33 protein-coding genes, 1 tRNA gene and 3 pseudogenes are annotated in these 45,558 nt (G+C 36.3%); 9 read left to right on the forward strand and 28 right to left on the reverse strand.

Annotated features, from left to right (window positions below):
• Nucleotides 1–309: pseudogene (locus tag ACT4_RS12725) on the reverse strand (hypothetical protein); the annotation flags it as partial.
• A gap of 514 nt (nucleotides 310–823) precedes the next feature.
• On the opposite strand from ACT4_RS12725, the gene ACT4_RS12730 reads away from it, so the two are divergent.
• Nucleotides 824–1,708, forward strand: a complete 885-nt coding sequence (locus ACT4_RS12730) for a hypothetical protein (RefSeq protein ID WP_007482746.1) — start codon at nucleotides 824–826, stop codon at nucleotides 1,706–1,708.
• A gap of 126 nt (nucleotides 1,709–1,834) precedes the next feature.
• Here ACT4_RS12730 and ACT4_RS12735 read toward each other — a convergent pair whose 3' ends face one another.
• Complete coding sequence (locus ACT4_RS12735; protein WP_007482747.1) at nucleotides 1,835–2,566, reverse strand: Fic family protein; 732 nt, start codon at nucleotides 2,564–2,566, stop codon at nucleotides 1,835–1,837.
• Between the two features lie 238 nt (nucleotides 2,567–2,804).
• The gene (locus tag ACT4_RS12740; RefSeq protein WP_007482748.1) at nucleotides 2,805–3,422 is read right to left on the reverse strand and encodes a DUF805 domain-containing protein; all 618 of its coding nucleotides are present in this window, start codon (nucleotides 3,420–3,422) and stop codon (nucleotides 2,805–2,807) included.
• Between the two features lie 312 nt (nucleotides 3,423–3,734).
• On the opposite strand from ACT4_RS12740, the gene ACT4_RS12745 reads away from it, so the two are divergent.
• A tRNA-Thr gene (locus tag ACT4_RS12745) sits at nucleotides 3,735–3,810 on the forward strand.
• Nucleotides 3,811–3,814: 4 nt separating this feature from the next.
• Here ACT4_RS12745 and ACT4_RS12750 read toward each other — a convergent pair.
• From ACT4_RS12750 to ACT4_RS12765, 4 genes are all read right to left on the reverse strand, one after another.
• Nucleotides 3,815–4,231, reverse strand: a complete 417-nt coding sequence (locus ACT4_RS12750) for a GFA family protein (protein ID WP_007482749.1) — start codon at nucleotides 4,229–4,231, stop codon at nucleotides 3,815–3,817.
• Between the two features lie 7 nt (nucleotides 4,232–4,238).
• Nucleotides 4,239–5,066: a cyclopropane-fatty-acyl-phospholipid synthase family protein gene (locus ACT4_RS12755; RefSeq protein WP_007482750.1), complete on the reverse strand. Its 828-nt coding sequence runs from the start codon at nucleotides 5,064–5,066 to the stop codon at nucleotides 4,239–4,241.
• Nucleotide 5,067: 1 nt separating this feature from the next.
• On the reverse strand, nucleotides 5,068–6,366 hold the full coding sequence (locus ACT4_RS12760; RefSeq protein WP_007482751.1) for an FAD-dependent oxidoreductase: 1,299 nt from the start codon (nucleotides 6,364–6,366) through the stop codon (nucleotides 5,068–5,070).
• Between the two features lie 439 nt (nucleotides 6,367–6,805).
• On the reverse strand, nucleotides 6,806–7,669 hold the full coding sequence (locus ACT4_RS12765; protein ID WP_007482752.1) for a pirin family protein: 864 nt from the start codon (nucleotides 7,667–7,669) through the stop codon (nucleotides 6,806–6,808).
• Nucleotides 7,670–7,954: 285 nt separating this feature from the next.
• Here ACT4_RS12765 and ycaC point away from each other — a divergent pair, with 285 nt between their 5' ends.
• Nucleotides 7,955–8,581, forward strand: coding sequence for an isochorismate family cysteine hydrolase YcaC (gene ycaC, locus ACT4_RS12770; protein WP_007482753.1), 627 nt, complete (start codon nucleotides 7,955–7,957; stop codon nucleotides 8,579–8,581).
• A gap of 72 nt (nucleotides 8,582–8,653) precedes the next feature.
• Complete coding sequence (locus ACT4_RS12775) at nucleotides 8,654–9,583, forward strand: LysR substrate-binding domain-containing protein (RefSeq protein ID WP_007482755.1); 930 nt, start codon at nucleotides 8,654–8,656, stop codon at nucleotides 9,581–9,583.
• Between the two features lie 73 nt (nucleotides 9,584–9,656).
• Here the strand turns inward: ACT4_RS12775 and ACT4_RS12780 are convergent, their stop codons facing one another.
• Complete coding sequence (locus tag ACT4_RS12780; protein WP_007482756.1) at nucleotides 9,657–11,105, reverse strand: NAD-dependent succinate-semialdehyde dehydrogenase; 1,449 nt, start codon at nucleotides 11,103–11,105, stop codon at nucleotides 9,657–9,659.
• The gene (gene gabT, locus ACT4_RS12785; protein ID WP_007482757.1) at nucleotides 11,102–12,394 is read right to left on the reverse strand and encodes a 4-aminobutyrate--2-oxoglutarate transaminase; all 1,293 of its coding nucleotides are present in this window, start codon (nucleotides 12,392–12,394) and stop codon (nucleotides 11,102–11,104) included. The genes ACT4_RS12780 and gabT overlap by 4 nt, the downstream gene beginning before the upstream one ends.
• A 154-nt stretch (nucleotides 12,395–12,548) precedes the next feature.
• Between gabT and ACT4_RS12790 the strand changes: the two genes are divergently transcribed.
• Nucleotides 12,549–14,048: a PLP-dependent aminotransferase family protein gene (locus ACT4_RS12790; protein ID WP_007482758.1), complete on the forward strand. Its 1,500-nt coding sequence runs from the start codon at nucleotides 12,549–12,551 to the stop codon at nucleotides 14,046–14,048.
• A gap of 66 nt (nucleotides 14,049–14,114) precedes the next feature.
• Here ACT4_RS12790 and ACT4_RS12795 read toward each other — a convergent pair whose 3' ends face one another.
• Nucleotides 14,115–15,557, reverse strand: coding sequence for an amino acid permease (locus tag ACT4_RS12795; RefSeq protein WP_007482760.1), 1,443 nt, complete (start codon nucleotides 15,555–15,557; stop codon nucleotides 14,115–14,117).
• 848 nt (nucleotides 15,558–16,405) lie between these two features.
• Between ACT4_RS12795 and ACT4_RS12800 the strand changes: the two genes are divergently transcribed.
• Nucleotides 16,406–16,864 (forward strand): hypothetical protein, encoded by a 459-nt coding sequence (locus tag ACT4_RS12800; RefSeq protein ID WP_007482761.1) that lies wholly within the window; start codon nucleotides 16,406–16,408, stop codon nucleotides 16,862–16,864.
• A gap of 43 nt (nucleotides 16,865–16,907) precedes the next feature.
• On the opposite strand, the gene ACT4_RS12805 is transcribed toward ACT4_RS12800, so the two are convergent.
• From ACT4_RS12805 to ACT4_RS12875, 13 genes and pseudogenes are all read right to left on the reverse strand, one after another.
• The gene (locus tag ACT4_RS12805) at nucleotides 16,908–18,080 is read right to left on the reverse strand and encodes a nucleoside phosphorylase (RefSeq protein WP_007482762.1); all 1,173 of its coding nucleotides are present in this window, start codon (nucleotides 18,078–18,080) and stop codon (nucleotides 16,908–16,910) included.
• Nucleotides 18,077–18,523 (reverse strand): hypothetical protein, encoded by a 447-nt coding sequence (locus ACT4_RS12810; protein WP_007482763.1) that lies wholly within the window; start codon nucleotides 18,521–18,523, stop codon nucleotides 18,077–18,079. The genes ACT4_RS12805 and ACT4_RS12810 overlap by 4 nt, the downstream gene beginning before the upstream one ends.
• The gene (locus ACT4_RS17545; protein WP_252316391.1) at nucleotides 18,523–21,399 is read right to left on the reverse strand and encodes a hypothetical protein; all 2,877 of its coding nucleotides are present in this window, start codon (nucleotides 21,397–21,399) and stop codon (nucleotides 18,523–18,525) included. The genes ACT4_RS12810 and ACT4_RS17545 overlap by 1 nt, the downstream gene beginning before the upstream one ends.
• A gap of 308 nt (nucleotides 21,400–21,707) precedes the next feature.
• Nucleotides 21,708–21,878: a hypothetical protein gene (locus ACT4_RS17335; protein WP_007482767.1), complete on the reverse strand. Its 171-nt coding sequence runs from the start codon at nucleotides 21,876–21,878 to the stop codon at nucleotides 21,708–21,710.
• Between the two features lie 264 nt (nucleotides 21,879–22,142).
• On the reverse strand, nucleotides 22,143–22,751 hold the full coding sequence (locus ACT4_RS12830; protein WP_007482768.1) for a hypothetical protein: 609 nt from the start codon (nucleotides 22,749–22,751) through the stop codon (nucleotides 22,143–22,145).
• 593 nt (nucleotides 22,752–23,344) lie between these two features.
• The gene (locus ACT4_RS12840; RefSeq protein ID WP_007482770.1) at nucleotides 23,345–25,729 is read right to left on the reverse strand and encodes a hypothetical protein; all 2,385 of its coding nucleotides are present in this window, start codon (nucleotides 25,727–25,729) and stop codon (nucleotides 23,345–23,347) included.
• 209 nt (nucleotides 25,730–25,938) lie between these two features.
• On the reverse strand, nucleotides 25,939–26,355 hold the full coding sequence (locus ACT4_RS12845; RefSeq protein ID WP_007482771.1) for a hypothetical protein: 417 nt from the start codon (nucleotides 26,353–26,355) through the stop codon (nucleotides 25,939–25,941).
• A gap of 1 nt (nucleotide 26,356) precedes the next feature.
• Nucleotides 26,357–28,482: pseudogene (locus ACT4_RS12850) on the reverse strand (integrase).
• Nucleotides 28,475–30,031 (reverse strand): site-specific integrase, encoded by a 1,557-nt coding sequence (locus tag ACT4_RS12855; RefSeq protein ID WP_007482774.1) that lies wholly within the window; start codon nucleotides 30,029–30,031, stop codon nucleotides 28,475–28,477. Before ACT4_RS12855 ends, ACT4_RS12850 begins: the two are co-directional and overlap by 8 nt.
• A pseudogene (locus ACT4_RS12860) lies at nucleotides 30,024–31,250 on the reverse strand (site-specific integrase). The gene ACT4_RS12855 and the pseudogene ACT4_RS12860 overlap by 8 nt, the downstream one beginning before the upstream one ends.
• Before the next feature lie 155 nt (nucleotides 31,251–31,405).
• On the reverse strand, nucleotides 31,406–31,984 hold the full coding sequence (gene ssb / locus ACT4_RS12865) for a single-stranded DNA-binding protein (RefSeq protein WP_007482778.1): 579 nt from the start codon (nucleotides 31,982–31,984) through the stop codon (nucleotides 31,406–31,408).
• 52 nt (nucleotides 31,985–32,036) lie between these two features.
• Nucleotides 32,037–33,401 carry an MFS transporter gene (locus tag ACT4_RS12870; RefSeq protein WP_007482779.1) on the reverse strand — a complete coding sequence of 455 codons (1,365 nt, stop codon included), beginning with the start codon at nucleotides 33,399–33,401 and terminating at the stop codon, nucleotides 32,037–32,039.
• 136 nt (nucleotides 33,402–33,537) lie between these two features.
• Nucleotides 33,538–34,620 carry a DUF475 domain-containing protein gene (locus ACT4_RS12875; protein ID WP_004877997.1) on the reverse strand — a complete coding sequence of 361 codons (1,083 nt, stop codon included), beginning with the start codon at nucleotides 34,618–34,620 and terminating at the stop codon, nucleotides 33,538–33,540.
• A gap of 171 nt (nucleotides 34,621–34,791) precedes the next feature.
• Between ACT4_RS12875 and tenA the strand changes: the two genes are divergently transcribed.
• Nucleotides 34,792–35,460 carry a thiaminase II gene (gene tenA, locus ACT4_RS12880; protein ID WP_007482781.1) on the forward strand — a complete coding sequence of 223 codons (669 nt, stop codon included), beginning with the start codon at nucleotides 34,792–34,794 and terminating at the stop codon, nucleotides 35,458–35,460.
• A gap of 107 nt (nucleotides 35,461–35,567) precedes the next feature.
• On the opposite strand, the gene ACT4_RS12885 is transcribed toward tenA, so the two are convergent.
• From ACT4_RS12885 to ACT4_RS12895, 3 genes are all read right to left on the reverse strand, one after another.
• Nucleotides 35,568–36,302: a hypothetical protein gene (locus tag ACT4_RS12885; RefSeq protein ID WP_007482782.1), complete on the reverse strand. Its 735-nt coding sequence runs from the start codon at nucleotides 36,300–36,302 to the stop codon at nucleotides 35,568–35,570.
• Between the two features lie 308 nt (nucleotides 36,303–36,610).
• Nucleotides 36,611–36,964 carry a DUF1304 domain-containing protein gene (locus ACT4_RS12890; RefSeq protein WP_004878002.1) on the reverse strand — a complete coding sequence of 118 codons (354 nt, stop codon included), beginning with the start codon at nucleotides 36,962–36,964 and terminating at the stop codon, nucleotides 36,611–36,613.
• A 54-nt stretch (nucleotides 36,965–37,018) separates the two neighbouring features.
• Entirely contained in the window at nucleotides 37,019–37,588 is a 570-nt protein-coding gene (locus ACT4_RS12895) for a DUF2939 domain-containing protein (RefSeq protein WP_007482783.1), read from the reverse strand.
• A 210-nt stretch (nucleotides 37,589–37,798) separates the two neighbouring features.
• On the opposite strand from ACT4_RS12895, the gene uvrA reads away from it, so the two are divergent.
• Nucleotides 37,799–40,630 (forward strand): excinuclease ABC subunit UvrA, encoded by a 2,832-nt coding sequence (gene uvrA, locus ACT4_RS12900; RefSeq protein ID WP_007482784.1) that lies wholly within the window; start codon nucleotides 37,799–37,801, stop codon nucleotides 40,628–40,630.
• A gap of 167 nt (nucleotides 40,631–40,797) precedes the next feature.
• Here the strand turns inward: uvrA and ACT4_RS12905 are convergent, their stop codons facing one another.
• Together ACT4_RS12905 and blaOXA are read right to left on the reverse strand one after the other, a co-directional pair.
• Entirely contained in the window at nucleotides 40,798–42,519 is a 1,722-nt protein-coding gene (locus tag ACT4_RS12905; protein WP_007482785.1) for a GGDEF domain-containing protein, read from the reverse strand.
• Nucleotides 42,520–43,074: 555 nt separating this feature from the next.
• Nucleotides 43,075–43,908, reverse strand: coding sequence for an OXA-266 family class D beta-lactamase (gene blaOXA / locus ACT4_RS12910; protein WP_007482786.1), 834 nt, complete (start codon nucleotides 43,906–43,908; stop codon nucleotides 43,075–43,077).
• A 701-nt stretch (nucleotides 43,909–44,609) separates the two neighbouring features.
• Here blaOXA and omp33-36 point away from each other — a divergent pair.
• Nucleotides 44,610–45,503, forward strand: a complete 894-nt coding sequence (omp33-36, locus tag ACT4_RS12915; protein WP_007482787.1) for a porin Omp33-36 — start codon at nucleotides 44,610–44,612, stop codon at nucleotides 45,501–45,503.
• Nucleotides 45,504–45,558: the final 55 nt, after the last annotated feature.

A 45,558-nucleotide genomic window follows, 5' to 3' on the forward strand; every position in this document is an offset into this window, starting at 1 on the left:
GTAATCATGTTTATATTGGCTAAGTACATAACATAGGATTTGAATCTGTTGAATATTAAAATTTAAGATCTGTGATGTAGATTGCCCATTCAGAAAATGATCAATCCAATACTTACACTCAATAAAATATTGGATGGATACAGTGTAGTGAAGCTGTGTTGAATAGAAGTACTGAAAGGCTTCATATAATGTACTCAATGTTTGTTGGAATTGTTGTTCACTCATCTGTTCAAAACAGACATCGTAAACAAAGTCTTCAATCGCAGTACAAACACTGGATTCATTCCAAAGAACTGTAGTCAAATTCATGTCGTGATACTCATCATGTTAGGATTCATATCACTTACTATTCTGTAAAAAATTAATAGTCATAAATTAGCTTATAAAATATAGCCTATACATATGAATCAAAATATATAGAAGTATTTAATAATATTAATAACCAGCTAAGCTGGATAGCTACTTGCCTCTAAGAACACCTTACAATCCGACACTTCACTAGCCTAAACTTGGTCAACATGAACAAGCTAAAGTTAGTTTTAAGCAACAATTTGTGATCCATCATTTGACTTTGATCCTTCATCATGAGTATGAACTAAAAATTTACGTCGACTTAATTTTTAGAAAATTGATATTTGGCTATATGATTCTTACTTTTTCATACCTATAAAAGGGCTATTTTTAGCAAAAAAGGGGGCTATAACTACATAAAACACCATATATGTATCACTAAAAACTCATAAAAAAATTATGAATATCCCACTAGTAATCTACAAAAAATATTATTAATATTTTATAAATAATTCTACATAGTGATAAAAATATGACTATTACTCGTGACAATGGTCAAGTCATCATATCCAACAAAACTCAGCAACATTTGGAGGGGCTAGGTCGATTTGAAGAAAGAGAAATTAGGTGGTCATGGAATTTCTTACAAATGTTTAATTTATATTTTTTAGGGCCCAACTCATCGATCACACAAAAAAAAGAAATTATTATTAACCATATAAATAACTTACAAGATAAAGAAGTCCACATAAGAAATTTAAAAATAAATATTGAAAATCATCTAATACCATTGGAATACTTAGAGTGGATAGAAAAAAATGATAATAGGAAAATAATATGGTTAATACATAAAATTCAAAGTGAATTTAATCTAACACCAACAATTTCAATCAATGGAGATCCATTTAAAGATTTTATATATCACCTAGATATAATTCCCTTAGATGTGAATCATAAAATTTTTTTCATACAAAATAAGAAAATAGAATGGTTAAATATAAAAACACCAGACAAAGAAATAAAATGGTTGGATGAAACAAATAACAATCAACTAACATGGGCATGGGAGTATTTAATAAAATTTTATAGAAATATAAATATTTTCTATCCACCTCAAAATAATATGGATCTTTATAATGCAATTCTAATTTCATTAGACAATATGTCTTATGGAGTTCCATCTGATAAGAAATTATTTTTAGATCGTATGAAAAAGACATGGAGTCAAAAGAAATTTAGAGATTCAGGAAAGGCGAAAAAACCTTATCATCTCCCTTTAACAAAAAACACTCAAAAGCAACTTGAGAAATTAGCTGAGCTAAAAAACTGCCGAAGAGAACAAGTTATTGAGCAACTGATCGAAAAAGAGTTTGTGTTACTAAACTTGGATGAAAATGGTAAACCTAAATACAAATAGTATTACCCACTCCTTGATATTGGATAGTGACTAAGATTAATTACTTACTCACTATCTTTAAAGCAACTAGTTCATACTTTCTAACTCTATTATTTTATAGACGCTAACCACAACTATTTAAAATGATTAAATCCCTAAAACTATCTGATAAGGTTTAAATCCATCCAATACAACTTCACCAATCAGATTGATGAATGGTTCTGTCTTACCATAAGCCATCCATTGATCTAGAGCCTCATAGTAGGTCAAGCGATTTTCTACAGTAATCACACTAGGTGGATAGCCTGCTTTAAGCAGTTCCAGATTCATCAGTAACCGAGATGTTCGACCATTTCCATCAACAAAAGGATGAATTCCCACAAAATCAGCATGAACCTTGGCGGCTCGTTCAACAGGATGCAGATTGTGAGCTTCCTTGTTATACCAATCTATAAACTGCGCCATCTTGTCATTAAGAAATGTGTAATCTGGTGGATTAGTAGTAGCACCTGAAATTAAGACATTTTGCTGGCGATATCGTCCAGCATTTTCATCATCAATGTTTTTTAATATTAGTTGATGAATATTCCGAATTTGCCATTCAGAAAATGGTTCTTCTTTTTTTATAATATCTTCAACATACAAGATTGCATCACGATGATTGATCGCTTCAAAATGCTCTCTTAATGCCTTACCACCTACCGTAATCCCTTCTAGAACAACTTTGGTTTCCAATAAGGTTAAAGTATTACCCTCAATCGCATTGGAATGGTACGTCCAGCGCAAGATCAAGTCTTCATGTAGATTTTTAACAATTGCAGGTGAAAGAGGTCGATGCTGATCTAATTTAGCTTTTAAATCATCAATGATCTCAAACATGCTTGTCTCTGTATGTACGTAAGTATCAAATGATCATACATTAAAAAACGATAGCAATAAAATCCGTCAAGTTAGTATAAAGCTTCCATACTATAGTAAGAACAATGGCTAAGTAGCCAATGAAGTACCCTCATGCAATTGGGGGTATAACTGGGGGTAAAATAATTTACCCCCAGTTATACCCCCAAACTTTTTACAAGTGACGTAAAAGAATAAATTTGAAAAAAATAAGTTATATTTATTTTGCAGGCTGACCCCATTGATTTCGTTCTGGCTTTGTTTCACTGACCATCCAAATAAGGAGAGGAATAAGACCAATAATCGTAAATGCAATTAACACCCACCATCCTGAACGATCAACGTCATGTAAACGTCGTACACCCACAGCAAGACCTGGTAAAAAGAATGCCAAAGAGACTAGCCCAGAGATCGCATCCATTCCGCTATCACTTATTCCAATTATGCCGAAGACAACACCTAGAATAAAACCAACTAATATTTGAAACAGATAAAAGTACCAATATTCTTTTCTACGCGCACGACCTGAAAAATTGACATAATTTCTTAGACATTTCATTGCCCAATCAAAAAAACCATAATTTTCTTCTTCATCCAGTTGGCTATTAGTTTGCACTTTAGAAGATAACTTCTCTCTTGCAGTCTGCTGCGAAAAACTCACTAAATAGATCGCCGTTGCCTGCCCTAATTCATTCACGACAAAATCAACTTGTAAATCTCGTGCAGGTGCCAATTGCTCTTTCCATTCAGAACCAAAGAAGCTATAACGTTTTCCATCCTCCCCTGAAATTGCTCCCTCATCAAGCTGCGCGTTAAAAGTTAATACTGTACCTTTCATTATATATTACCTATTGATATTCAGATTTATAGTTAGGATTCAGAATATTAATCGACTTAATAATATATAAAAAGAAATTTCAGACAGTTCTGTCTAGTACTATAAGAATTAGATGAATTTGAGGGAGCTGATTATCAAGGCGTTCCTATCACAGCCTATTTAAATACAGATGAACTCATTGACTCTTATGTATATGTACTCATGAAAAAATAATTGAGATTGGCGAAAATCTAACATTTAAATTAAATTTATCTGTTTGCTCATTTTTTCGCTTGTATTTTTAATTAGATTCTGTAAAATTCTCGCCACGTTGCCGGCATAGCTCAGTTGGTAGAGCAACTGACTTGTAATCAGTAGGTCCACAGTTCGAATCCGTGTGCCGGCACCATTTCCTACCTTTTCTTCATCATTTCTTTAAAGTGCGAAATATTCGGATTTAACACATCCCATTTATTTGCATGACTGACAAAAATCTCTGCTTTCGGTTGATACATATTTGGATCATCGAGTGTTCCTGCACGTATAGAAATCATATCTGGTACAAGCTCCGGCAAACCAAACATTTGTGAACCGCAGTTTGGGCAAAAAGCACGGCGTATAGGTTTTCCAGATGAACCTAAAGATTCAAAATAGTGTAATTCGCCTTGAATATTGAGTTCAGATTGCTGAAAAAAAGCAATCGGCGCATAGCCTCCACCTGTAGCTTTCTGACAGTCTCGACAATGACAATTAAATTGATAACGTGGTTCTACATCCGCAGAATAAGTCACAGCCCCACATAGGCAAGACCCTTTATATTGATTTGGCATTTTATATTCACTTTTTAACTGCACTTACTTGAATATAGCGCACTAAACCATCTTGATAGAGTTTTCGACACAACTTGGCAGTCATCTCTATTTTTAATTGAGCAAAGTCGAAAGCTTTTTTTTGCATTTCTCTTGTTTCGATATATCGAGCAAATCCATCAAACACAGGCTTTGAAAAATCCTGAATTTCAATTTCAGTAAAGCCATGTTCTACTAACGCATGGCTAAGTTGCTGCTCGTTCATCATATGCTGCCATTTCACATCGGCAGCTTTTAATAAATATTGATAACGTTGCTTCTGTGCATAACTACAACTTTGCCAAAGATCAGTCCAAACTAAATAGTGAAAAGCTAAACGTCCTTTTGAATTCAAAATAGAATGCGTAGAATTGAGAAATGAATTCAAATTGCTGTGATATGCAGCATCAATACAAATCACGGCATCAAATGAATTTAAAAAATTGATTTGTTTTAAATTCAAAAATGAATCGCAATATATGGCAACTTGCGGCAATTGTTTTTGAATTCGTTTTACACAGTCGGATTGCAGTTCGATAGCCGTAAGATTTTCGATTTGATAATATTGTAACCAATGCAATAGGCTGGCACCTTGTCCACAACCTAAATCTAAAACGCGATCAGATTTTTTCAGCTGAATTGAACTGGCGATTTGATCCGCTAAATGCTGACAAGCGAGAGGATAATCATGATATTGATCATGCCAATATCCGAGATTACTCCAAGCAAGCACGGCATCATCACCTAGTCGTTTAGCATCAATTGCATATTTATGCCCAATGACTTTTTCGATCAATGCCTGCTTGAAGTTGGCCATTTTAGTAGCCGAGTTCTGGTGCAACTTTCACTTTTGGTTTTAACCCAACAAACGGCGACGGCGCACCTAAAATCTCAGAAATATGCATTGCTGAGGTCACGGCTGATTCTAAAATTGGTAAACCATCACATGACCACGAACCACAATAGAATACTTTACGGTCTTGTTCTAAATGGCGCTGCTGGATTTGTTTATTTAAAGCTACCGTCTCAGAATCCACAACTGCACGTGTGAGTTTGACTCTAGAAATAATTTTCTTCGGATCAATATCAATCACTGGGCACCATGTTTGGAATACGGCATTTTTACCAACCAAACTTGGCTCGATAGCATTAATCCATACCGTGAATTGTTGACGGATAAATTTACGATCCATCATGTAGCTCAACACAGCCCAATCTTTACGGCGTGGTGGCATCACCACTGGATCGGTATGAATCACCAAATCACCCTCTTCAAATCTAAACTTTCTCAATAAAGCCAGATCCTCAGCGAACTGTGGTTGCTTCAAGAAATTTTCAATGACAGGGGTTGGTGTTGCAATCACGACACGGTCAAATAGCTTTTTCTCACCTTGACCATTTTCGACCAAGACTTTATCACCTTGTTCTTCAACGTTTTTCACAGGAGAACCGCTGAAAATATGAATACCATCAATCAGACGATTTACCAGCGCAGGCGTTCCACCCTTCATTCGTAATAATGCTTCACCTTCAGTAAGCTGACGAATGAACTCAAGCAAAGGCTTAGCTGGCCATTCACCAATGGTTTTTGGATGACATGTACAAATTGTATAAAGCACAGGCATCACCGTACCATGCCAAAAAACTTCCTCAATATGATATTGATTCATGAATTCAGCGAGGGTGATATCTTGATTTTCAGATTTAAAGAACTGATTAACCGCTGTTTTTAACTGCAACATGCCTTTAACTAAGCGCCAACCATATTGCTGGATACCTTTACGGTTATTGATAATTGGAAAATTACCGATACGGCTGCGTGAAGTCGTTAACCATGTATCTGTTTTATCTTCAAATAACCAACTGCAAGCCATAAATGTACGCACTGGAAAGGTTTCAATGCCCAAATAACTTGCCAAACTTAAGGTATTTTTCCAAAGTTTCGGATTCATCACCCGCAATGGAGCATCAATTATGCCACCATCAAAATCAATACTATGACTATCCATGCCCCGACCAGCGAGTGCTTCGAATATAGTAACTTTATGTCCTGCATCATGTAGGATTCTGGCGGCAGCGAGTCCTGCCATTCCACTGCCAATAATTGCAATATCCAAAATTTATGTCCCATCAGTTGATGATTTTTCTTGATTATGACTGATCCTTAACTCAAACGCCGTATTAAAAAATACCAGATTCAGTATTAAAGTCAGACTTTTGTCGTAATGCTGTTGTTCATTTATTGTTACATTTTAGAATACTGCATTTTTTAAGCTTAAGCACATGAAAAAATTAATTTTATTAAATTATTAATCACAAAAATATACAGAACATTCTTTATTTTTCCATTTTTGCGGCTTGAAAGGGTTTGCAAAGCAAAAAATTAGCGCTATTCTGATTAAACAACAATGAGAAAGCAGTCACATAATAAACTGTACAATAATAAGTGACCTAATATTAAAAAAATCAATAGAGGACCTTATAGCGAAAGCCCATAACTCTAAAGGAGTTATGGGCTTTCTTATATTTATCAATGACTAAGCGAAATAATGAACATTAACTTTCCATCACACCAAACTTACCGCTATTGAAATCGTTGATTGCATCAATGATCTCGGCTTTGTTATTCATCACAAACGGACCATAGCCTTCAATTGGCTCATTGAGTGGCTGACCTGTTAAAATCAAAAACTTACTGTTTTGTGTCGCTGTGACAGTAAAATCAATATCTTCACGACTTAAAACAACTAAACTTGGCGCTCCGATCACCTGCTCATTTAAAGTGACTTCGCCAGACAGTAGTACAAATAAAGTGGTATGCCCTTCTGTCACATAAAATGTATGAGCTTGCTCAGCACTTAATGTTCCATCCCAAACATTGACTGGACTGAATGTGGTTGCAGCGCCCGCTGTCTCTTGATATTGACCAGCAATAATACGTAACTCACTGCCCTGATCATCTAAAGCAATACGTTGTATCTGCTCGGAGTCAATCGCTTGATATTTTGCTGGGGTCATTTTGGAATGCGTTGGCAAATTTACCCACAACTGCACCATTTCAAATAAACCACCTTGCTGTGCAAACTCAGGCGAATGAAACTCTTGATGCAAAATACCACCACCTGCGGTCATCCATTGCACATCGCCCGCTTTGATCGTTCCTCCACCACCTGTCGAATCTTTATGTGTGACTTCACCTTGATAAGCAATCGTCACCGTTTCAAAACCACGGTGTGGATGTGAGCCTACGCCATGTTGTGCTTGAGTTGGCTCAAAGCGATACGGCGCTGCATAATCCAACAGTAAAAATGGACTGATGCTTTGGCCTAAACGATCATATGAAAACAGGTTATAGACAGGAAAACCATCTCCAACCCAATGCATATGTTTGTTTTGATAAATACCAACAATCTGTTTCATCTATGTACTCCTATAAGGTAGAAGCTTTGATCTTGAAATTCATTTTACGCTTGCAACGTTTCAGCTTATAGCCACAGGATCACAACACATTATTCTAGAAATAGGACAATCAACTTTTTGCTTTTATTCACTGAAACATTTGATCAAGATCGTCCTATTTTTAGTATTGTTAATCTCGTTTATTGATCTTCTGGCTCATGAAAATTTTCAATAGCATGCATCTACAAGGTGTTTCATCCGACTCATCTTTTTTAGAAATAAATGCAAAAACATGAGGATAAAATCATGAGCCAAGACTATATTCGTTTAGATAAAAATAATGCCGCGGTGTTATTGGTTGATCACCAAACTGGTCTATTGTCCCTCGTTCGAGACATTGATCCTGATAAATTCAAAAACAATGTGTTGGCACTGGCTGATGCTGCGAAATATTTTAATCTACCAACCATTTTAACCACGAGCTTTGAGAATGGTCCCAATGGCCCTCTTGTCCCAGAACTTAAAGACATGTTTCCTGATGCACCGTACATTGCTCGTCCTGGTCAAATCAATGCTTGGGATAATCAAGACTTCGTTCAAGCCGTTAAAGCGACTGGCAAAAAGCAACTCATCATCGCAGGTGTTGTGACCGAAGTATGTGTTGCTTTCCCAGCGTTATCAGCGCTTGCAGAAGAATTTGAAGTATTTGTCATCACAGACGCTTCAGGCACATTCAATGAACTCACCCGTGATGCGGCATGGGATCGTATGTCAAAAGCAGGTGCTCAATTGATGACATGGTTTGGTATGGCATGTGAGCTACATCGTGATTGGCGTAATGATATTGAAGGTTTAGGTGCATTATTCTCAAATCATATTCCTGATTATCGCAACCTGATCAATAGTTACAATCAAAATACCTCGCAAAAGTAAACTACTTGCACAATCAGCTCAAAATCGTTAATGCTATTTTGAGCTGGCTACTCATGACAGGATTTATCGACCTTGATTAATTCATTTGATGATTTCTATTACTTTTATCTCGTTGTTAAACATGGCGGATTTAGTGCTGCAAGTGAGGCTGAAAATATCAGTAAATCAAAACTCAGCCGTCGAATTATTGATTTAGAAAATAAATTTAATGTCAGCCTAATACAACGCACAACACGACATTTTAAGGTGACTGAATTAGGGCAAGAATTTTATGAAGAATGCTGCAAAGTCATTGTTCAAGTTGAATGCGCCGAAAATGTTTTATTAAAACAAAAGAGCGAGCCACAAGGTGTCGTAAAAATCAGTTGTCCACCGCTGATGATGCATTTTCAAATTCGAAAAATTTTAAATCAATTTCTTAAAACCTACCCCAAAGTCGAAATTTCACTAGAGCTAACCAGTCGCCGAGTGGATATTTTGCATGATGATATTGATCTGGCAATCCGTACCAATTTCGAGCCAAATGAGGACTCCAGTTTAATTGTTCGTGATGTGATTAAAACCGATCATTGTCTAGTTGCCGCACCTGAGTTGCTACAGGGGCACATCATTTTGGATGCATCAGAATTACAAAATTATCCAAGTATCAGTTTGGGCAATCAAAAGCAAAACTATCTTTGGCATCTGTGTAATACACGCACTGGTGAAACCATGGAGATTCCCTATCAGCCTCGAGTGAAAAGTAATGATTTGGCAGGAGTTTACTATGCGGTTGCCGATGGTTTAGGGATTGCCGATCTACCTTTTTTAACTGTAGAAGCTGACATTCGAAAAGGTCGACTCATTCATATCCTACCTGAATGGAAATCCAATATCGGAACCTTACAACTGGTTTATGGCTCAAGAAAAGGACAGCGATTAGTCGTGGAAAAATTGATTGAAACCTTGGTTGAGACCTTACGACGCTTACCCGAAAGTCATAAGGGTTATCTCGCAACTTAAAATAAAAAAACGGTCATGAATGGGCATGACCGTTTTAATAAAGCTGGGGTATGATCGCGGCTAGATCATCAGATTATTCAGATAAATCCAGACAGAGGTATTTCATTTCCAGATATTCCTCAATACCAAATTTAGAGCCTTCACGACCTAAACCAGACTGCTTTACGCCACCAAACGGTGCAACTTCATTTGAAATGGCTCCCGTATTGATTCCGACCATACCATACTCAAGTGCTTCACCCACTCGCCATTGACGCGCAGTACTTTGAGTAAATAAATAAGCTGCGAGACCGAACTCGGTGTCATTTGCCATCGCAACCGCTTCATCTTCTGATTTGAAACGGAATAATGGTGCAAGCGGCCCAAAAGTTTCCTCTTTCGCTACTTTCATTGCCTGTGTTACACCTGTGAGAACTGTTGGCTCGAAGAATGTACCACCCAATGCTGAACGCTGACCACCAATTCGTACAGTCGCACCCTGAGCAGTCGCATCAGCAATATGCGACTGTACTTTGGCAATCGCATCTTCATCAATCAATGGTCCTTGCGTTGAACCCTCATGACGACCATCACCTACCTGTAATTTAGATACGGCATCAACTAATCGTTCTGCCAATGCATCATAAATGCCATCTTGCACATAAATACGGTTGGCACAGACACAAGTTTGCCCACTATTACGATACTTGCTTGCCATGATGCCCTGAACGGCTTGATCTAAATTGGCATCATCGAATACCAGAACAGGGGCATTACCACCCAACTCAAGAGAAAGTTTTTTGATGGTTGGGGCGCATTGCTGCATCAGAATACGACCCACTTGAGTTGAACCCGTAAAACTCAACTTACGAACAAAATCACTCGCACAAATCGTTTGACCCACTTCAATCGCATCACCACTAATATTGAGAAGTACATCAGCAGGTAAGCCTGCCTGTAATGCCAATACTTCCAATGCATACGCCGTTAACGGTGTTTGTTCCGCAGGTTTCACCAACATTGAACAACCCGCAGCAATTGCTGGCGCTGCTTTACGCGTAATCATCGCCGCTGGGAAATTCCACGGTGTAATCGCCGCAGTGACACCGATCGCCTGCTTAATCACCAGTAACCGTTGATTTGGTAATGTCGGACTTAAAACCTCACCATCAATACGACGTGCTTGCTCTGCAAACCAACGAATAAATGATGCCGCATATCCTATTTCACCACGCGCTTCAGCTAAAGGTTTGCCTTGCTCAGCAGTCAAAATCTGAGCCAAGTTTTCCTTATGCTCAAGCATCAGGTTGTACCATGCCAGTAAAATATCTGCGCGAGCTAAAGCTGTTTGCTTTTTCCAAGCAGACTGGGCATCGGCTGAACGTTGAATCGCAGCTTCAACACCCGCTTGGCCATAGGTTTTTACCCATGCTAACGTATCACCTGTCGCAGCATCATTGACTTGGATATAGTCATTCGAGGTCGGTGCATCAAATGAAATATCAGGATGTTTTAATAAATACTGCAAATTTTCTTGGATCATGCAGATTGCTCCACTGCTTTCACACTGTCTGCTGTTAAGGTTGCAAAACCTTGCTTCAAGATGTCAAGACCTTGGCGGAATTGCTCAGCAGGAATGGTTAATGGGTAAAGGAAACGAATTACGTTACCGTATTTACCACAAGTTAGAATCAATAAACCATTGTCCATTGCATAAGTTTGTACAGCTTTTGCTTGTTCCGCTGTTTCTAACTCGGCAGCAACCATCGAACCTAACGCACGAATCTCAGTCACAACATCGCCTGAAGCCTGCTGAATGTCTTTCAAAACCGATACCAGTTCAGCCCCAAGCTCATTGGCACGTTCACATAAGTTTTCTTCTTCGATTGCATCAATCACTGCATGCGCAGCAGCCACTGCGATTGGGCTACCTGCGTATGTTCCGCCTAAGCCACCCGGGTTTGGTGCATCCATCACTTCGGCACGTCCCACTACACCTGAGATTGGGAAACCCCCACCCAAGCTTTTCGCCATGGTGATCAAATCTGCTTTGGTTTCATAGTGATTCATCGCAAATAATTTGCCTGTGCGTGCAAAACCAGATTGCACTTCATCAGCAACCAATAAAATCCCGTGTTTGTCACACAAAGCTCTTAAACGTTTTAAAAACTCAGCAGGAACAACGTTAAAACCACCCTCGCCTTGTACAGGTTCAAGCACAATCGCAGCCACATCATGCGGAGCAATATCTTCACTGAAAATATCCTCAACACTTTCAATCGCTGCTGCAACTGAAATCCCTTTTTCTGGCACTGGATAACGCGCATGGAATACACCTGCTGGCATCACACCAAAATCACGTTTATAAGGCGCAGTTTTACCTGTCATTGCCATAGTCATAAATGAACGACCGTGGAAACCATTACCAAAGGTAATAATGCCATGACGACCTGTATGAGAACGTGCAATTTTCACGGCATTCTCAACTGCTTCTGCGCCTGTCGTAAAAAATGCTGTTTTCGCAGCACCTGCAATTGGAGCACGCTCATTGATACGTTCAGCAAGCGACACATAGCTTTCATATGGGGTAACTTGATAAGCCGTATGCGTAAACTTGGTTAATTGTTCTGTCACCGCTGCAATCACTTTAGGATGACGATGCCCTGTATTTAGCACTGCGATACCGCCAGCGAAGTCTGTATATTGCTTACCGTTTTTATCCCAGATCGTTGCATTTTCAGCTTTCTCTGCATACCACTGACACATCACACCCACGCCACGTGGAGTTGCTTGCTGTTTACGTGTATTCAGTGCAGAATGTTGAGTGTCCATTTTATTCCCTCATATCTCATCATCAGTTACAGCTTTGGTCGTACATCCTAGGGGTCGATTTTTAGGATGCGATACAATGACTGCCTATAACTGTAATTTCGCTCGTCTGATGACAACTGACGAGAGCCATTTTTAAACTGTAGGAGAGAGCCAATTGCGCAGTTTACTTGGGGATCATTTGTTACAAAGACTCCAACAGGACACTGAGGGAAAACTACATCAACGCCTGTTCCGTTGTCTGCGTGGTGCAATCATTGATGGTGTGGTTCAACCGATGACTCGCCTACCTGCTTCTCGCGACTTAGCAAGCGAAATTCATGTCTCTCGAAATACCGTCCTCAGTGCTTATGAACAATTACAGGCTGAAGGATATTTAGAGGCACGTACAGGTCACGGCACATGGGTAGCGGAGCAATTACCTGAAAAATTTTTAAATACCAAAAATAAAAAGAAAGAACCCGATTTACCAGTTACTCAAAGTTCATATGCGTTATCACAGCGAGGTTCCAACCTATTAGGTTATGCCGCAGCTTCACCACATCAATGGGGTGCTTTTGTGCCTGGTGCGCCGGATGTCACCGAATTTCCTCATCATATTTTTAGTCGTATCCAAGCCCGTTTAAGCCGTGAACCTGATATTAACCGATTGATTTATAGCAATGCTGGGGGATGTCTTGAGCTACGCAGTGCCTTAGCTGATTATTTACGGGTAGCGCGCTCAGTTCAATGCGATGCTGATCAAATTATTATTACGGAAGGCATTCATCAAGCGATAGATTTAGTCTCACGCGCACTGAGTGACATTGGCGATAGCGTCTGGATCGAAGACCCTGCATATTGGGGAATGCGTAATAATTTAAGAATTAACGGCGTAGATATTCAGCCAATGCCTGTTGATGCAGAAGGGATCATTCCTGAGCAAAATCCAACCCAACCACCCAAACTGATTTTTGTCACGCCATCACACCAATATCCTTTAGGCTCACATCTGAGCTTAAATCGTCGTAAGCAACTGCTTCAAATCGCACGCCAACACAATGCTTGGCTCGTGGAAGATGATTACGATAGTGAATTCCGCTTCTCTGGACAGCCTTATCCATCCCTACAAGGCTTGGAAAATAATGCCCCAGTCCTGTATATGGGTACGTTTAGCAAAACGATTTATCCTTCTTTGAGGATTGGTTATTTAGTTGTGCCTAAGCCACTGTTTTCACCACTGCGTATCGTTGCAGCAGAGCTATATCGTGGCGGGCATCTATTAGAACAAAAAGCACTGGCTGAATTTATTCGTGAAGGCCATTATGAAGCCCACATTCGCCGAATGCGATTGCTCTATGGCAAAAGACGGGACTATTTAGTCAGTCTGATTCATCGCTATTTAGGACCTGAATTTCTACATGAATATGATGAAGCAGCGGGTCTGCATCTGGTTTTAAAGTTGCCTGCTACGTGTGATGATGTCGAAGTTGCCGCGACTGCATTAGAGCGCGGAGTCAAAGTCCGTCCGCTGTCTCAATACTACATGCGCTCACATGCCCATGCTCAACGTGGTTTACTGATGGGATTTGCCTGCGTCAACGAGAAAGATATGGTGATGGCATTTGGGACATTGCTGCAATGTCTACGTGAAGCTGGCGTACCAACACTCAATTGAGTCCTATATTTTTAAGCATAGATAAAAAAGAGCCTCCAGATTGAGGCTCTTATCTTTTTTTAAACTTTAGACTAATTTTTCTTCATGGATTTGGGCTAAATGCGTTTCTCTACGCTCCTTCCCCCAACCGAGTTTTTGCGACAATAATCCTGAAACCACGATAATGCCAAATAATGCGGTGGTGTAAATTACTTCTTTAAAATAGGTCCCTTCGATCAACATCGTCAGGATGGCAGCAATAATTGCAAAGATCACCACATAAGTTAAATAAGGGAACATCCACATTTTAAACTCAATATTAACACCTTCTGCTTCAAGCTTTTTGCGCATACACAACTGTGAATAAGCAATGGTCAAATACACATACAGAGTTGCTGCACCAGTGGTTAACATGAAGAAATCATAGACATCCATACTCTTGGTCGCTGTTAAAATCACAGCAATAACCGAGAAGAAACACGACACCAATACACCCACCCATGGGCTACTTTTACGATTCACAGAAGCAAAACTTTTCGGCGCATCACCACGCTTCGCAAGTGAAAAGAGCATACGGGAACAAGTATATAACGCGGAGTTAAAGCAGCTACAAACCGATGTCAGTACCACAAAGTTGACGATATGACGTGCTTCAGGAACCCCAAGGGCATTGAGCGTGACACTATAGGTTCCCCAAGTTGAATCTTTTAAAAGCTCGTTGTTGTGAGGAATCAAACATACCGCGACAAACATCGATCCGACATAGAATAAGACAATTCGCCACACGACTGAATTAGATGCCTTACGGATTTCTTTCGACGGATTTTCTGACTCTGCTGCTGCTACAGTCACAATTTCAGCACCAATGTAGGCAAACATGACCCCAAGTAAAGCAGTGATAACGGACGATGCGCCATTTGGCATAAATCCTTGGGCAGTTAGATTGGTCACACCTGCGGCTGAAACATCACCCCACGGCCATAGGTGCATGATCGCAAGACTACCAATTACGAGGAATATCACAATTGCGATGACTTTGATCAATGCAAACCAAAATTCGAACTCACCATAGTTCTTAACGTTCTGTAAATTGACCGCGACCAACCCACCAATCACTAAAACCATATAAGCCCAAATCGGGATAAACGGGAACCAATTATTTAAAATTTTACCTGCAACATAAGCTTCCCACCCCATCAGCATGGCTAAAGTGCACCAATATAACCAACCAATCGAGAAACCAGCCCAACGACCAATCGCTCGGTCCGCATAAGTCGAAAATGAACCGCTGTCAGGGTTTAAAACGGCCATTTCTCCGAGCATACGCATAATGAACCAGACCAACAAACCACCCAAAGCGTAGGTAAGAAAGACCACGGGGCCTGTGTTGTAAATAATACTGCCTGAACCGACAAATAAAGAGCCACCAATCACTCCAGCGATAGAGATCATCGTCAAATGTCGTGATTGCAGACCATGTTTTAAATTTTGGGAGGGATTGGCTTCAGAACCATCTTGATGTGCTGCCATATCATTTTCCTTAACCTATGAGGGATACCAGCAATCCGAGGCTTCTTGCCTCACTGCTCAATATATCCCCTAAAAATTGTGTCGCTGAATTGCTCTTGTTCTCACAGAAAAACTAGAGTGATCCAAACAACGCTTCCGTATGCATACTTCCTATGGCTTTAATTTGTCGTTTTGGCCCTGAAGAAACGAGAGCCATTTTTATAATAAAGGAGAGAGCCAATTGTAAAAATTATGTGCAATACTGGCTAGCTTTATATTTTTCAAAGAAATCATAATTGGTTGTTTTTACATTTAAAATCAATCAACTAAACATCAATAAAATCAAAATTTATTACATATTTTATGATCTATAGATTGGTTCTTTTTATTGAAAGCGAATCATTATTGATCCATAACTTAAGTCTTATTTTGTTTTAGGATAAAAATGTGATGCACATAAAAAAGCCTCTTTCCAAGATTTGAAAAGAGGCTTTTTAGATTTAGTTCCAAGTCTTAGAACGGATATACACATCAAAAATAAATAAATATTTATATTACAATAAATTAAACAACTATGTTAACTATTGTGTTAAATCTAACAATTAAAATTTAACAACTATTTCAAAACAATTCAGAAGAATCAATGGACAATAGCAAGTTTAGGAAAAATATATAACGGAAAAATTGAGGGGAACTCTACAATTAAAAGCTATTCTATAATTTCGAGACTGCCTCATAACAAGCATCTAAATCAATAATTTTTATTATTAATTACAATAGCTTACGATGTAGCAATTAATAATCATACTAAATGATCTAGCTTTAGAATAAAATGATAACTAAAATTTAAAAACTGTTAATTTTTACCTATGGAAAAAAACGAAGATATCGTATTTGAACATGCTTGGAATTATTTTGAAAAACACTCAACGCAGAGAGTTAGTTTTTTTAATTTCTATATAATAATCATGGGGGCATCTGCGACTGCGATAGGTGTATTATTTAAAACCAAGGAATTATTCTTCTTTGGTATTTTGCTTGGTGTATTCATAGTAATTACGACATTTATTTTTTGGAAAATTGATCAAAGAACATCTTTTTTAATAAAGCATGCTGAAAAAGTTTTAGCAAAAATTGAAAAAAAATTCATCGACGAATATCAGATTTTTAGTAGTGAAGAAAAGGAATTAGAAAATTTTAATCAAAATATAATTTTTACAAAGAAAATAATGACATATGGTCAATTGTTTAGAATAATTTATATATTCATAGGCTCTATTGGATTTCTTAACATATTTTATTTTCTTTTCAAATTAGTATTAAAGTGATTATAACTCTAAAATTTCTATATGATCACTTTAATACTGAAATTTAATTCCAATCTTCTAGTAGTTTATAGACTACCTTGGCAGACAATAAGCATGCGACTCTATGAAATGAATCACTCTTTGTAATTGTCCCATTATCTACTACTGCTTTAGCACTAAAAAAAAGAGGGGGATTTTGAGATACTCTTGCAGCTTCGTACAGTGCGTATGACTCCATTTCAAAAGCTGTCTTCTTCCGATGCTGCTCCATAATCGAATAGGTCATCTCTTCACTAGCTACAACAGCACTACCGCTTGAAGTTGGTGCTAGTTTAATTGAAAATTCTAAATTCTCACACCCTTCGGGAAATTCACTTCTACCCAAAGTAATATCACTCTTTACAAATTTTTTAAAGCTTTCTTTCTTAATACTAGTATCAATATAAACTTCAGCAGCATGAGCTAATGGAACATCATATAATTCTGGTATAAATCCCTCTGAAGTCCATTTACCAGAATCGTGCTGATGGCAGACGCTTGGAATAATTACATCATAGATATTGGCCTTACCATCTATACCTGCACAAATTCCACTCATCGCCACAATATTTGGTTTGAACTTTTCAATAGCTTTCGTAACAGTAATAGCTGCACTCACCAATCCCATTCTCGATAATGTAACTATTACACCTTTTTTTGAATTAATTTCAATTTCTGTACACTTTAAGGAAGACAATATTTTTTCAGATGGATCAGATACATATCCTAACTCCACAAAAGCATCAGCTTCTTTCTGTAGAGCGCAGAAAATAATGAAATCGTAACTGACTTCAGGTATAGATGATTCTAATTTTCTCTGTAAACTTTCTTTCCAATCTATGTTACTTTCATTGTAAGTTACAATGACAATATCTTTTTGGTTGAGTCCTTTAAAGCTTTCTTCAGCGGCTTCATCAAATTGTGTAATTACTATTACGGGAGTTCTAAAATTACGGCAAGCATGGTCTCGTGTTTCATCAATAATACTTTCTGTCACATTTTCTGAATCTGTTGAATCTTTAAATCTAGGCACCATGAGGTCTGCTATGATTAAATCAAATTTTTCTCTATTAATAGTACTGATATAACTATTTAAATTAACCACCCTTTTAGTCTCGATACAATAATCCATACCTTGTATAACGGATTCAATAGCTTGAAACTTGGCATTTTCATCTTCAAGAATTAAAATTTTCATTGGCAATCTAACAAGTTTTCTAAAGAAGTTTTCCAATTTGTTCCATTTTCTGAATATTCAAAACATCCTAAAACAGAGCATCCCAATAATTCCTTAATCATATCTTTAGCTTCATTTATATGATAAAACTGACCAGATATTTCTATTTCTGGATATTGTGTAAGAATGATACACTTATCACTACGTTCAAGGGCATTTAATTCTAAAATTATATCCAAGCCACCAGTAAGAAACGATATTGGCGCACCCTCTCCAGAAACAATAGGATGACTAGGAATCGCCATATCAACCATAACAAAATTAAAATTTTCTAAATTAATAATTTCTATTGATTCAGCTAAGTTAGTTTTCACTATTATACTGGAATTGACGTACTTTAATGATAAAAAATTTGAAATACTATCAGCCTTAAAATTATCATCTTCTATAACTAAAATTTTCATTACGCATGTACCAGTGTATAAGATATATCAACAGTTACCACTTTATTTTCACAATAAATTCTATTAATAATAAAATTATCATCATTTGCTTGCAAATTATGCAGCTTCTTAATTCCACTTCTATCTTCTCTTAATTGTGCATTTAAAATATCATCTGATGATAAAACTTTAAGTCTAGAATTAACATAATCATCACTATGGCCGTCCTTAGTCTCAGAAGTAATAATAATATTAACATGAGGCCTTAAATTATGTTTAATCACATTAAATGATCTTGTAACTATTCCATTTTCTTTACCATGTTTAGCTGCATTATAGATCACAACATAAAATGCATCATATAAAACATGATAAGCCCCGCCCATTAACTCAATTTCTTTATCACCGAATTCAAGTTCAGGTGAAAAATGTGGAAAACTATCACGTACTTCCGCTACTACTGCTTTATATAGTAAAGATAGTGATGCCTTTGGAGCAACACTTTGTGGCCTTTTAAACCACATAGACATCATATTTATTTTATCAGAAACCAAATGTTGAACGTCTCTTATAAACTCTTTTGAAATCATGCTATTATTGGATAAATCTTTAATTTCACCAAGAAGCTCTGTCTGTATTAATATCTGTTTCCTATGATTTAAGAAAGAATTAATTTGTCTTAAATCGACTTCTATTAGCCTCCAACAATAATCAATCAAAATTGGAATAGTACCTAAAGAGTTATTCTCGGAATAATCTCTTAAAATATCTTTCGTGCAGGCAATAGCTATTTCTTGTTTCTCATTACCAGTGAGGGCAGGCTTTAACAAGCCATCTCTTTTATTTTGACTTTCAATATGTAAATTATTTCTAATAATTAAATTTATGTTTTTATCAAAAGACTCTACCCATGTATTCCATTTTGAATTTATTATAGGATCAGAAAGAAAATCCTCATAATCATTTTCTATGTTTTTAACAATTGATATTAAGTGCCCTTTAAATGTTCCATGGCGTATCCTTCTACCTAAGTAAGAAGCTATTCCAAAAATATTATTATTAGTAAATTCAAAAAATGCTTTCTCGACAACATTGTACAGCAAAGGAATCTCAGTATTTTCATCCTGCAGATTATATGTAATTCCGCCTAGAATTGTATTAATTTCTCTCATCAGTACATCGTTAATCCATTCAACAAATTTTGCTACATCAACATAAATCCTATGATCATCCAATTCATCTCTAACTCTACTAATTTGTTGATCAATTAAAATTGTTCTAGCCCTGTCTAGATAGCTTTTCTCCCCAGTAACCTCACCCATCCATTGATGTAAAACCGATCTGGTTTCTGTTACTTGTGATATCGTAGTAATAATATGAGATAATTTTGCAATAAAATCCTCTGTACAAGTCTCATATATATACAAAGCTATTGAGTCATTTTTTTCATGAATATATTTAATATAATCTAATAAAGAACCAGAATATCTATCTTTTACGACTTTTTGTATGAGTCTTCTAAGTAAAAAATCTTCTCTTTCATTTTTACTTTTTCTAGAAATCAATAAATAATAGATAATTTTAGCATCAATTGAATCTGTGAATTTTGCTAATTGCCTAATATTATCAATAGTTATTGTTCTTGCTAAATCTCTAGTTGAACCCATAAGTTTATATAAGTTTTCATCTTGAAGACATTCATCTCCATTATTCAAATATAAACAAAAGTTAAATAATGCAGTTCGAGTGATAATTCCATAATTTTCAATTTTCTTTAAATCTTCATAATTATGACTTTTAAAATTATTACTATCAGCCAACTCATTCAAGGAGGTTATATTTATCTCACCTCTCAAATCATCCACAACATCAGATGTAATTTTTATATATTTAGCATCAGGGTCATCATAAAAAAAATCTATTAATTTTCTATATTTTTTTATAAACCCATACTCACACCATGCACTAGATTGCTGAAAAAAGGTATCTTCGATAAAATTCAAATCACTAGAAATCAAATAATAATTTATTATTTTTTTATCATCAGAAAATTTTTTATCTAAATACTCAAAAAAATCAAAAATATTTTTATAATTACTACCTACCTTATCCTTATTCAAAAAAATAATGAATAAAGCATCAATTAAAGAAAACTGTAAATTTGATTGAATTAATTCTGAAAAATCTTCATCATCGACTGCATATGGGTGAAATGGAACTCTTATTATATCTCTAAGATATTTATTTTCATTTTTCTTATCAGGAAAATTTAAAATAGCTTTTTTTAAACTTATATAATCCTGTTCAAACTGATAACATTGAAATAAAGTATTTACAACCAAGTTACTATTCTTAAATCCACTCTTATTAATTATTTCATCAACTATTTCATCATTACCACCACCATCTAAAATTTTAATTGCAACAGCTTTCCTTAAAATAAAGTAACTATATCCATAATTTTTTAAAATCCCTTCTAATTTACTATATCTCTCCTCATTATTGCTAAATATTAATTCATTTAAATCCTCAATATCTTTTAAAAATTTATAAATTTTTACTTTCTCTTTTTTAAGTAGTATTTCTATATAATCCAAACTATCCTTTAAGTTAATATTCTTCAATCTAATGAAATTATTATATGTTTGAGGCTCGCTTGGATATAAAGAACTTAACAATGGTTCTTTAGTTTTTAAATTAACGTTTCTAAGAAAATTTTCAACCTCTACTAAGTCCTTTATTTTTAACTTCGCCCGCAATTTATTTAACAATACTACAGACGCTTCTTTATCAGAAAAAATAATTGCTCTGATTTTATTTCTTAAATCATAAGAAAAACTTTTAAATTCTTGTACTTTAAATCCAGAGTCAAAAATCATTTTTTTTGTTATGCTCACTTTTCCCCTCACCATACCCGTAAAAATAAAATATATTACTATTTTTATTTATATAAATACATAACCTTAAGACAAAATTTTTAGTACTTTACCTATCTTATAAATTTATCATAGTATGACAATTATTTCTTCATTTACAATCCATCCTGTATCCACGATCAATGCTATGACTAAATTTCTTGCGAAAATTGATCAATTGGGAGCTTTTCCCCCTATTACGATCATTATTTCGATATACATATAACTCTAATTACAGGAAATAAGAAAATATCTCCAATAGCAAAACCCTCTCATTTGCCAATACCACTTTAAGGTCTACATTTGATTGGGTAATATTCATCTTCATAAACTTCAATAAGGGAGATTAAAACCTCCATTTCTTCGGCTTCAGATGTTCCTTTAGCTGCCTGAAAGATGCTTTCTAAACGGATAAAAGCGTTAGTAAGATCATCCTCATTTCTAATTGGTTTAATATTCACAGATATTTCCCTTTTCTCATAATATCCTCCAATTCCTATTTCCAGAAACAGGAGGATAGGTGTCAATGAGCTGTACTATGTTAAGATGGTTATTTCTGTTTTGTTTAATAATCCTCGCCATGCAGATTATAGTCATAACGTAAAGTTCGATTGATCTTGATAATACAGCTATTATCGTTCACCCGAACCGCAACATCCCGCCATTTGGACAGATGGCATAATTTCTTTTGAAATCCTCAAGTTTTACTACCTTTCTAATATTTATTATTGATAATGATCAGCCGAGAGTAACTGGCGGATTTCACTTGCCATTTGAGGACTGCGCCAAGGGAATAGCACTTTTAGGCTATAGTTAGGTTTGAATTGATCTCTTGTCCCAATATTAACTTGAAACTCTCGCTTCATAGGTGTTCTATGCTCACGTTGGTTAATATGTGTTCCCATCATCGGGTTACTAATCACTGTAGTTGTGGTTCTGAAGCGATCTTCGACCAAGTTATAATGGCCTACAGAGGTAATGTAATCAAAAGGATATTTAACTAAACGTTGATCAGGCTGATCAAACAGGATGATGGTTTTATCCTGACTGTTAATCCAGACTCCACGATTTTGATAATTAAAGGTTTCACCCTGACGTTTCAGTTGCCCGGTCATCCCATCAAAGAAAGTATTTCCATATTGATAGAGGTAGTAGATGATCACAAACCAGAATAGATCAAAACCAAAGAAGATATATGCAAAAGCGCCAAAAGAAAAAATCTTGGCAACAATTAAAAAGATCACAATCGGTAAGACTACACACTTTAAAAATAGCTTGGATTTCTTCGGGTAGTTTTCGATTGGAATGATTTTTGGTTTAGTTAATTCAGTCATAGTTATTCCCACACATGTTTAATGCAATAACTCACAATCACAAGGAGGACATAAAAATAGGTATTTTTTATAGGCGTGACTTAGCCATCCACCTTATGAATTGTTCTATTTAAAAATGTTGCTTTTAATACAGCTAATTAAGAATTAGCTCTGTATTCCCCATTGTCTGAAATAACGAGGCTGAGCATGTGGCGAGGCACAGATGAGAAAAAATGAATGAGACATGATAAATTCCTATATGCGAATAAAGGTTCTACCAAATCACTGTCAAATGATGGTGGTAGAACAAAGAGGGGGTTGACAGACTGGGCATATAGAACCAGCACGCACGAAGCGTCCCCCTCCCGTTCTACCGCAAAGGGGGAACACGAGGGTTTCGCACATAAACCCACACTTGAAAAAGTATGAATCAGGTACGCTATACGCCACGGCCTGTCAAAACCGACTGACAATTTAGGTCAGCAAAGGAATGATAGATTCAAGTAACTGTTCAGTCAATTACTTTATAAATAGAATTCTCTCTAGCTAAGCTAAAGTAATCACTCACTTAATTTTAATTGCAATGAACTGAAAAATTATTAAATATATCAATATTAAAGTCGACTAAATGCAGAAATAAAATAGTTTGAATTTATGTTAATTTTATATAAAAAATCATAAATAAGTTTATAATGCAAGCTAAAATTAGGTGGTGGTAAGCTTACAAGTGTCAATGAAGAGTTTTTCAAGATTTCATTCCCACAAAGAACCTCTATAGAACTAACTAGTTTATTATTAAAGCAGATACCATAAAAATCACTATCAAATCCTCTAATGAACTTAAAGACAACACCATTAATTAAAAAGGTATCGAAACCAATATTCCTATAACTAAGATTAAAATTTTCGTTATTTATATCTTTAAAAAAACTTAGACAGAAAACCAGAAAAATTTGATCTTCCGAAACTTCCTTTTTTGCAAACTTTAACATTTCCAAAATTGGATGCTCAGATTTTTCTTCATGAGTACTAGCTAAGTTCATTATTTGATCAATGAAATTAATTTCAATAAAGTTCTCATTTCCCCTAACAACTAAATTACTATCCAAATCTTCAAATTCAAAATCCAATTCACAATCCAACCTTATACCTTCTGGATTACTTACTTGATTTTTCCATATCACAAATTTAGAAAATAAGCTCGAATTAAGACAACTGTATACTTGATTAAATTGATTATAAAAAATATTTCCTTTTACATAATCACTAATAACAAAATTCGAATAATATAGATTTATATTTAAAAAAATATCATCTCGCAACGTTTCTATTAAAATTAAAAAATCACTTTTTATATTTTTACTTTTTCTTTCTGTAAAAAAATCAAAATTAAATTCAATATTATTTAACTCCGAAATATATTCATCAATTTTAATAGCCAAAGAAACTCTTTCTTTAACATCCAAAACATCTAAAAAGCTATTCAACATAAAATTAGAGTATTTTTTATTTGAAATAAATTGATCAAAAATACATGCGTAAGTCTCAGATAGTTTACTCAAATAACTTCTTGTATCAACCATATATAATCGATTAACCATTCTATCTGAAGGTTTACTCCTATCAAACATGTCATTAATATATTCAGTGTAAATAGGATTATAAATTAATCTTATTAAACTAAATATTAAATCATCTGTACTTACTATTCTTGTGTTAGCCCTAATTGGAGCTGTTCCTGTGAGTGGGGAAGTGTTTTTCAAAACTTTTTTTACATACTCCCTTTTACAATTTAATTCTATCTGACTATCTATTATATTTTTTATTAAACAAAACTTAAGGTCAATACAGTGATTAATTAACATTTGATCAGAAACTTTTTCAATTTTATTGAAAATTTTATAATTACCATTTTCATACCATTCATCTTGCGCATCCTCTGGTATTTTCAAAAATATATCTAAAATAAAATCTATTTTTATATTGTTTATTACAAAAAAAGAAAGCACCATAAAAGTAGCATAAGCATAATAAACTTTACCATCATTATCTTTAATTACATATTTCCAAGACGACCAAGAATCTAAAAATTTAGAAAAAACATAATTTTTAAAACCATCACCCAAATTTAACTTATTGTTTACATTAAAAATTATTGCATAGTTTATTTCTAATATATCTTTTAAAAATACCCCACCTCCATTTCTCAACAATCTACCACCTATATAATAATAGATATACAACATTTTCCTTATAGAATGAGTATCATTATAATCAAGCGTACTATCAATAAGAATTCTTATTTCAGACAAAAAGAATTTTATATTTCCACTATTAAAACCGTGCTTAATATAATTTATTTCCAAAAAATCAACAATATTAATTTCAAGCTCTTCAACCCTTGAAATACTTTTTTTCTCAATAAAATATTTAAGTTCATCCAAAATAACTAAAAAACCGTCCCCAACACCATCTTTATTATTATAAGAAAATTTTTTAACCTCTTCTATTTTTTTAAACCCATCAACAAAGTCCAATGTTTTTGTTAAAAAAATATATATAATATAAATATTAATTAGAAACCAAATTAGAAAGAAAAATTGTGATAACTTAAATAAATAGATATTAAAAAAAGAGTCTAAAACAAATAAAGAAGCATAAGATGCCAATAGCAAAAATAAGCTATTAGCAAGAGCACTAAACCCTGTATGGCTTTTATAAATCTTCATTAATATATCTGACCTAGCTCTTCCCTCATTAGCCAAACTTACGTAAGCAATAACAATAGGAAAAACCAAACCAATAAGTGTTGCTTGAGCGGCAAATAAATACAATGATGCATTTTTCAAATCACCAGAAAATGTATTTTCATCACCAATATTCAAATCAATATATTTATTTAAAAAATCTAAACTTAAAAAACCACCTATATTAATTATATAAAAAACACCACAAAAATAAATAAATAAAAACAGAAGAAAAAAGGTGAATATGTTCACTAATATCTCTTACAAACTGTTCTTTGCCTTTGTAAGTATACAAATTTTCTATTTGATCTCTTTCCACAGGGCTTCACTCAAAAATATAACATTATAGATGATGCTTATTCATCTATTATGCTAATCCATTAGTTAACATTACAAGTAAAATTTAGAAAATATCTTTCATATATTAGTTTTTTAACTCATTAAATAAAATATTGTTTCAATCAATCCGAATTTTTCTGACCCAGCGGCTCATTCAATTTAGCAATACTTAATCCATATTTATGAGCATTGTATTGCCACACTACGAACTGCTCTAACAACATAGCGTTTTCTTTTTCGAGTCTGGCATTCTTGACTTCCAAAGCCTCAATTCTAGTTTGAGCAATTTTTAAACTAGGAGGTAATTTCTGTGTTGGATTACTCTTAACCTGTGTAGATTTTGGTTTTTTACATTGATCATAAGCATTCTTTACCCGCACATATTTCTGTAAAGTTTGACGAGTTGGTGCAGGCACAAGTTCGAGCTGTAGCTCAATGGCCTGACATAGCCGCTCCCAAGTCAATTTCTGATCTAAAGGCCAATAATCAAGAAGCTCAACAATATTCTCGATGTCTTTATCAGTTAAATGCTGTGCCATATCAAATCCATAAATCCATTTGCAATGCAGGACTGAGCAAATGTGGTTCATCCTCGATCTTTTTACGTTGAGTATTCTCAATAACAGGGATACGTTTACGACTTGCTTTTTGATACGCTAAATCGAGATGTGTAACATCTTCAGAAGGGGACAGACTCAAAGGTGTTCCATCAGGAATGTTTGGATCATCCAATAGAGTAATCATCTGTTCACAACGTTTAATTGTAAGCTCTCTAGTTTGCAACCAGACCGTTGCACCAGTAACATTTTTACTAACAGCCTCCTTATCCTTTGCCCATAAGATTTTTTCTTTTCTAAGTCGATCGTGAAGCCGTTTTTTCTTTTCTTCATCTCCCTTAATACAGACATGCTCTGTACAATTAAGACAGTTCCGATACTTTAAGCAGGGTTCATCAATATAAGAATGCGTACAAAGTCCAAACTCGGTAGTGTGCATGGACAATGTTGTTTTGGTATTTAGCTCTTGTAGAGTACGAGGTGTAGCGATCTGAAATGTAAATGCACTATCTGTATTTACTGTACCAACCTCATTTTTCTGCATCTCAATTAAGCCAAAATTACGATCTTCAACCGAAGTATGGTCATATACTCGATTTTGCTTCATATCAGCCCGCCCTGACCATTTAGCGAGTAACATGCTATCCATTCCATTGGTATTTGCTATTGTATTCAACAGATGCCTAAATTGATGAGTTGTCATACTATAATTGCCGTAACCCCACCGCTGAAAAATAGATTTAATATTACTTAATTCATTTGTTCCTCTTTTTTTAATTTTGTTGGAGATAATGCCGCATTTATTCTATTAATATCGGGCATCCATAACTCTGTAGATATAGTTACCTTATCTTCATGAAACTGATTATTGAAACAAGAAAATAGAGCTTCTGACCATTTAACCTTAACTCCATTACCCGTTTTAAAAGTTATATAAGGAAAACCTTTGGGCAATCTATTGCGCAGGACGATATTTAAATCATTCAAGCAGACTGAATAATCACTAATAGGAATCTCACGAGTTTTTAAAAATTGTATGCCACTGTTATTTTCTTTACGCGCATCATCATAAAGAAAAACATCAAATCCCATTGCCAACAATACTTCACTGCGTTTTAACAATTGATCATCAGGCACTTTGGGACAAAGCTCATGTCTTGGAAATTTATCGCTTGTCTCAAGCAAATATGCTAAATGTCTAGACTTTTCTGACATCTTAATCAAACGTTCAATAGCCCGTTTTACCGTTGGGATCATGACACTTGGAATGTATTTAATGTCATCCCCATAATTTTTCTGTGCATACCATCTAATACCTAATACTGTCTCAATATTAGAACCATCTGCTGTAAGCCCTAAACTGCTCTTAGAAAGCGTTTGGACTTCTTCCTCGTGGATACAATTATGCTTTAAGAAAAATAGCTCTGATGCTCGTTCTGGCGCAGCTAGAAGCAAACTCACAGCACTGGTGACAAAAATATCTCTATCTGACAATTCTGAATCTTTCCGTGAGAAAATATCAGCTAATGCAAAAATCGCATCCTCATCAGGAAGTTTAGATTCTCTATGTTCCTCTGACTCCTCATCTAGTACAATCGACTTATCAGCAGGTTTTTTAATTGGATTTTTCCATTCTGGTAAAGCAACTATTTTTAATTGGCGAAGAAAATCCAATAGAATCTTTAGTTGTCTACCCACATGGTAAGCAGAACTCGCTTTATAATTCACTTTTGCATTTTCAGCAGCCAAGTCAAAATCTGCAATAACCAATTTAGTTAAATCAACTTCACCATATCGGTCTAAGCATACTTGTTCTATTGCCCGAATTGAAAGAATTGTATCTTGGGTTTTTAACTTGCTCTTAATTCTCTGATACTTAACATACGCTTTGGCAAATTCTAGAATTGAATGATGCAAAAGATTTTCAGGTGATCTATCTTTGGATGAAATACCTGTTTTGACAAAGTTTACTTCGCCTTTCCAATAATTCTCATCAAATCTAATATCTTCATTTAATTCTGATAATTGTTTAACAAAATCAATAAACCGCTTAATTTCGGAGTAAGGAGATTGGATTTTGTCAGATGGAAAATATATTAAATTATCCATGATTAAACTCCCTACAAGCATCAATAACTTGCTGAACTGCAATAATTGTTCGATCATTCACGGCAGCGACTTCAAGGCTACACCCCATCGCAATTAGATCATCCCGTTCTTTTATTAATTGCTCTAGAACTAGATGGTGAGGTGCATTTGCCCAAGGCATAAACTTGCTACACAGATAACATGCGATTGGTGCGTAATCGTTACAGTATTGATGTGTACCACATGAGCCGACATCACAATCCTGTTCTACACAAGAAATTCTATTCGCATCTTTAACTTGTGATTGAGCCTCAATCTCATCCTTTACAACTTTTCCCTGAAAAGCATCTGCATATTTGCGTAAACTTTCATCCATGATAGATGATATTTGCTGTGCAATTTCAGGAATACTTTGCACATAGCAATGCGCATTCTGGGTGTCATGATGATCTAACAGCTTTGCAATAACATTCACGCCTGCTTTTTGCCTAGCAGCATTTGTACCAAGCGTGTAGCGAAACCGATATGCAGTTATATGTATTGGTTTACCAGTTTCTCTAGAACGGACTCCAAGCTTCACCACAGCATCTCTCAATATTTGAGTTAATTCAACAGTAGGTAAATGAATAATTTCCTTTGATAAAATTTCTGAAATTTCATTCTGATTGCCCCAATCCAGATTAGCTAATTTCTCAAAATCATAGAATAGTGGTAACTCTGCAAACTCTTGTTCAGATAACGCTCGCTTTATCTGTTTAGTTAATTTCTTCTTTAAAATTTGAATATGCTCAAATAGAATTTTCGCAATACTTTCACGAATTCCCACTTCACTAAAAGCAAATCTGAATCCACTAGCACCCCTAACTTTAGCTCTCGGAATGTTAAGGATATGAACTGCATTTTTATCATTAAAATTATATTTATCCGAAACGTATAGGTCTTTCACCTTTAATCCTGCAATCTGGATGGGTCTTCTACCAGTCGCACAAAAAATACGAATTAAAGCAGCCTCATAATAGGAAATCTTATTTTCTGCTAAATATTCGTTGGTTCTAGTAATAATTGCTTGAAATTCAAATGAGCTAAATGGGCCTTCATCTGGATCAAGGGAAAGGACTGCTACTCCTTTGTCATTGCCACTTAATCTCCATGAATCTATTAAATCGTAAATTTCACCATCTACTGAGGAATAACCCAAATCATAGAGTTTTTTTAAAAAAACTCTAAATTTTGCTAACTTATATTCGTATTTTTTATCATTATAATAGTTTTTATATTCTAAAATTCCTTTTAAAGTAATTTCTGACTCTCCTGTTAGATCGGGATACTTAAGTGCATAGCGGATCATTTCTGTAGCATGTGTGCTTGAGCTATATTTAGCAAAGTGTATAAAGGTATTTAAAACATCAGACCTAACTTCCTCCGAAAATTTCGAGAGATTCGACATATTTACTTGCTGATTAATATCTAACACCCATATATCATCATAAATATCAACTTTATAACCTTTAAATGAGGTAAAGGTATTTTGTAATTCATCGAAACTATCGATTTGGATTGATTTATTCATTTTCATCCTCAAATTTTTCTTGGATAATTAAACCAAACTCTACGGCACGCTTATTCTCTGCACGCCTTGAATATCTTCTTGCACTTTGTGAGTTAGGTATCCACCCCATCAGATATGCACGATCATTTTCAACTTGTGATTCTGTGGTTTTGCCTGTTTCCACTAGGATTTGTGACTTCTCAGAAAATTTATCATTCCAAGTATGTCTAAATGCATGAGCATGTACATTGAATAGAACAACTTTAGAAATTTCATAAAATATTTTATCTAAGGCATTGATTGATAAAGGCTGGCCTTTATTTGATAAAATCAAAAAGTCTGTTAGCTCTGCATTAGGTACTGTTGACCTATAATTTAAAATATAAGTTTCTAATTTTTTCTTCAGATTTTGATTGACTGCAATTGATCGACTTCTAGTTTTAACCAAAGGTTGATATAGCCTAGAATCACTTACATCATGAGGATTACGCTTAATAGTAAGATACGATGTACCACCTTGAGAAAGGGTTATATCTGTAATCTTTAAATTTAATAATTCACCTTTACGACATCCAAGATATAAAAACAAATAGATAATTAGCCCATTTCTATAAGTAAGATAATCTGATGTCCAGATACGATTCTGATTATCAGGATCAACCGCCTTGAAAATTTTATTTAATTGATCACTATCAAAAGATTTGTATTCAGACTGAATATCCATGGACTTACGAGGTCTACGAGATTTTAACAAACGTTTTGTACTTGTTATTGCTGATGAATGAAGATGCGTCTCAAACCATCCAATATATTCAGCAAAATTAGTTAACCGCCTATATATTAATTGTTTAGATACATAGTCCTGAGTCACATCCAATTTTGCTCTAGATCGCTCTTTATTATTACTTTTTGGAAAACTTATGATCTTTGTTTTTGAATCTGCCCCACCTCATCGACTGCGATTGAAACTGGTTAAATTTACTATAGCTTCTATTTCATTTAGTTTTAAAAAATCTTTACTTTTTATCCTTTGTTCCAAGTCAATTCCTAACTTATCCAACAACTGAAAGAGCAACTTAATATCTTCCAAAAAAGCAGAAATTGTATTGATTGATTGACCACGATTTCTTAAATGAATGATCGTATATAAATTTGGATAAGTCATAGGAACACCATCACTATTCAAAAGAACAGCAAATCTCTCTCCACTACTCATTACAAATCTTTTAACAGACATCATAGTTAAATTTAACAAAATATCTAAGTATTAAATATCATAAGATATAAGTAAAAAAATTTACAGAACCATTTCTGGTATCTGTAAATTTTATTTGTAACTAACTGCTAATAAAGAATAATTTAATAAACTTTACAAAACATAGTCTCTAGGGTGTACTAGAACGGTAAATCATCATCTAAATCAGCTGGTGCTGCCGCAGGCTGTGGCGATGATTTAGGTGTATTAAAACCATTTCCAGCTTGCGGACTACCTGCGTAGTTACCGCCTTGTTGACCATAACCATTTTGATTATTGTTGTTATAACCTGTGTTCTGGTAACCACCGCCCTGATTACTATTATTGTTATTAAAACGCGGTTGGTTGAAGTCGTTACCGCCAGCAAAACCTTGCTCACCTTGTTGACGTGAATCAAGCATTTGCATTTGATCACCACGGATTTCCGTGCTGTAACGCTCTTGACCATTTTGGTCTGTCCATTGACGTGTACGCAATGAACCTTCGATATAAACCTTCGAACCTTTACGTAAATATTGTTGTGCAATTTCACCTAAACGGTTGTGCAACACGATACGGTGCCATTCCGTTTGTTCTTTACGTTCACCCGTGCTTTTATCTGTCCAAGACTCACTTGTTGCAATCGAAAACTGGGTTAAAGATCCACCATTTGGAAAAGTTTTTGTTTCAGGATCACGGCCCAAAGTTCCGACTAAAATTACTTTATTTACACCACGCATTAGCTTATCTACGTCCTATCTATTTCTATGTTTTACTTTATAAGAGTTATGCTTAAATGGCTACCTCTTTCCCTAACAAGTGCGTTAAATCTTGTCGCGCAGAATCATCAATTTGATGTTTATCGACCTTTATATAAGCAACTTGTTGTTCAGACATCACCACCACTTCTTCAATACCACGAATCGCCAGTAATTTTGAAGTCCATTCATCTGTTTGTTGCGCTTCAGGCAAACGCAATACAATCGAAGACAAATATCTCGGCTGAGCCAGCCCAAAACTTACGAGCAACCAAATTATAGCAATACCAGCCAACACACTCCACCCAAGCGAGGTGTTGTGTAACATTAACAATTGACCACCCAACGTACCGCCGAAGAATGCACCTAGGAATTGGCTACTTGCGTTAATTCCCATCGCAGTTGCTTTCGATTGAATGGGTGCAGATTTCGATAACCACGATGGTAAAAGTGCTTCCATCACATTAAATGCAATAAAGAAAATACCTAATCCTACCAGTAGTACATATTTAGATTCATAGCCAAAAATCAGGATCAATAAACCTGCAATAATGCCTGCAATCGCAGTTAAGAAAATGCCACGCATCTTGCGATATTTTTCAGCAATGATGATGCTAGGGAACGCAAAAAATAAACTAATTAACAACAATGGCAAATACACTAAACCATGCTTTGCCAGTGGAATCTGCGCATACTCAATCAACTGCGAAGGCACATAAATAAACATCGCTGTTAATAATAAATGCAACGAAAAGACAGAAACATGCAAACGATTCAGATCGCCAATTTGTATGATTTGTTTGAGTTGAGACAAATAACCTTGCTGAAAGTTCTTATGATGGCGTGTTACTTTCGGCACCAACAACAACATTAAAATTGCTGCCAAACCCATAATCGTAGTCACGAAAAATAGTCCAGAAATCCCAACCAAACTGGTGAGCCAAGGCCCTAGACTAAATGCCACCACAAATGACAGACCAATACTCATCCCCATGGCAGCCATCGCTTTAGTACGTTGCTCCTCACGAGTAACATCTGCAAGTAGTGCCATCACCACAGCAGAAACAGCACCCGCACCCGCAACGGCACGCCCGATAATCACACCATAAATCGTATCCGACAGCCCAGCAATCGCACCGCCGATCGCAAATAGTAATAGTCCTAACACCACCAAAGGTTTACGACTAAAACGATCTGCCAACAAGCTAAATGGGATTTGTAAAATGGCTTGCGTTAAACCATAAACCCCCACAGCTAAACCAATTAATGCTGGCGTTGCATATTGATAAGACTGCCCTGCAACTGAAAAGACAGGAATAATCATGAACAAGCCCAACATGCGTAAGGCAAAAATGCTACTTAAGGCAAAGGTTGAACGGCGTTCTAAAGCATTCATCATTGGCAAGACACTATTACTGGCTCAGCGAATTATAAGCCATTCGCTTAGAATGCGCTGAAAAAATCACAAGCTAAAAAATCAAAAGGGACGTTTCCGTCCCTTTTTCTGATCTTAGATCATTAAACTGAAAGCAAGCTTAAGAGATTCGCTGTTCATGCTTACTATATTGAATGGACGCAATCACAGCCCAAACAATGAACGCAACACCGATTAATCCTGTCACCACTTCTGGGACATGCACGCCCGTACCACTGGCAATCATGATGAATGCCAAAGCACCGATGGCATAGTGCGCACCATGTTCTAAGAAGATATATGCATCCAATGTGCCTTTCTCGACCAAATAAATCGTCATCGAACGCACAAAGATCGCACCGATCGCAAGACCCAACATGATGATCACGACATCACTGGTAATCGCAAATGCACCAATCACACCATCAAAACTAAACGATGCATCAAGCACTTCGAGGTACAAGAAACCCCCGATTCCAGCTTTCACTACCCCAGAGGCTGCACCATTAGAATCATGCATAACCGCATTACCATCGTCATCAATTTCTGGCTCGCCACCCAATAAATGGCTCAGGACTTGTACCCCAATATAGACCACAATTCCCCAAATACCCGACATCGTCACGGCTAAACGTGCAGACTCATCAACATTTGCTGCCATGATAATCATGGCAATCAAAGCGAGAAATACCGACATCGCAGGGACACTCGCGAGATGCGCAAGTTTAGACTCTAACCATTTAAACCAATGGGTTTCTTTACCGTCATCAAAGAAGAAGTTTAAGAACACCATCAGTAAGAAAGTACCACCAAAAGCTGAGATTTCAGCATGATGTGCCATTAAACGTTCCGAATATGTTTTTGGATCATTCAAAGCCAATTTCGCAACTTCAATCATCCCCATATCTGCTGTCACTGCGACAATCACAACAGGGAAAATTAAACGCATACCAAAGACGGCAACCAAAATACCTACCGTTAAGAAAATCATTTTCCAGAAATGATCCCAGTTACGTAAAACTGAAGCATTCACAACCGCATTATCGAAAGAAAGTGAAACTTCCATCACCGCCAAAATTGCAGTAATCGTCAATGCTTTCAGCATCGTTGCCACGCCTGCTTCTGGGCCATGCGTATAACCCCAGTAGGCAGATAGTGCTAAACACACCACTGTAAAGAAAATTGAAAAACGAAAATGCTTCATGAGCAGCCTTTTATTCGAAATCGTCGAGTGATAAAAATGAGACTATTGTAGGCGAGTTTTGACTGAAAGATAGAAAAGATTGTTGCTGTTCTTGTGAGAAGAATAGAGATTGCAACGATCTCTGCTATAGTTTTGCCAAAATCGTTTTTATGTTTTTTATAGGTTCAAAACATGACTTTTTCACAAGATGTATGGCAACGAAATCAAGACTTATATAAAAAAATTCTTGCACTTCCTTTTAATCAAGAACTTACAGCAGGCACATTAAACCGTGAGGTCTTTTGTCATTATGTGATTCAAGATGCGCATTATCTTGTGGCTTATGGTCGTGCGCTTGCCGTAGCTGCCGCAAAAGCCTATGACGCTGATGATATTATTCAATTTTCTGAAGCCGCTAAAATCGCAATTATCGTAGAACGTAGTTTGCATAGTGATTTTATGCAGGAATTTAATGTCAGCAAAACAGAATTTGAATCAACGCCATTAACACTTGCTTGTCATCACTACACTTCATTCCTCACCGCAACAGCTTGGTCAGAAAGCTATCCTGTGATTTTGGCAGCACTGTTACCTTGTTTCTGGATTTATGCAGAAGTTGGTAAAGACATCGTTGATAAATCGGTTGCCAATAACCCTTACCAAGCTTGGATTGATACCTACGCAGGAGAGGAATTCAATACAGCGGTGAGCAATGTGATTGCAACCATTGATAGAGTGGCATCGCGTTGTGATGAAGATACCTTAGCTAAAATGCACGCTGCTTATACCATGGGTGCCAAACTAGAATGGCTATTTTGGGATAGTGCTTACCAACAACGCCAATGGCTAGGATTGGATTAAGCGAGTCATAATTGCACCTCACTTCAATTAGCGAGGTGCAAATACCGAATTGCTATCAGCCAAAGATTCAACCATCTAATATTTTTCTTTTAAGCACTTTTTCTGTCTTAGTCTCTGCGGAATTTGTGCCAATTTAAAAAGATTGTCGCCGCGAGTATCACAAAGAAGATTAAAAATTTGGTCTCAAAGCGAACTAATCTAAACTCTGAACTTCTAGTGGTCTCTTGAAATGCTTGCTGAACTTGCTCCGGATCAGCTTTTTCTTGAATATTCAGCTGCATTAACTGCGGGGTTTTCTCTCCTTCACCAACAATGACATAAGCTGCCTTAATATCTAAATCTTGTGCATCTGTAATACCGAAAGAAATTACAGCGGGCTTTTGCAAATTATATTCAGGAATCCAGTCCAAAATACGTCCATATACACGGACATTCGCTGCACCATTTACGTCAGGATCTTGAATATTAACACCTGTTTGACTTTCAATTTCACTGGCTAAATCATCAAATGCTTTAAGAGAATAGTTCTGACGAATCGGTAAATCATTTGCCATCAAGCTCATAACTTCAGTTGGATTTGTCGGATGCGCTTGTGAAAGTAAACCCTCACCCATTACAGTAAAATCAGCTTTGGTCTGCATGCCTGCCGATTTAGGCACGCCCACAATATAAAATGCCGTCCAGATTTGCGCGCTAGGATTTAAGTTTTTTAATTCCAATTCATAATGATGTTCCACATCTAAATTGAAGAACTGATCAAATCCCGTAATCTTTGTTTCTTGTGCATATACACTAAAACTTGCACAGATCCCCCAGCACAATAAAATCAGATTTTTTAACATTATTATTACTCTGTATTTATAAGTCTTTAATTTTAATTTACTTATTTCATTATCAACAAAGCATTTCTTGCACTAATTTCGCTGAACTGACTGAAAATGACAGCTTCTAACCTAACACTTGCGATGCTTACAAATTACGTCGTCAAATTGATATAGATAAACCCTTAACGCTATTTATTAAGAACGTAAAAAAGCCCCAATTAAGGGGCTTAGTCGTATATTGTATCGCCAATATACTGTATGAGGCTCATCTCAAACTGGGCGCATTAAAGCATAAATTAGAGACGCTGCCTACTTTTATCTTTGGACTAAAAAACATTCACCACAATTAAGGCAAGCAACGCAGGTACGGCTTGGATATAGATGATCTTCTTACTGGCAGTGAGTCCACCGTAAATCCCTGCAACCAATACACAGCCTAAAAAGAAATTGGCGAGCGCTAATGCATACGTTTCAGGAGCACAAAGCGACCAAAATAAACCTGCTGCCAAAAAGCCATTATATAAACCCTGATTTTGAGCCAGAACTTTGGTGAGTTGTGCTTTTTCGGGGGTATTGCCAAATGCTTTCAAACCATAAGGTTTATCCCATAAAAACATTTCCAACACTAAAATATAAACATGTAATACCGCAATCAACGCAACAAGAATCGTTCCTAACATTTTACTTATTCCTGATCTTTTCTATCGTGCAATGCTTTCCAATTTATCACTGATCTATTTGAATTGCGTGATAGGTAACATGATTTCCGTGACTCTCCAGCTCAAACCCTCTCGATGTAAGATTAAATTGACTGAAGATTGATTTTTGGGATCATCTATTTCAACGCTAAATTGATTCCATGACTGATAACGACTGTGATAAGTCACTTTTTCAGCACCATTTTGATGGGTTGTTAGTGCGTTATTTTGGGATTGTTTTGCCGATTCACCTTGAAATGACAACCCTTCTTTGAATTTTTTTCCTTGTAATAATAAAGAGATTCCTTGAGGCGTCACCATCAGATCCACCATTTTATCAACCATCGAAGATGCCAACATTGCCCCTAAAGCAACAAAGCTACCTTCATTTTCTCGTGATGGAAACTCTTGCAACAGCTCATTATTGAATTGATCCTTGAAACTTTGGCGCACACTGGGAAAGTCCACATAACTTGCGACAGCATTCACATCATCTCGTTCTACCGCTTGTCGAATTTGATAAATCACAAAATATGGCGACAAAATTAAATAAGCTAAAGCAGTCAGCACAATAGCCGAGATAGAAATCTTCAACGTTTTCGACATACGATCCTCGATTTCAGGAATTTATTTTTTACTTAATGGTATTTAAATTGCATTGATAAAGGCTTGGGCAATATAGAAAATTCATGTTAAAACTTACTTAAAATCACTAATCCGACACAATCTGACGTTTAAAATCGTTTTGTTACAGCTTGAACAATTTTAAATCGCTATTATATACACGTTTTATTCGCACAATTCCGAGATGTATTTATGAGTCAAAGTCATATCCGTATTCGAGGCGCACGTACCCATAATTTAAAAAATGTGTCACTCGATATTCCACGTGACAAGTTTGTGGTGATTACGGGACTCTCAGGCTCAGGCAAATCCTCACTTGCTTTCGATACACTTTATGCCGAAGGTCAACGCCGTTATGTTGAATCGCTGTCTGCCTACGCGCGTCAGTTCCTTTCACAAATGGAGAAACCTGAAGTTGATTCGATTGAAGGCCTCTCTCCTGCGATTGCCATTGAACAAAAGTCAACTAGCCACAACCCACGTTCAACCGTGGGCACCATTACCGAAATTTATGACTATTTACGTTTGCTGTATGCGCGTGTAGGGACACCGTATTGTCCTGAACATGATCTACCCATGGTGGCGCAGACCATTTCAGAAATGGTCGATGCAGTGAAAGCACTTGAAGAAGGGACTGCACTCATGCTGCTCGCACCCGTCGTGCGTGAGCGTAAAGGTGAATACACTCAACTGTTTGAGCAACTTCAAGGTCAAGGTTTTGTTCGTGCCCGTGTCGATGGTGAAATCATTGATATAGATACTCCGCCAGAATTAGACAAAAAGAAAAAACATACGATTGAAGTAGTCGTCGATCGCTTTAAAGTCCGTGATGATCTCGGTAATCGTATCGCAGAATCCTTTGAAACGGCTTTACGTTTAGGTGGTGATATTGCAGTTTTATCGTGGATGAATGGCGAACACCCAGAACGCGTGTTCTCAGCAAAACACTCTTGCCCTGAATGTGATCGAGCTGTTGCGGAGCTTGAACCACGCTTATTCTCATTTAACAATCCATTCGGTGCTTGTCCTGTCTGTGATGGTTTGGGAACGCGTAGCCATTTCAGTGCAGATAAACTCATTCCAAATCCTGAAATTTCAATTAGCCAAGGCGCAATTCGTGGTTGGGACAGACAACGTCCTTATTACTACACGATGTTGCAGAAAGTGGCTGATCACTTTGATATTCCACTTGATACACCTTGGAATCAACTCGACAAAGATACACAAAAGAAATTCTTACAAGGCACTGGCAAAGAGAAAATTGACCTCAGTTATATTGATGAACGTGGTCGTAAACACAGTCGTGTACAAGCCTTTGAAGGGATTTTGCCGCATTTAGAACGTCGCTATCGCGAGACTGAATCGAATTATGTGCGTGATGATTTGGCGCAATACTTATCGAATGCCGCATGTGATGCCTGCGGTGGCTCTCGTCTGAATGAAATTTCTCGTCACGTTCGTGTTAAAGATAAAACCATCGCTGAAATTACCAAGATGTCGATTGGTGATGCTGAAAGTTATTATCAGGATCTCAATCTCGAAGGTGCTAAAGGCGAAATCGCGGATAAAATCTTTAAAGAGATTCGTGAACGTTTGCACTTCTTGGTCAGTGTTGGTCTCAATTATCTCAGCTTAGCGCGTTCGGCTGAAACCTTGTCGGGCGGTGAAGCACAACGTATTCGCTTAGCTTCGCAAATCGGTGCAGGTCTGATGGGCGTGATGTATGTGCTGGATGAACCGTCGATTGGTCTACATCAACGTGACAATGATCGCCTTCTGCAAACTCTGATTCGTTTACGTGATTTAGGTAATACCGTACTGGTGGTTGAGCATGATGAGGATGCGATTCGTGCCGCTGACCATATTATTGACATCGGTCCAGGCGCAGGTATTCATGGCGGTGCCGTGATTGCCGAAGGCACTTATGATGAACTCGCCAATCATGCAGATTCACTCACAGGTCAATATTTATCAGGCAAACTTAAAATTGAAGTGCCTGAACAGCGTACTCAATCGCCTCGTCCTGATGAATTCATCAAACTCTCTGGCGCAAATGGGCATAATCTACAACATGTCGATTTAACGATTCCTCTTGGCATCATGACCTGCGTGACTGGGGTTTCAGGTTCTGGTAAATCAACCCTGATTAACCGTACTTTATTGCCTTTAGCAGCAACACAATTGAATGGTGCAACCACACTGACTGCTGAAAAGTTTGATTCGATTGATGGCTTGCAGCATTTGGATAAAGTGGTTGATATTGACCAGAGTCCTATTGGACGTACACCACGTTCAAACCCAGCAACCTACACAGGTTTATTTACGCCGATTCGTGAGTTATTTGCTCAGACACCTGAAGCCAAAGCACGGGGTTATAGCGCAGGTCGTTTCTCGTTTAACGTGAAAGGTGGTCGCTGTGAAGCGTGTGAAGGCGACGGCATGATCAAGGTGGCGATGCACTTCCTGCCAGATATGTATGTGCCTTGTGATGCTTGTCATGGCAAGCGTTATAACCGTGAAACGTTGGAAGTCGGCTATAAAGGCAAGAATATTTCCGATGTACTCGAAATGACGGTAGAGGATGCGGCAGAATTCTTTAGTGCTATTCCTGTCATTCATCGTCGTTTAGAGACGTTGACTCAAGTTGGTCTTGGCTATATTCGTTTGGGACAAGCTGCGACAACGTTATCAGGTGGCGAAGCGCAACGCGTGAAATTAGCGCGTGAGTTAGCAAAACGGGATACGGGTAAAACTTTATATATCTTGGATGAACCGACTACAGGTCTACATTTCCATGATATTGCCAAGTTACTCGACATCTTGCATGAGCTACGTAATAAGGGTAATACCATTGTGGTGATTGAGCATAATTTGGATGTGATCAAAACTGCCGATTGGGTGATTGATCTAGGCCCAGAAGGTGGTTCTGGTGGTGGTCAAATTATTGCTGAAGGCACACCTGAACAAGTTGCTAAAGTTGAAATTTCACATACAGGTAAGTTCTTAAAACCGATGCTTAAATAAAATCCAATTTACTGTAATTTCATGATAAAACGGTGATTCATTCACCGTTTTTTTATTTGAGGGAATAATGCGATTTTCAGAAAGATATGGATATAAACCTGTTCAAGAAATAATTCAAAAAAGAAAGCATGGATGAGGTTTTAATAAATAGATTGGAGCAAGAGTGTTTACCCTTCCACCACATTCTTACCCTTTGCCTTCGCTCTTAACATCGACTGATCCGCTTTTTCTAACAATTCCAACCAGTTTTCAGCACCAACAGCTACACCAATACTGACCGAAACCCAAAGCAATTCATCGGAGTTGGAAAGAGTGATAGGCTCTTTCGCAATTTCTGAACGGATACTTTCTGCGATAACCTTTGCTGCATCTATCGTAATATTTTCAATGACAACCAAAAACTCATCACCACCATAACGAACAATTAAATCAGATGCTCGGACATTATGTTTAAGGTGATCGGCAATCGTGGAAATGACTTGATCACCCACAATATGCCCATACTGATCATTCACAAATTTAAAATTATCAATATCAACCACAACCACAGCCGTGTTTAAAAAACCACTCGGCTTACGCTCCAGAGCATGAACATATTCTTCCAAAGCCAAACGATTCGCGACACCTGTTAACACATCCGAGTTGGCAATCTTTTTAAGCTGCGTCTCCATCATGTCACGCTGATTCAACATCACTTTTAAACGATCAATCGCCTCAAATAAAGATAAAAACTCCTGTCTGGATTGTTTGGTTTTTAACTCTTCTTTTGACGCATTTGATAAGCGTAGAATCATTTCTCGTGCTTTGATTAACGGACTAAATACTTTCCGCTTTGTATAAATCATAATAAAAATAGCTGTCAGCAAGGACAGACAAGAAATACACAAAGTAAAAATGAATTGTTGCTTGGCTTTTTTATTCTGCTCGTGTGCAACTTGAATACTGTAATCTAAAATATAATTCTGCAAATCCATAACCGTTGTAAATTTATCTACAATCCGATTCGTTAATTGCGTACCCGTGAGAAAATAGGTTTGATTATTTTGGCTTTGATCGAGTAATTTCGTAATTAAAGGTAAACCTTGATCTAAAAACTCTGTTTTTACTCGTTGATGTAAATGTACATATTCAGCTGTCTTGGTTTGTTCAGGTTGGATCGTATCAACCAAAGACCATAAATATTGAGATTGATGCTGGGTTTGTAAACAACGTGCTCGATTAATATCTGAGATTTTTTCACCAAATGTCACAGGTGCCATAATATTTGAAGCAACTCGCCCTGCCTGATCACGCATATCCGTAAGAACCAAAATCGAAATAAAATAATTCGACATTTTGCTGTCTTTACTTTTGGATAGTTTCATCAAATCATTTAAATATTTTCGGCTCTCATCCCAAACATCAAACATCGTAAAAATTGCATGATTAAATTGAGCAGACGTTCGCTGAGCATGGGGAATATTTGCATAAGCGTCTACAACCTCACGACCATGATTCAACTTTGCTTTGAAATCAGTTTGTAAATGTGTCGCAATCGACTCAAATCCACCTTGATTTAACGTCGCTATGGTCTGATCAATCTGATCATCCACAACCAATCTAAACTCAGCTAACTCTTTTTGATTGGCTGCTAATTCTTCAACGGTACTCGACATAACCTTATTGGCAGGTGCGCGTTCTCGAGAAATTTTATTGGCTGTTTTTACTAAGGCACGCAGGCTCGTAATTTCTGTTAATACTTGATTTGTCTTAATATATTCTTGATAGCTTTGAATAATCAGAGGGATAGAGATATATAGGATCGAAGAAATAATAACGACCATACATAGAAAAAGCCGGAGACTGATTTGCTCAGAACGTAATTTCGCACTTTTTAAACTACGTCCCATGCACACACCTTGCTTGTTTCAAAAACTCATCCAGATTGATTTTCAAACAGTATGTAATTTTACCTGATTTTTAAAATTATACCGTCATAATTAAAGCTGTTTTTTTAAACAGATAAAATACAAGCAAAACCAATTTTCCTTTTGGTTTGTTAATTTATATTTATCTATTTGTTTTAATTATTAATAATAATTAAAACAATTTTCATCAAATTGATCTTTCGAAGAATTATAAAATACTTTTGTATTATTTAAATTAGCCAAAAGAATAAATAAATGATTTATGAGCTAAATAAATTGCTATATATTCAAAATTATCTTTAATTATTAGAGATATAACACTGTTTTCAAATAAAAACATTCCACGCCTGATCGAAAAACTAAATCTTTTAGATAAAAATTATCAATTTCACACGTTTATTAAAAAGAGTAATACTTTACTAAAGCACAGACTTATAGATTTTAGTTAACCCTCTAGGATGTTTTCTCCCCCAAGCTAAACATCCTTTTCAACCCAACCAAATAAAACGGTTGGGTCTTTTTTATGTGAATATTAATCTAATGCTGAATTAAACCTAACTGCTGCAATGCCTCATAAACAATCGTTTTCCGAGCCTCCACATGTTCAGTTTTATTCATCTCCATATTTAGAGAAAATGCAGTTACTTTACCATTAGGCTGCTCTACCCATCCTGTCCACCATCCCACTTGTGGCTCAACATCCATTCCCCAACCACTTTTCGCATAAACTTTTGTTCCATTCACCTGATCCACCAATAACATTTGCTTAACTTGCTGCTGAACAGGAATGTCAAACGCCAATTGCTCATTTGCCAACGCGTAGGCAAATCTGACTTCTTGAATCGGTGTGATTTTTAATGGGCCAACCAACCAAAAATTATCGACCTGATTGCCTATATCTGAATTTCCAAAACCTATTCTTTTAACTTCAGATGCCATCAAATCTAAACCTATTCGTCTGGCTAATTCTTGATAAATAGGAACAGCGGATGCTTGAATCGCCTCAGTTAAGGTCAAATCTTTTTCCCAGCTCTTAAATCTGCGCTTTTCTCCATTCCATTTAAAAACTTCATTCGGTCTCGTTTTATGATGTTGGATGCCAATCAAAGCATTGAGCATTTTAAAAGTAGATGCAGGGATATAAGAGGTTTGAGCTCGATTTAAGGCATTCCCATATTCATGTATCTTTTGACCGTCATAAGTGACAAATACGCCTTCTGTTTTGGCATTCACAAATAGCTTAGAAATTTTTTGTTGTTGCTTTTGCTGTTCTGCAATCTGCAGCTCTGAATTTAAGCTGTGACAAGCAACCAAGCCTAAACTTAAGCATAACGAACTACATAGCAGAGCAACTTTGAACTTTTTTAGCATAATGAAGGAATATGGCAGAGTATAGAGTTTTAATATAAGCCTATTTCTTCATCAAATTTGTATTATTATTCTATTTTCATTTACTATAAAAAAGGCAAAAAAAAGCTCAGCCTTGGGGAAAGCCGAGCTAGTAAACAGAGATGTAAAAACATCGAATACTCAAGAAAATGTTATAAAGGCATAATGCAAATTAAATACCTCTTGATGCCAATTATGCGAACCAAGTCTCAAAAAGTAAAGTTGATTAAATAGATCGGAATTGTGTTTTTTATCGTTTTTGTTGATTATTTATACGTTACAATTACACAAAATTTAAGATTACAATTAAGAAAAAACAGTTACACCACACAAAAAACCAAGAAAATGAGATAAAAGTCTCACTAAGAAACCTAAAATATTACAATTTTAAGAATTTAAAAAAGAAAAAACGATCATATTAATCGTATAAAACAATTAAAAAGCATAGATATATGCCTGCTATTAGATGAAATCAGAATATCTAAAATGACGCTATCTTACTGTTAATTATAATTTTCATGATTGGTTGACAAAATAAAATACGTTTGTCTATTTTTTAGACAATACATACAAGCCATACATTCGTTTGTCGGGTCATAGAATTTATTACATTGACTTCATATTTTGTTACAATAGAATGACTCCAGATTTATATTTCTTTTATATCAATGCTGGAAATTACTATGAAAAAACTCGGTTTAGCCACTGCTTTAGTATTAGCCATGACCGGTGCTCACGCTTACCAATTCGAAGTTCAAGGTCAATCTGAATTTTTAGATACAAAACAGAATGACAAAGACTTCACTGGCGCTGGGCAAATCAGCTATTTCCTTAAAGATGTTGATACATCTAAAGGTCCTTTAGCTGAAGCTGCTTTCCTAAACCAAGCATCTAATGTTTCTGTTGCATATAGCTTTGCTAAAGAAAGTGGCGATGAGATCGTTACTACAAAAAATGAATCTATTGGTGCTAAGGGTGAAGCATATATCCCTACACCTTATTTACCAGTATATACAAGCGCATCTTATAGCCACTCTAAAACTAAAGTTGATGGCGAAAAAGACAACGGCGATCGTTATGCTTTAGAAGTTGGTACTTTATTAGCGCCTAATTTTTTAGTTGCTGTAGGTTACACTAGCATCGTTGACCAATTCGCTTTAGATGCAAACAGCGTACTTTCTCAAGGTATCGTTAAATCATTTGGCGAAGCTGCAACAATTGGTGAAGACCAAGATGCGATTACTGCACGTACTAAATACGTTGGTAACATCGATGGTACGAACATGGCTGTAGGTTTTGAAGCTGGTCTTGTTTATGGCGACACTACTGCTTACCAATTAAAAACTGATGTATACGTAACACCTAAGTTAAGCGTTGGTGCTTCTTATGCAGAAGTAAGTGCTAGCAAAAACCCTGCTAACGATAACTTCTCTCCAATCAAATCTGCTTGGGGCGCGAACGTTAACTACTTCATCACTCCAGCTGTTGCTGTAGGTGCTAGCTATTTAAATGCAAATGCAGTTAATGCTGACCTAGATACGCAAACTGTTGGCGTGAACGCGAAGTTCCGTTTCTAATATTGAATTCGGGTTCTAAACCTAGAACCCTTAATTCATAATAAAAAAACCAGTT

Source organism: Acinetobacter sp. NBRC 100985, from assembly GCF_000241225.1.
Lineage (GTDB): Bacteria > Pseudomonadota > Gammaproteobacteria > Pseudomonadales > Moraxellaceae > Acinetobacter > Acinetobacter venetianus.

What these genes read in the sequence shown, in the direction of transcription:
- ACT4_RS12875 (WP_004877997.1), bottom strand. Translation starts at nt 34,620, where the DNA reads ATGAAGCATTTTCGTTTTTCAATTTTCTTTACAGTGGTGTGTTTAGCA.
- ACT4_RS12855 (WP_007482774.1), bottom strand. Translation starts at nt 30,031, where the DNA reads ATGAATAAATCAATCCAAATCGATAGTTTCGATGAATTACAAAATACC.
- ACT4_RS12885 (WP_007482782.1), bottom strand. Translation starts at nt 36,302, where the DNA reads ATGTTAAAAAATCTGATTTTATTGTGCTGGGGGATCTGTGCAAGTTTT.
- ACT4_RS12830 (WP_007482768.1), bottom strand. Translation starts at nt 22,751, where the DNA reads ATGACTGAATTAACTAAACCAAAAATCATTCCAATCGAAAACTACCCG.
- omp33-36 (WP_007482787.1), top strand. Translation starts at nt 44,610, where the DNA reads ATGAAAAAACTCGGTTTAGCCACTGCTTTAGTATTAGCCATGACCGGT.
- ACT4_RS12870 (WP_007482779.1), bottom strand. Translation starts at nt 33,401, where the DNA reads ATGATGAATGCTTTAGAACGCCGTTCAACCTTTGCCTTAAGTAGCATT.
- ACT4_RS12895 (WP_007482783.1), bottom strand. Translation starts at nt 37,588, where the DNA reads ATGTCGAAAACGTTGAAGATTTCTATCTCGGCTATTGTGCTGACTGCT.
- ACT4_RS12765 (WP_007482752.1), bottom strand. Translation starts at nt 7,669, where the DNA reads ATGAAACAGATTGTTGGTATTTATCAAAACAAACATATGCATTGGGTT.
- ACT4_RS12750 (WP_007482749.1), bottom strand. Translation starts at nt 4,231, where the DNA reads ATGCCAAATCAATATAAAGGGTCTTGCCTATGTGGGGCTGTGACTTAT.
- gabT (WP_007482757.1), bottom strand. Translation starts at nt 12,394, where the DNA reads ATGGACACTCAACATTCTGCACTGAATACACGTAAACAGCAAGCAACT.
- ACT4_RS12755 (WP_007482750.1), bottom strand. Translation starts at nt 5,066, where the DNA reads ATGGCCAACTTCAAGCAGGCATTGATCGAAAAAGTCATTGGGCATAAA.
- ACT4_RS12735 (WP_007482747.1), bottom strand. Translation starts at nt 2,566, where the DNA reads ATGTTTGAGATCATTGATGATTTAAAAGCTAAATTAGATCAGCATCGA.
- ACT4_RS12905 (WP_007482785.1), bottom strand. Translation starts at nt 42,519, where the DNA reads ATGGGACGTAGTTTAAAAAGTGCGAAATTACGTTCTGAGCAAATCAGT.
- ACT4_RS12800 (WP_007482761.1), top strand. Translation starts at nt 16,406, where the DNA reads ATGGAAAAAAACGAAGATATCGTATTTGAACATGCTTGGAATTATTTT.
- ycaC (WP_007482753.1), top strand. Translation starts at nt 7,955, where the DNA reads ATGAGCCAAGACTATATTCGTTTAGATAAAAATAATGCCGCGGTGTTA.
- ssb (WP_007482778.1), bottom strand. Translation starts at nt 31,984, where the DNA reads ATGCGTGGTGTAAATAAAGTAATTTTAGTCGGAACTTTGGGCCGTGAT.
- ACT4_RS12810 (WP_007482763.1), bottom strand. Translation starts at nt 18,523, where the DNA reads ATGAAAATTTTAGTTATAGAAGATGATAATTTTAAGGCTGATAGTATT.
- ACT4_RS12730 (WP_007482746.1), top strand. Translation starts at nt 824, where the DNA reads ATGACTATTACTCGTGACAATGGTCAAGTCATCATATCCAACAAAACT.
- ACT4_RS12780 (WP_007482756.1), bottom strand. Translation starts at nt 11,105, where the DNA reads ATGATCCAAGAAAATTTGCAGTATTTATTAAAACATCCTGATATTTCA.
- uvrA (WP_007482784.1), top strand. Translation starts at nt 37,799, where the DNA reads ATGAGTCAAAGTCATATCCGTATTCGAGGCGCACGTACCCATAATTTA.
- ACT4_RS12795 (WP_007482760.1), bottom strand. Translation starts at nt 15,557, where the DNA reads ATGGCAGCACATCAAGATGGTTCTGAAGCCAATCCCTCCCAAAATTTA.
- tenA (WP_007482781.1), top strand. Translation starts at nt 34,792, where the DNA reads ATGACTTTTTCACAAGATGTATGGCAACGAAATCAAGACTTATATAAA.
- blaOXA (WP_007482786.1), bottom strand. Translation starts at nt 43,908, where the DNA reads ATGCTAAAAAAGTTCAAAGTTGCTCTGCTATGTAGTTCGTTATGCTTA.
- ACT4_RS12845 (WP_007482771.1), bottom strand. Translation starts at nt 26,355, where the DNA reads ATGGCACAGCATTTAACTGATAAAGACATCGAGAATATTGTTGAGCTT.
- ACT4_RS12890 (WP_004878002.1), bottom strand. Translation starts at nt 36,964, where the DNA reads ATGTTAGGAACGATTCTTGTTGCGTTGATTGCGGTATTACATGTTTAT.
- ACT4_RS12805 (WP_007482762.1), bottom strand. Translation starts at nt 18,080, where the DNA reads ATGAAAATTTTAATTCTTGAAGATGAAAATGCCAAGTTTCAAGCTATT.
- ACT4_RS12740 (WP_007482748.1), bottom strand. Translation starts at nt 3,422, where the DNA reads ATGAAAGGTACAGTATTAACTTTTAACGCGCAGCTTGATGAGGGAGCA.